The following is a 55,487-nucleotide window of genomic DNA, read 5'->3' as shown; positions in this document are numbered from 1 at the left end:
GGGTCGACAGCCGAGGGGACGGTGGCCGAGGAGACGGGAACCGACCGGCTCTCCACCGCCCCTCAGGAGGAGCCGGCGGACATCGTCGGCGGTCCCACCCTCGGGGTCATCGGCTGGGTGCGCTGGTTCTGGCGGCAGCTGACGTCGATGCGGGTCGCCCTGATCCTGCTCTTCATGCTCTCGCTCGGCGCCATCCCCGGCTCCCTCATCCCGCAGAACAGCGCGGACGAGACCAAGGTCGCCGCCTGGAAGGCGAACAACGAGTTCTGGACGCCACTCTTCGAGAAGCTCCAGCTCTTCGACGTCTACAGCTCGGTGTGGTTCTCCGCGATCTACATCCTGCTGTTCGTCTCGCTCATCGGCTGCATCGTGCCTCGCACCTGGCAGTTCGTCGGCCAGCTGCGCGGCCGCCCGCCGGCCGCCCCCAAGCGGCTCACCCGGCTGCCCGTCCACACCACCTGGCGCACGGACGCCGAGCCCGAGGCGGTCCGCGAGGCCGCGCTCGCGATCCTGAAGAAGCGCCGCTTCCGCTCGCACATCGCCGGGGACGCGGTCGCCGCCGAGAAGGGCTATCTGCGGGAGGCGGGCAACCTCGTCTTCCACGTCGCGCTGATCGTGATGCTGGTGGCCTTCGCCGCCGGGCAGCTCTTCAAGTCCGAGGGCGGCAAGCTGATCGTCGAGGGCGGCGGCTTCTCCAACACGCTCACGCAGTACGACGACTTCAAGTCCGGGTCCCTGTTCAGCGTCGACGAGCTGGCCCCGTTCAGCTTCAGGCTGGACAGCTTCACGGGTACGTACGAGGCCAACGGGCCCCAGCGCGGCACCCCGCGCACCTTCGAGGCGGCCGTGACGTACAGCGAGGGCGCCGAGGGCAAGGAGAAGAAGCGCGTCATCCGGGTCAACGAGCCCCTGGAGATCGACGGCTCCAAGGTCTATCTGCTCTCCCACGGCTACGCGCCCGTCGTCTCCGTCCGGGACGCCAGGGGCAAGGTCGTGTTCCGGGACGCCGTGCCGCTGCTGCCCATCGACAACAACGTCACTTCCACCGGTGTCATCAAGGTGATGGACGGCTACCGGGACAAGAACGGCAAGAAGGACCAGCTGGGCTTCCCCGCGTTCTTCGTCCCGACGTACGCGGGCAAGGGCCAGGGCCAGATGTTCTCGCAGTTCCCCGGGCTCGTGTTCCCGGCGCTGAACCTGGGCGCGTACCACGGCGACCTGCGGGTCAACGCGGGACTTCCGCAGAACGTGTACCAGCTGGACACCAGCAAGATGACGCCGTTCAAGGACGCCAAGGGCGATGTCTTCAAGCAGACGCTGCTGCCCGGTGAGACCATGACGCTGCCCGACGGCGCCGGCTCGGTCACCTTCGAGAAGGAGATCAGGGAGTGGGCCAGCTTCCAGATCTCCCAGCGGCCGGGCAGCGGTCTCGCCCTCGCGGGCGCGATCGCCGCGATCGCGGGCCTGGTCGGCTCGCTCTTCATCCAGCGGCGCCGGGTCTGGGTCCGGGCCGTACGGGGGGACGACGGCGTGACCGTCGTCGAGATGGCGGGGCTCGGCCGGAGCGAGTCCGCGAAGCTTCCCGAGGAGCTGGCGGACCTGGCCCTGAGCCTCAACACAGAGGCGCCGACCGTGGCTGAAGCCGCAGACGCAGCTGCCCACGAACCCGCAGACGCAGCTGCCGACGAACCCGCAGACGTACCTGCCGACGAACCCGCAGACGTTCCCTCCGAAGGGACTCAGAAGTGAATCTCGCCGCCGCCACCAACGAAAGCCTCGCCGAGTTCAGCAATGTGCTGATCTACTCGTCGATGGCCGTTTACACCCTGGCGTTCCTGGCGCACATCGCCGAGTGGGTCTTCGGCAGCCGCAGCAAGGTCGGCCGTACCGCCGCCGCGCTCACCGCCCCCGCCGCGGCACCGGCGGTCACGGTCCAGGTCGCGCAGAAGGGCGGAGGCACCACGGTGCTGGAGCGCCCGAAGGTCGTCACGCGCACCGCGGCCGGACAGCGCGACGTCCCGGACGGCCCCGGCGCCGCGGGCGGCACGGTCAAGGGCGACCTCTACGGGCGGATCGCGGTCTCGCTGACCGTCCTCGCCTTCCTCGTCGAGGCGGCCGGCGTCGTCGCCCGCGCCGTGTCCGTGCAGCGCGCCCCCTGGGGCAACATGTACGAGTTCTCCACCACCTTCTCCACGGTGGCGGTCGGCGCGTACCTCGGCTTCCTCCTCGCGAGGAAGAACGTCCGCTGGATCGGGCTGCCGCTGGTCACCACGGTCCTCCTGGACCTCGGCATCGCGGTCACCTGGCTCTACACCGAGAGCGACCAGCTGGTCCCGGCGCTGCACTCGTACTGGCTGTGGATCCACGTCTCCACGGCGATCTTCTGCGGCGCGGTGTTCTACCTCGGCGCCGTCGCGACGCTCCTGTACCTCTTCCGGGACTCGTACGAGAACAAGCTGGAGAACGGCGGCGACCCCGGCTCCTTCGCCCGGTCGGTGCTGGAGCGGCTGCCCGCCGCGGCCTCGCTCGACAAGTTCGCCTACCGCGTCAACGCGGCGGTCTTCCCGCTGTGGACCTTCACGATCATCGCGGGCGCGATCTGGGCCGGTGACGCGTGGGGCCGCTACTGGGGCTGGGACGCCAAGGAGGTCTGGTCCTTCATCACCTGGGTCGCGTACGCCGCGTATCTCCACGCGCGCGCGACCGCGGGCTGGAAGGGCCGCAAGGCCGCGTACATCGCGCTGGTCGCCTTCGCCTGCTTCCTCTTCAACTACTACGGCGTCAACCTCTTCGTGAACAGCCTCCACGGCTACGCCGGAGTCGAATAACCCCGGTAGACGCATGCGCGTGGCCCCCTGGCGGACCCCGGTCGACCGGGTGGGCGAGACACGGTAGCGGGCCCGGCCCGTACGGGCGACGCTGGTGCCATGACGACCGAAGCGATCCCTCATGGCACCAGCGAGACCCGCGAGGGCGACGACGGCGACACCCACGTCCTGCACTTCGTGATGCACCTTCCGCACCCCGTGGTGAACATCTGGGCCGCCGTGGCCACCCCGGAGGGCCTGCCCCAGTGGCTGGCCGCCGCGGATCTGCTGGAGCCGCACCTCGACGGCGGGGTGACGCTCCGCTGGCTCAACGCAGACGCGGAAGAGGAGGGAACGGTGGTCCACGGACGGGTGACGGCCTGGGACCGGGAGGCCGTCGCCGAGTACACCGTCGAGCGGCACGGCCGGATCCGCTTCCACATGGAGCCGGCGCCCGCGGACTCCTTGGCGACGGTCCTGCGCTTCACCAACGAGTTCACCGGGACCGACGCACAGCGCCTCGACAACCTGGCGGGCTGGCACCAGCACTTCGAGTACCTGGACGCCGCGCTCGACGGCCACCCGGCCGACTGGTCCGCCTGGACCCCGGACCGCTTCCAGCAGCTCCGTGAGGAGTACGCCGGCCGGAAGTGATCCACCGGACGTGTTCAGCCGGCCGTGATCGCGTCCAGCTGGGCCCGCAGATACGTGTGCGAGTCGATGCCCCGCACGTCCGTACCCGGATCGCACTCGTAGAAGTAGACGAGCGACATCAGCTCCTCCGCCGGTGCGTCGGCGGGCGGCGGCAGCACCCTGTGGCGCCCCGAACGCCAGCGGCCGCCGGTCCAGCGGGCCATCAGATCCCCGATGTTGACCGTCAGCGCGTCCGGCGCGTACGGGGCGTCCTCCCAGCCGCCCGCGTCCGTGAAGACCTGGAGCCCGCCCTTGCCGGTCTGCCGGTCGAGGACGGTGACCGTGCCGAAGTCGGTGTGCGGGCCGATCCGGAACTGGCCCGGCTGCGGCTCGCCGACGGTGTCCCGGCCGGGATACCAGTTGATGTTGAAGCCCCAGGTCGGGTGCCCGGTGTGCCGGGTGAAGAAGTCCTCGGACTCGCCGAGCGCCACCCCCAGCAGCCCGAGGAGCCGATCGGACAGCGCCCGCATCGCAGCCAGATACGCCTCCACGGCCGGACGCAGCGAGAGGACCTCGCCCGGCCAGGTGTTCGGCAGGAACCACTCCGCGTCGACCTCCGGATCGCCGCTCGGCTCGTCCGCCGCGAAGGACAGCGACTCCTTGAGATCGGGCGGCGTCTGCGTGCCCTCCGCATACCCGTTGGCCTCCGCCCCGGGGCCCAGCCAGCCGCGCCCGCCGACCTTCACCGCGTACGGCTCCTTCGTGGCCGGCGGCAGGCGGAAGAAGCCGCGCGCCGACTCGCGGATCTCCGTCCGCAGGTCCTGGCTCACCCCGTGGCCGGTGACGAGCAGGAAGCCCGCGGTGCGCAGGGCCTCGTCGACGGTGGCGGCGGTACGGGCGCGGGCCTCCGGGTCCCCGGCGAGCCAGGGCGCCAGGTCGATCACGGGGATACGGTCACTGGTCATCGCCGATGTCCTCGCTCCACAGCTCGGGGTGCCTGTCGATGAACTCACGCATCAGGGCCGTGCATTCGGGGTCGTCAAGGACCACGACCTCCACGCCGTGCGCGGCGAGCCAGTCGTGGGCGCCCTGGAAGGTCTCGGCCTCGCCGACGACGACCCGGGAGATGCCGAACTGCCGGACGAGCCCGGAGCAGTACCAGCAGGGGGAGAGGGTGGTGACCATCGTCGTACCGCGGTAGGAGCGCTGACGCCCCGCCGCACGGAAGGCCGCGGTCTCCGCGTGCAGCGAGGGATCGCCGTCCTGGACGCGGCGGTTGTGGCCACGGCCGAGGAGGGTGCCGTCCGCCCCGTACAGCGCGGCGCCGATCGGGACGCCGCCCTCCGCGAGGCCCGCGCGTGCCTCGGCGAGAGCGGTGGAGAGCCAGTGCCGTGCCCGTTCCCGGTCCATCGACCCACCCTCACCTCAGGCTGCTCGGAGCCGCTCGGGTCTGCTCAGGGCTGCTGGGGGTCGTCGCCCCCCTCGCGCCGCTTCAGCTCGTCCTCGCGGCGGCGCAGGTCCGCCTCCCAGTCCTTGAGGAGTTCCTCGTCCTTCTTGTTCTCTTCCTTGAGCGCGTTCAGGAACTCGGGATTGTCGTCGGGCGCGACCCACTGCGTCTTGTGGTTGCGGTGCCACTCGGACGGGGTAGAGCCGCCCGCCGGGGCGTGCCGCAGCTTGCCCGCCGCGAACCAGACGATCGGGCCGACGATCGAGAAGAGCAGGATGATGATCACCCAGACCACCTTGGGGAGGTGCCTGACCTCGTCCTCGGGGGTATTCAGACAGTCGATGAACGCGTAGATCGTGAGCGCCAGGATCAGGATGAACGGCAGATATCTGATCATGGTCGTGCCAGCCCCCAAGCAACGGTTGCGGGGCGCGGACCGGCCCCGGTGACCGTTCCAGCGTAGTGGGTGGCCGATACTGGACGGCATGGCTTACGACGATCTTCGCTCGCTGCTGCGCGCACTGGAGCGCGAGGGCGACCTCAAGCGCATCAAGGCCGAAGTCGACCCGTATCTGGAGGTCGGGGAGATCGTCGACCGGGTCCAGAAGTCCGGCGGCCCGGCCCTCCTCTTCGAGAACGTGCGCGGCTCGGCGATGCCGCTCGCGATGAACGTGTACGGAACGGACCGCCGGCTGCTCAAGGCGCTGGGCCTGAAGTCGTACGACGAGATCAGCGCGAAGATCGGCGGGCTGCTGAAGCCGGAGCTGCCGCACGGGTTCGTGGGGGTGCGTGAGGCGTTCGGGAAGCTGGGTGCGATGACGCACGTGCCGCCGAAGAAGGTGAAGGACGCCCCCGTGCAGGAGGTCGTCCTGCACGGTGACGACGTCGATCTGGACCGGCTGCCCGCGCTGTTCACCTGGCCCGAGGACGGCGGCTCCTTCTTCAATCTGGGGCTCACCCACACCAAGGACCCGGAGAGCGGGATCCGCAATCTCGGGCTGTACCGGCTGCAGCGCCACGACAAGCGCACCATCGGCATGCACTGGCAGATCCACAAGGACAGCCGCAACCACTACCAGGTGGCGGCACGTCGCGGGGAGAAGCTGCCGGTGGCGATCGCCTTCGGCTGTCCCCCGGCCGTGACGTACGCATCGACGGCGCCGCTGCCCGGAGACATCGACGAGTACCTCTTCGCCGGCTTCGTGCAGGGCAAGCGGATCGAGATGGTCGACTGCAAGACGGTGCCGCTGCAGGTGCCGGCGCAGGCGGAGGTCGTGCTGGAGGGTTGGCTGGAGCCCGGGAAGATGCTTCCCGAGGGCCCGTTCGGCGACCACACCGGCTTCTACACGCCGCAGGAGGACTTCCCGGCGCTGACGATCGACTGCGTGACGATGCGGAAGCGGCCGCTGCTCCAGTCGATCGTCGTGGGCCGGCCGCCGACGGAGGACGGCCCGCTGGGGCGGGCGACGGAACGCTTCTTCCTGCCTCTGCTCAAGATCATCGTGCCGGACATCGTGGACTACCACCTGCCCGAGTCGGGCGGCTTCCACAACTGTGCGATCGTCTCGATCGACAAGAAGTACCCGAAGCACGCGCAGAAGGTCATGCACGCCATCTGGGGCGCGCACATGATGTCGCTGACCAAGCTGATCGTGGTCGTCGACTCCGACTGCGACGTCCACGATCTGCACGAGGTGTCGTGGCGGGCGCTCGGCAACACCGACTACGCCCGTGACCTGACCGTCGTCGAGGGCCCGGTGGACCATCTGGACCACTCCTCGTACCAGCAGTTCTGGGGCGGCAAGGCGGGCATCGACGCGACGAAGAAGTGGCCCGAGGAGGGCTACACCCGCGACGGGGGCTGGCCGAACATGGTGCTCTCAGACCCGGACACGGCGGCGCTGGTCGACCGCCGCTGGAAGGAGTACGGCCTGTGAGCCCCCTGGCCGTGGGCGGTCCCGCCCTGTTCCTCGGCGCCGACACCCCGTGCGTGGCGCTGGTGCGCCCCGAGCTGGACGTGAACGACCCGGAGCTGCGCCTCGCGGCCGAGCGGGCCGGGGTCTCCCCGGAGGAGTTCGCCGGCCCCGAGAACACCTGGCAGCTGCTCGCCGACCGGGCCGACGGCGAGAGCCGCGGCTTCGTCCTGCCCGGCTTCGCCGACGCCGAGGCCGCCGCGTTCGCGGACGCCCTGCTGGCGGCGCTGGACAGCGGCGCCGATTTCGGGCTGGCCCTCGCGGACGGTGCGCTCGGCCTGGACGGCCGTACCCGCGGCGACGACCGGGTGGCCCTGCTCGCCCGCGTCACCACGCCCGACGGCGGTGAGGACCCTCTCGAACTGGAGCTGGGGGCGCTGCCCGTCGCGGACCTCCGCGACGACCTGGAGGACTTCCGGAGGAGCCTGGTATGACCACCGCCGACGGCGTACTCGGCCCCGGCTCCGCGCCGCAGCCGACCAGCAAGGTCAAGGCGTTCCTCAGGCTCGTGATGATCGAGCACTCGGTCTTCGCGCTGCCGTTCGCCTACATCGCCTCGCTCACCGCGATGTTCGAGCTGGACCGGAACATCCAGTGGGGCAAGCTGCTGCTGGTCACGATCGCCATGGTGGGCCTGCGGACCTTCGCGATGGCCTGCAACCGGATCATCGACCGCGAGATCGACGCCCGTAACCCGCGTACGGCGGGGCGGGAGTTGGTCACGGGTGCCGTGTCCGTGCGGTCCGCGTGGACCGGGGCGGGCGTGGCTGTCGTGGTCTTCCTGGGTGCCGCGGCGCTGCTCAACCCGCTGTGCCTGGCCCTTGCGCCCGTCGCTGTCGTCCCCATGGTGGTCTATCCGTACGGGAAGCGCTTCACGAACTTCCCGCACGCGATTCTCGGCCTCGCCCAGGCGATGGGCCCGGTCGGCGCATGGATCGCGATCACCGGGGCCTGGTCCTGGGACGCGGTGATCCTCGGCCTCGCGGTCGGCGTCTGGATCGGCGGCTTCGACCTGATCTTCGCCTGCCAGGACGTCGCGGCCGACCGCGCCGAGGGCGTCATGTCCGTCCCGGCCCGCTTCGGCGTCCCCGCGGCGCTGTGGGGCGCGCGGGTGTGCCATGCCGTGACGATGGGCCTCTTCGTCTGGTACGCGCTCGCCACCGGTGCCGGGCTCCTCTTCTGGCTGGGGCTGGTGATCGTCGCCGTGGCGTTCGGCTACGAGCACACGATCGTGCGGCCGCACGATCTGTCCCGTCTGAACAGGGCGTTCTTCACGGTGAACGGCTTCATCGGGATCGCGCTCTTTGCGTGCGCGCTGCTGGACCTGCTGGTGCGGGGCCTGACGGTGTGACCGTGCCCCGGAGTGGGGCCCGTCACGGTGCTGCGGTGTACGGAGTCCGTGTTCCCGGTTCTCAGGCAGTACGGACCCGCAGGTCTGTACAGTTCTGATATGGAGACCTATCCGCTTGTGGAGGCCCGGAACCAGCTGGGCCAGTTGGTCGGCCGGGTGCGGCACGGTCACGAGCACTTCCTGATCAGCGAGTACGGAAAGCCGGCAGCGGCCCTGGTGCCGATAGAGGAACTCGAAGAGCTGCAGCGGCTCCGCGATGAAGCCGACGTCAGGGAAGCGCGCATGCGCGAGGCCGAACCGGGCGGGCTGTCGCTCAGCCACGAGGAGTTCATGGCCCAGCTGGAGGCCGAGGACAGGTAGGCGGCCCAGTGAGCCATGCCGTCGTGTGGGAGCACCTCGCCATGCAGGAATACCGCAGGCTCCGGCAGGTGGACCCCGTAGGCGCCAAGGCGTGTGCGGCTGCGGTTGCGGCGCCGGCGGACGAGCCCACTCCGGAAGCGGCGCGTCCGCTGGGCGGCTCGGGTTATTACCGGCTCCCGGTCGGGACGTGGCGCGTTCTCTACCGGCCGGACGGCGAGACCGTCACCGTCCACATCATCAAGGTCGGTCGCACCGGCTGAGGAGCCGGAGGAGCGTACCCAGTTCGGCCGGGGGACCTTACCCAGTTCCGCCATCCGGTGGCCGGATAGGCTCGATGCCATGAATGACGCCAACCGCACCCCGTGGGTCGTCGGGGTCTCCGGGGCGTCCGGGACCCCCTACGCGGCCGCCGTGCTGCGCGGACTGCTCGATGCCGGTGAGAGCGTCGATCTGGTGGTGTCGCGGGCGTCGCGGCTCACCCTGATGGACGAGACGGGCATCGCGTTCCGGGACGCCCACTGGCGGGACGATCTGCGCGCGTGGCTGGAGCGGGGCGCCGACGGCAAGCCCGGCACCTTCGAGGTGGACGAGGCCGCCGACGTACGGCACTGGACTGCGGGGGATCTCGCCGCAGGGCCGTCGTCCGGCTCGTACCCGGTCAAGGGGATGCTGATCGTGCCGGCATCGACCGCGTGCGTCGCGGGTGTGGCGCTCGGTCTGTCGAAGGATCTGCTGCAGCGGGCGGCGAGCGTGACGCTGAAGGAGCGTCGGAAGCTGGTGGTCGCGGTGCGGGAGACTCCGCTGAACGGGCAGACCCTGAAGCATCTTGTGGCGCTGGACGAGGCGGGCGCTGTCGTACTGCCCGCCTCTCCGGCGTTCTACGCGGGCGCGACGCACATCCAGGATCTGGTGGACTTCGTCGCGGGGCGGGTGCTGGACGCGGCAGGGGTGCCGCACCGGCTGTACCGCCGTTGGGAGGGGGAGCTGGGTGGTGCCCAGTCCCGAGGTGACCAGTGATCGGACAGGACCCGGGTCGGGGTCCTGCCGTTCGGGGCCTAGCGCTTCTTGGTCGCGCGGCGGGCGGGACGGGCCGTCCGGTCGGCGCGGTGGGCAGCGGCAGGCTGGTGAGCACGCGAGCGGTTGGCCAGCTCCTGCAGCTGTCGCATGTGGGCGTAGGCCATCTCGATCGTGTACACGGTGAGTGTCATCTCCTGTATGGATCTGTATGGATCGTCTGATCGTTTGAAAGATTCACAGGGTGTCGGCCCTGTGTGCCTTAGATTCTACACGTAAACTTGCGGTATCGCTGAACAATGGAAGGCTCAGGCATATGGACGCCGTGGATAGGCAGCTCATCCAGGCTCTGCGCGAGAACGGCAGGGCTTCGTACGCCGAGCTCGGCCGGCTCGTCGGACTCTCGGGTCCCTCCGTCACCGACCGCATCAACCGCCTGGAGGCGGCGGGTGTCATCACCGGCTACCGCGCGACCGTCGACGCAGCCTCGCTCGGTCTCGGCGTCACCGCGCTGATCGGCATCTCCCTCTCCGACGCGGCCGACCATGAGGACGTGGCGCGCCGGCTGCGCGACCTCGAGGAGATCGAGGACTGCTGGTTCATCGCGGGCGACGACTCGTACATGCTCAAGGTGCGGGCGAGCGACGTCGACGGACTGGAGAAGACGATCCGCCGGCTGTCCGGGACGAAGGGCGTCTCGCGGACGCGTACGACGATCGTGCTCTCCACGAAGTGGGAGAACCGGGTCGGCGAACTGCCCGAGGAGGGCTAGGCGTACGGTGGGTGAGGCCCGATTGGTTGACGTATGGGAGGCGGCCTGATGACTGCATCTATCAAAGATGTGGGTCTCAAGCGCGAGCTGGAGGAGAAGGTCCGCGCCGGGGAGCGGCTCAGCCGCGAGGACGGCATCGCTCTGTACGAGTCGGACGACCTGGCCTGGCTCGGTGGCCTCGCCCACGAGGTGCGTACGCGCAAGAACGGTGACGTCGTCCACTTCAACGTCAACCGCCACCTCAACATGACCAACGTGTGCACGGCGTCGTGCGCGTACTGCTCGTTCCAGCGCAAGCCGGGCGAGAAGGACGCGTACACCATGCGCATCGAGGAGGCCGTCCGCCTCGCCAAGGCGATGGAGAACGACAACCTCACCGAGCTGCACATCGTCAACGGGCTCCACCCCAACCTGCCGTGGCGCTACTACCCCCGGTCGCTCAGCGAGCTGAAGAAGGCCCTGCCGAACGTCTCGCTGAAGGCCTTCACCGCGACGGAGATCCACCACTTCGAGACCATCTCCGGGCTCTCCGCGTCCGAGATCCTCGACGAGCTGATCGAGGCCGGTCTGGAGTCGCTGACCGGCGGCGGCGCCGAGATCTTCGACTGGGAGGTCCGGCAGCACATCGTCGACCACCGCACCCACTGGGAGGACTGGTCGCGCATCCACCGCCTCGCGCACGAGAAGGGTCTGAAGACCCCGTGCACGATGCTGTACGGGCACATCGAGGAGCCCCGCCACCGCGTGGACCACGTCCTGCGGCTGCGTGAACTCCAGGACGAGACCGGCGGCTTCCAGGTCTTCATCCCGCTGCGCTACCAGCACGACTTCGTCGACATGCAGGACGGCAAGGTCCGCAACCGGCTGCAGGCCCGGACGACGATGGCGACGGGCGCCGAGGCGCTGAAGACCTTCGCGGTCTCGCGGCTCCTCTTCGACAACATCCAGCACGTCAAGGTCTTCTGGGTCATGCACGGCGTCCAGACGGCCCAGCTGGCGCTGCAGCACGGCGCGGACGACATGGACGGCTCGGTCGTCGAGTACAAGATCACGCACGACGCCGACAACTACGGCACCCCCAACAAGCTCACCCGCGACGACCTGCTGGAGCTGATCCGCGACGCGGGCTTCCGCCCGGTCGAGCGGAACACCCGCTACGAGGTCATCCGCGAGTACCCGGGCCCGGACCCGGACCGCCGCGAGTCGCCGCAGCCGATGCGGGTCTGACTTCCCGGGGGCTCCCGCGGGGGCCCGCGCCCCCCGGACCTGGCGGGCTCGGGCTTCGAGGAGCGCGGCACCGCCCGGTGGGCCGGGGTGTCCGTTCTCACGGTCCGGACGGCTTCCGAGGAGCCCCTGGGCGGTTGTTACCTTCGGGGGCATGTCCCTTGTGTTCCGCCTCGACCCGCCCGTAGAGCCTGCCCTGCGCGACGGAATGCTCGCGCTCTGGACGGACGTGTCCAACGCGGGCGGGGCCGTGGGGTTCGTACCTCCCGTCACGGCGGAGGACATACGGCCCGAGTGGCTGAAGCATCTGGCCGGGATGGCCGAGGGGCACAAGCGGCTCCTCGTCGGGCACGACGAGGACGGGCACCTCGCGGCCGCCGCGTTCCTCACCCACAACGCGCACCGGCTGATGCGGCACTGGATCTGGCTCTACACCGTGATGGTCCATCCCCGGCACCAGGGCAGAGGATACGGCCGCGAACTGCTCGCCGCCGCCGCCGACGCCGCCCGCGGCCTGGACGGCATCGAGGCGATACGGCTCACCTGCCGCGGCGGCCTCGGCCTGGAGAACTTCTACGCCTCGTGCGGCTACAAAGAGGTCGGACGCGTACCCGGCGCGATCCGGGTCGCCGACGGGGACGATCGCGACGACATCACGATGCTGCTCCCCCTGAACTGATCAAATCGACACGTGCTTCACTGGTCGGGCAATTCAGTGAAGGGAAGGGACTGCGGTGTCCGACAGCAAGACGAGCGCCACGCTCCGGTACACGCTCATGCGTCTCGGCGTCTTCGCCGGCTGCTTCTTCGTCCTGTGGGGACTGGTGTACCTGAGGGTGCTGCCGCGCGGCCTCGGCGACTCCAACCTCCTCTGGGTGCTGGTCCTCTCCGTCCTGCTCTCCGCGCCGCTGAGTTTCGTCCTCCTGCGCAAGCAGCGCGACGAGATGTCCGAGCAGATCGTGGCGAAGGTCGACCGGGCGAAGTCCCGCCTGGAGGCCAACCGTTCCCAGGAGGACAACGCCGTCCAGTGACGGGCCGCCCGGTGACGAGCCGCCCAGTGACAGGCGGAACGTAACCTTCCTCACATCCGTCCGACGCCCCGTGCCGGAGCAGCCGCAGCAGCCGCTCCAGCGCGGGGCGTTGATGTATGCCGTCCTCAAAGAAGAGCTTTGAGGATCTCAAAGTTCAAGTGTTAACGTGTTCCGCATGACGACAGCAGTGCGCCCTCACACAGCCATGAGCACCCCGCTCGTGGCGCGCCTGCACGTCGATCTCTGCCGCTGTATGTCCGCGGTCTGTTGCCGCTCGGTCTGACCCGGCATCACAGCGGCGCCGCCTGCTCTCCAGGCACGGGCGCCGCACCCCTGTCCCCGTATTCACCCGATACGCCTCCCCGGAGTGTGCCCGTGTCCGCGAACTCCGCGACGCCCACCCGCACCACCGCCCGCATACCCAACGTCCCCTTCTGGGCCCAGATCGTCGCCGGTCTCGTGCTCGGCGCCCTGCTCGGCTGGCTGGCCCGCAGCCAGGACATCAACTGGCTCTACAAGACCCTCGAGCAGGTCGGCGGGATCTTCGTCCAGCTGCTGAAGCTGGCGGTCGCCCCGCTCGTCTTCTTCGCGATCCTGGTGTCGATCACCAACCTGCGCAAGGTCAACAACGCCGCCCGGCTGGCCACGCGCACGCTGCTCTGGTTCATGATCACCTCGCTGATCGCGGTCGCGATCGGCCTCGCGATCGGCCTGCTCACCAACCCGGGTGCAGGCACCGGACTCACCCCCAAGGACGGCCAGAAGCCGGAGCACGCGGGCTCCTGGATCGACTTCCTCACCGGGATCATCCCGACGGACGTCATCACGCCCTTCACCGAGCTGAACGTCCTTCAGATCGTCTTCATGGCCGCCGTCGCCGGCGTCGCGGCGCTCAAGCTGGGCGACCGCGCCAAGCCGATCCTCACCCTCAGCGAATCCGTCCTGGAGCTGCTCCAGAAGGCCCTGTGGTGGGTCATCCGCCTCGCCCCGATCGGCACGGTCGGCCTCATCGGTTACGCCATCGCCGACTACGGCTGGGACCTGATCGGCAAGTACGCGACCTTCACCGCCGATGTCTACATCGGCTGCGCGCTGGTCCTGTTCGGCGTGTACCCGCTGCTGCTCGCGACCGTCGCGAAGGTCAACCCGCTGCAGTTCTTCAAGGGCGCGTGGCCGGCCATCCAGCTGGCCTTCGTCTCCCGCTCCTCGGTCGGCACGATGCCGGTCACGGTCAAGGTCACCGAGCGTCTCGGCGTACCGAAGGAGTACACCTCCTTCGCCGTTCCGTTCGGCGCGACGACCAAGATGGACGGCTGCGCCGCGATCTACCCGGCGCTTGCCGCGATCTTCATCGCGCAGATCTTCGGTGTCGAGCTGGGCATCCAGGACTACCTGCTGATCGCCTTCGTCTCGGTCGTCGGCTCCGCGGCCACCGCGGGCCTCACGGGCGCGACGGTCATGCTCACCCTGACCCTCTCCACGCTGGGCCTCCCGTTGGAGGGCGTGGGCCTGCTGATGGCGATCGACCCGATCCTGGACATGGTCCGCACGGCCACGAACGTGGCCGGTCAGGCGCTGGTCCCGGTCGTGGTCGCGGCTCGCGAGAAGATCCTCGACGTCGAGGCGTACAACTCGGCCTCGGCGTCGCCGATCGACGACGCGGAGGTCCCCGTCGCCGAGCAGAAGGTGGCTGTGACGGCTGCGGTGTAGGTCCGACCTTCGGCCAGGAGGGGCTCCCGGGCCAGGAGGGGCGCTCGCCGAACCGGCGGGCGCCCCTCCTTTACACTCTGGCGACACCCTTCCGGCACATGTGCATGCGGCCGTGTGATCCGACAGACCGAAGAGAGCGACCGACTTCATGACTCAGCCGACGGCGGCCGCTCCGCCCTCCCGGCCCGGCCGTCTCGACTCCCTCACCGGACTGCGCTGGTGGGCGGCGTTCGCCGTCTTCGCGCACCACATGACCAATCTGGCGCCGCTGCCGGTCCATGAGGTGGTCGTGTTCGGAAAGTACGGGGTGACGCTCTTCTTCGTGCTGTCCGGATTCGTCCTGACCTGGTCGGCACGGCCGGGCGTCACCGCACCCACCTTCTACTGGCGGCGCTTCGCCCGGATCTATCCGGCGCACTTCGTGGCGCTGCTGTTCGCGATCCCCGTCTTCTACAGCTTCAGCCCCGACCCTGCCCAGGGATGGGTCAAGCCGGTCAGTGCCGGAATCCTCCTGCTGTCCATCCCGCTGATTCAAGGCTGGTGGCGGGACCCGGTCCTGCTCTACTCGGGGAACCCGGCAGCCTGGACGCTGACCTGCGAGTTCTTCTTCTACGCCCTGTTCCCGCCGCTGCACCGCGTCTTCGGGCGGCTGAGAGTGCGGGGCGCGCTGGCGGCCACGTTCCTCGGCTTCGCGGCGGCGTTCGGATACCGCCTCTTCGTTTGGTTCCACCCGCATTCCTGGGCAGCGGAGCTGCCGTTGCCGGTCGTGCGGCTGAGCGAGTTCGTCATCGGTATCGCCATCGCGCGCGCCATGCTTTCGGGCTGGCGGGTACGCGTCGCCCCCATCTGGGCCTTCCTGGGCACCGCCGCCCTCGTCGGCTGGCTGGTGACCACCGCCGACCGGCCGGCCGGCAGCACTCTCGCTGCCTTCGTGCGGGTCACCAAGGAAGAGTGGATCATCTTCGCCTGCGCCGCGATGATCGCCACGGTCGCCTGGCGTGACCTCGCCGGCAAGCGGTCCCTGCTGCGCTGCCGTCCTCTGGTGCTCCTCGGCGAGTGGTCGTACGCGTTCTATCTCGTCCACGCGACCTTCATCTACATCGCCCGCGACAGGTTCGGGAAGGAGATGGTGAGCTGGTCGAACCTGCAGTGGTACGCGGCCCTTCTCGTCGTCTCGCTCGCCGGGGCCGCCGTGCTGCACTACGCCGTGGAACGCCCGCTGGAGCGACGGCTGCGCACCTGGTGGGACGCGCGACGGGCGGCCGGAGCGGACCGCACGCTTCTGCCGGTCGGCACTGGCTAGGACTACCGGTCGGGTGTGGGGGGCACGGCGTTGTTGACGCCCCAGGCCACTGCCTTCCTGTGTTGACGTTCTTCGAATCAAGGCGCAGCCTTGTATTGAAAGACGTCGATGCAGCATGAGCGGGGGCGAGGTCATGAGCGAGCAGTCCGTGGAGCTGCGCGAGAGCGTCCGCCGGCGGTACGCGGCCGCCGCGGTGCAGGTGGCCGAGGGTGGGACCGCGTGCTGCGGGCCTGAGTCGTGCTGCGGGTCCGGGCGCGTCGAGGCCGAGGAGGGCTTCGGGCCGGCCCTCTACGGCGCCGGTGAGCGGGACCTGCTGCCCGCCGCAGCGGTCGCAGCCTCGCTCGGCTGTGGCAATCCCCTCGCTGTTGCCGACCTCCGTGAAGGCGAGCGGGTCCTGGACCTGGGCTCCGGCGGTGGCATCGACGTCCTGCTGTCCGCGCGCCGTGTCGGCCCGGCCGGCAAGGTGTACGGGCTGGACATGACCGAGGAGATGCTCGCCCTCGCCCTGGCCAACCGGAAGAAGGCCGGTGCGACCAACGCCGAGTTCCTCAAGGGGACGATCGAGGCCGTCCCGCTGCCCGCCAACACGATCGACGTCGTCATCTCCAACTGCGTCATCAACCTGTCCACCGACAAGGCGGCCGTCTTCGCGGAGGCCTTCCGCGTCCTGGCGCCCGGTGGCCGGATCGGTGTCACCGACGTCGTCGCCGACGACGACCTGTCGGCCGAGCAGCGTGCCCAGCGCGGTGACCATGCCGGCTGTATCGCCGGAGCGCTCTCCTTCGCCGAATACCGCGAGGGCCTGTCGGCCGCAGGGTTCACCGACATCGAGATCACCCCGACCCACTCCGTCGCCGACGGCATGCATTCCGCCGTCGTCCGCGCCGTCAAGCCGGCCGTCGAACCGGCCGACGGGGCGGCCGTGGTGTCGCCGTAATGCGGTCCTGATGGGCCGAACCTAGACTGACGAGGCCATGGAGAATTCCTGAAACAGGGAGATCTGCACCATGTCCAAGCGAGGCAACAAGCGGCGCGGCCGTAAGAAGAAGAAGGCGAACCACGGCAAGCGCCCCAACGCCTGAGCCGCACCGTCGTTCACGAGCGCCCTGGATCGACCGCGATCCGGGGCGCTCGTGCATGGCGCCGCTGCCGGCAGGCGGTGCGACCGCCCGGCCTGCCGGCGGGCCGTAGGCTTTACCGCCGGGTAGGACCGCGGGGTGGGAGGAAAGCCGGGATGGGCGCTGTGGGTGCCGGGAGGAGCGGCAAGCGGATGCCGCGTGCCGTGCGGGAGCAGCAGATGCTGGACGCCGCGGTGCGGACGTTCGGGCAGCGCGGGTACCGGGCGGCGTCGATGGACGAGATCGCCGAGTTGGCCGGGGTGTCCAAGCCGCTGGTCTATCTGTATCTGAACTCCAAGGAGGAGCTGTTCACCGCGTGCATCCGGCGTGAGGCCGGGGCGCTGATCGAGGCGGTGCGGGCCGCGGTCGAGCCCGGGCTCCCGGCGGACCGGCAGCTGTGGGAGGGGCTCGCGGCGTTCTTCCGGCACACGGCCGGGCATCCCGACGCATGGGCGGTGCTGCACCGGCAGGCGCGGACGCACGGGGAGCCGTTCGCCGCGGAGGTGGCGGTGATGCGGGACGAGATCGTGGCGTTCGTGACCGGGCTCATCGGGGCGGCCGCGCGGGAGACGCACGGGGACGGGGAGCTGGCCGACCGTGACGTTGCCGGGCTTGCCCAGGCGCTGGTGGGCGCGGCGGAGTCACTCGCCGGGTGGGCGAACGAGACGCCGGGCGTCTCCGCGAAGGAGGCCGCGGCGACGCTGATGAACTTCGCCTGGGAGGGCCTGGGCAACCTCATGCAGGGCGAGCGGTGGTCGCCGTCCGGCCGGTGAGACGGACGCGTCGCCCGGCGCCTTGAACTCGGCCTCGGTGTAACGGATTTCCCCGGACGCGGCGCCGTGCCGCCGGCCGGATCCGCCCCGTCGAGCGTTACGGGCTCCAGGAGACCGGCGCGGTGGGGGAGTTCGTCGCGGGCGCCGTCCTCGTCCGGTCGGCGCGCGTGTCCGTCCTCGAACGCCGGACGGGCCGGCAACGGGCGGAGACCCGACGGGGTCAGGGGGCGTGCCCCTGCTTCGCGTCAGCCGCCGCGCTTCTGCCGCCAGTCCCGGACGACCGCGTCGGCGTCGTACGGCGTCAGACCGAGCAGCGGGCCGGGCGGTGGGCGGCGGACGGCGGCGGCGATCTTTTCGTTGATGCGCTCGATGATGCGGCGCACCGCGGCCTCCGACGGGGCCCGGGCGGCCGCCTCCAGGGCGTCCTCGGCCTCTTTGCGGAGGGCGAGGGTGGGCGGGAGGTACGACAGGCCCTCGCGGTGCATCTTTCTCTTGATCCACCACAGGTCGTCGTACGCGTCGCCGTTGCCCGGCAGTGGCTTTCCGAAGCCGGGCAGATTCCTGAAGTCGCCGCGCTCCGTCGCCTCACGGATCTGCTTGTCGACCCATGACTCGAAACTGACGCCTGGCGGCTTGCGCTCGGTCACGTGTTCCAGCGTACGAGAAGGGGCTTCTGAGAGACTCGAAGAGTGCTGATCAGAGATGCGAGGGTCGACGACTGGGACCGTATCTGGCCGTTCTGGCACCGGATCGTGTCCGCCGGGGAGACGTACGCCTGGGATCCCGACACGCCCGAGCCGGCAGCCCGCGCGCTGTGGATGCCGCCGGCCCTGGGGGCCGCCAACCGCGTGTTCGTGGTGGAGGACGCGGACGGCACGGTCGTCGCGTCGGCGTACGTACGGCCCAACTACGGAGGCCCGGCCGCGCACATCGCCAACGCCGGGTTCATGGTCGATCCGGAGCAGGCGGGGCGGGGGACCGGGCGGCGGCTGGCCGAGCACGTGCTGGAGCAGGCGCGGCAGGACGGCTACACCGGGATGATCTTCAATGCGGTCGTGGAGACCAATCCGGCGATCAAGTTGTGGGAGTCCCTGGGCTTCCGGACTCTCGGAACCGTGCCGGGAGCCTTCCGGCACCCCGTGCACGGCCCGGTCGGGCTGAACATCATGTTTCGGGAGCTGTAGAAACCCCCTGCCCTCTGCGGGGCTGCCGGTGCGGTGGCCGGCGCGGCGATCTGGCCGGCCCGGTGTGGTCCCGCAAAGGGCAGGAGCCCTGTCTCCGTACAGACGTACGGAGACAGGGCTCCTTGGGTACTGCTAAGTCGTGCGCGATCGCCGACCCGGGCAACTTAGGCCGGGGTGACGTTCTCCGCCTGCGGGCCCTTCGGGCCCTGGGTGACGTCGAAGTTCACGACCTGGTTCTCCTCGAGGGAGCGGAAGCCGGTCGCGTTGATCGCGGAGTAGTGGACGAAGACATCCGGGCCGCCGCCGTCCTGGGCGATGAAGCCGAAGCCCTTTTCAGCGTTGAACCACTTGACGGTTCCGGTAGCCATAAGCCCTCCTTGGGCCAAAGGGTTGCCCTGCTCCAGAACCTGCAAACAAGTCTGAAAACTACAAAAGCCTGCGGGTCACATGCTCCGCAGGCTCTGTACTGCAAGGGAAACCAAACTGCAACTTGCGTCGAGCGTAGCACGCAGGGAGTTGGTGGCGATAGAGGGAAAGATCACGTCACCCGGATGTTTGATGCCGGCTTGACATGCTGACGATCGTCCGGGCCTTGTGGCGCGCCGACCCGGCCATTCGTACCGCCGCCCGGAGGTCTAGCCTCTCGCTGTGGACAGTCATGCAGAACCCGCGGAACCCGCGGAACCCGCGGAGTACGCCGCCGGCGACGACGACCGTCGCCGCCGGCCGCGCGTCGGTCACATCCAGTTCCTGAACTGCCTGCCCCTCTACTGGGGCCTGGCCCGCACCGGGACGCTGCTCGACCTCGAGCTCACGAAGGACACCCCGGAGAAGCTCTCCGAGCAACTGGTGCGCGGCGACCTCGACATCGGCCCCATCACCCTCGTCGAATACCTCCGCAACGCCGACGGCCTCGTCGCCTTCCCCGATCTGGCGGTCGGCTGCGACGGGCCCGTCATGTCGTGCGTGATCGTGTCGCAGCTGCCGCTGGAGCAGCTGGACGGCGCTCGTGTCGCCCTGGGCTCCACCTCGCGCACCTCGGTGCGGCTCGCGCAGCTGCTGCTGGCCGACCAGTACGGCGTGACGCCGGACTACTTCACCTGCCCGCCCGACCTGGGCGTGATGATGCAGGAGGCCGAGGCGGCCGTACTGATCGGGGACGCGGCGCTGCGGGCGTCGCTGCACGACGCGCCGCGCCTCGGGCTGCGGGTCCATGACCTGGGGCAGATGTGGAAGGACTGGACCGGGCTGCCGTTCGTCTTCGCGGTGTGGGCGGCGCGCAAGGACTACCTCGAGCGTGAGCCCCGTGTCGTACGAAAGGTCCACGAGGCGTTTCTGGCCTCGCGCGATCTGTCCCTGGAGGAGGTCAAGAAGGTCGCCGAGCAGGCGTCGCGCTGGGAGACCTTCGACGCGGAGCTGCTGGAGCGGTACTTCACGACGCTCGACTTCCGCTTCGGGCCGGAGCAGCTCGCGGGCGTACGGGAGTTCGCGCGCAGGACCGGGCCGACGACCGGCTTTCCGGCGGACGTACGGGTCGAGCTGCTCGACGTCTGATGCGCCCCTGACCGGCCCTGATCGCCTGTGACCGGCCCGGCCGGCCTGACCGGCCCGGCCGGCCTGATCGGTCCGGCCGGACCGGGGCCGACCGGCCGGACCGCCCGGTGCCCGCAGGTCAGGGCGTGGGGATGGGCGCCTGCATGTGCTCGCTGATCCACTGGATCGACCCGTCCCCCATGCCCTGCACATAGGTCTTGGCATTGTGCTCGCCGTCCTGGATGACCTGCAGCCGCGTCTTGACCGGCCCCCTGGTGTAGTTCCGGATGAAGGACTTCAGATTCCTCATCCCGGACTCCTTCGAACCGATCTGGAATGCCAGATAAACGTCGTTGTCCTTGGTGTCCGGCTTCACGCCGAGGGCCTTGGCGAGCTTCTCCGGGTTGTTCGCCTGCCGCTCTGCGGCGTGTCCCGCCCACAGCGGGGAGTCGGGCACGGTGTCCGGGCCGGAGGCGATGACCGCCTTGAACTTGTCGGGGTGCTGCAGCACGGACTTCAGCCCCACGAAGCCGCCGGAGGACGATCCCATGAAGGCCCAGCCGTCACGTGAGGTGAACGTACGAAAATTGGCCTTGACGAAATCGGGGACGTCCTCGGTCATCCAGGTGCCCATTTTCGGCTGCCCCGGTATATCACTGCCGTCGTAGTAATACTTGTCGTCCGGGTTGAGCACGGGCATCACGACGATGAACGGAAGGCTCTTTCCTTCCTGCGACCACCGGCTGATGCTGCTCTGCAGCTTCAGATCGGTGCCCATCCAGTAATTGTTCGGATATCCGTTGCCGCCGGGGAGCGCGATGAGCACGGGGAATCCGCTGTTCGCGTACGCGGGGTCGAAGTACTGCTTCGGGGCCCAGACCCAGACCTTGCCCGTGAAGCCGGACTTCTCGCCGTGCAGCGTCGTGACGCCGATCCTGGTGCCGTCGTCGATGGTGTTCTGGGTGGTGAACTCGGCCTTCGGGCCGGTCGGCATCAGGGTCTTGGCGGCGGCCTCGGAGGCCGCCCGGGAAGCGGCCTTGCCGTTCCCGGCCCCGCTCTTGCCGGAAGGTGCGGCCGTGGTGGCGGACGGGCCGTCGAAGGAGACCGGTTCCCCCTCGTTCGAGCAGCCCGCGACGAGCGCGACAGAGCCGAGGGCGACGGCGGCCATGAGGACCTTGGGCAGACGCGGGCGGCGGCGATACATAGCGGACTCCGTATGTTGCGGCTTCATATTGCGGCTTCGCGGTGTTTGCGGTGATTCCGTGTGTGGTGCGCGGTTTACGACCAGAGAGATGGGCGTCCGCGGCGATCGGTTGGTCCTGGGGCGGGCCCAATCCTCGTGATCCGGCCCACGCCGCGTTCTAGGCTGTCCCGGACGGACGTCGCGGAATCGGGGGAGTTCATGCAGCCGCTGGAAGCGGGCGAGCCGCAGACCATCGGTGCGTACCGGCTGCTCGGCAGGCTCGGGGCCGGCGGCATGGGCCGGGTGTACCTGGCCCGCTCCGAGGGCGGTCGTACCGTCGCGGTCAAGATCGTCCATCCGCACTTCGCCCTCGACGAGCAGTTCAGGGAGCGGTTCCGGCGCGAGGTGGCGGCGGCGCGGCGGGTGGGCGGTGCCTGGACGGCTCCGGTGCTCGACGCGGACCCGGACGCACCGGTTCCGTGGGTGGCGACCGGCTATGTGGCCGGGCCCTCGCTGGGGCAGGCCGTCACGGAGCACGGTCCGCTGCCGGAGCACACGGTACGGACGCTGGGCGCGGGGCTCGCGGAGGCGCTGGCCGCCGTCCATGCACTGGACCTGGTCCACCGGGACGTCAAGCCGTCGAACGTCCTGCTCACGCTCGACGGCCCCCGCCTCATCGACTTCGGTATCGCCCGCGCGACGGACGGCACCGCCTCGCTCACGACGACCGGTGTCTCCGTCGGCTCACCCGGCTACATGTCGCCCGAGCAGATCCTCGGCAGGGGCGCGGTGACGGGCGCGGCCGACGTCTTCTCGCTGGGCGCGGTCCTCGCGTACGCGGCGACCGGGGCGACGCCCTTCCCCGGCGACTCGTCTGCCGCGCTGCTCTACAAGGTCGTCCACGAGGAGCCGGAGCTGGGCGCGCTGACGGGGGAGCTGCGGGAGCTCGTCGCCGCCTGCCTGGCCAAGGACCCGTCCGCGCGGCCGGCCCCCGAGGACGCCGCCCGCCGGCTCGCGCCGGACGGCGCGGGCGCGCTCGTGGCGGGAGGCTGGCTGCCCGGCCCCCTCGTGGAGCAGGTCAGCCGGGCCGCGGTACGACTCCTGGACCTGGAGCCCGCCCGGCCGGACCCGGCAGCGTCGGGGCCCGTGCCGTTCACCAGCCAGGCGCTGGGGGAGTTCGGCCCGCCGATCGAGCCCCCGTCGCTGTCCCCGTCTCCGCTGCCGTCGCCGCCCATGCCGTCGACCCCGCCGCCGGTGACCGACGCGGTTCCGCCGCAGCGCACGCCCGACGGCCGTTTCTCCGTCTCGGTGACCACCAGCACGGAACGCGACCGCCCTGGCGGCGCCCGCAAGGTGAGCTGCACGGTCGCCCTCGCCGTGGCGGGCGCGCTGGCCGCGGTGACGGTCGGCGCGGGTGTCCTGTTCGACCTCTTCCCCGGCGGCGGCAACGAGCCGAACGACATGGCGGCCGAGCCGCCCACGTCGTCCGCCTCGAGCCGGCCGGCGGACGGCGGGACGCGCGGCGCGGCGCAGGACGTGCCGAAGGCGTTCGTCGGGACGTGGGAGGGAGACATCACCGCATCCGGTCTCCCCGCCGGGACGATGAAGGTCACCATCGAGGCCGGCCGCACCGGCGAGCAGATCGGCAAGGCCGAACAGACCGACATCCTCGGCAACTTCATCTGCGAGGACCTGCTCACCGCCACCCGCGCCGACGCGCAGACGCTCGTGGTCGACGCGAAGCGCGGGCCGCGCAGCCAGGGCATGTGCACGGAGAGCACGACGGGCCTGCGCCTCGAACTGCGCGGCGGCGCCCTGCGGTACGTCTCGGCCGACGCCCGCGCCGGAAAGCCGACCGGCGATCTGGCGCAGCAGCGCTGAGGGCAGGCACCACTGGGCGGAAGGGTGCTGAGGCCAGGTCATGTCCCGGGGGCATGGCCCCGGCGGAGGGTGTGACGGAAGCCGGCCGAACGCGCTGGCGTAGGCTGTTTCGGACCGTCCAGACCCCGCCGAAAGGTGACTCCCGGTGACCGAGAAGGCCGACCTTCAGTCCGTCCTGGACCGTGCCGCCGAGGGCGGGCGGATCACCGCCGAAGAGGCGCTCGACCTCTACCGCTCCGCGCCGCTGCACGCGCTGGGCGTCGCGGCGGATGCCGTGCGCCGCCGCCGCTACGCCGGTACGGAGCACATCGCGACGTACATCATCGAGCGCAACATCAACTACACCAACGTGTGCGTCACGGCCTGCAAGTTCTGCGCCTTCTACGCCGCGCCCAAGGACACCGCCAAGGGCTGGACCCGCGACCTCGACGACATCCTGCGCCGCTGCGCCGAGACCGTCGAGCTGGGCGGCACCCAGATCATGTTCCAGGGCGGCCACCACCCGGACTACGGCGTCGAGTACTACGAAGAGCACTTCGCCGCCATCAAGAAGGACTTCCCGCAGCTGGTCATCCACTCCCTCGGCGCGTCCGAGGTCGAGCACATGGCCCGTATCTCCGGCGTCTCCGTCGAGGAGGCGATCTCCCGCATCCACGCCGCCGGTCTCGACTCCTTCGCGGGCGCCGGCGCGGAGCTGCTGCCCGAGCGGCCGCGCAAGGCGATCGCGCCGCTGAAGGAGTCCGGCGAGCGCTGGCTGGAGATCATGGAGACCGCGCACCGGCTGGGTGTGGAGTCCACGTCCACGATGCTGATGGGCACGGGCGAGACCAACGCCGAGCGCATCGAGCACATGCGGATGATCCGCGACGTTCAGGACCGGACCGGTGGCTTCCGGGCCTTCATCCCGTACACGTACCAGCCGGAGAACAACCACCTCAAGGGCCGTACGCAGGCCACGATCTTCGAGTACCTGCGGATGATCGCGATCGCCCGGCTCTTCTTCGACAACGTCGCCCACATCCAGGGCTCGTGGCTGACCACGGGCAAGGAGATCGGCCAGCTGTCGCTGCACTACGGCGCGGACGACCTCGGCTCGATCATGCTGGAGGAGAACGTCGTCTCCTCGGCCGGCGCCAAGCACCGCTCCAACCGCCAGGAGATCATCGACCTGATCCGCAAGGCGGGCCGCGTCCCGGCGCAGCGGACGACGACGTACGAGCACATCGTCGTCCACGACGACCCGGCGAACGACCCGGTCGACGAGCGCGTGGCGTCGCACATCTCCTCGACGGCGATCGAGGGCGGCACGGCGCATCCGGAGCTGAAGCTGCTGAACGCCAACTGAGCGCGGCTGCGGGGCTGTTGTGCTGACCATCCATGTCGCGGACGCGCTGTTCGGCGTCGCCGGCCGGGGGACCGGTGACGCGGTGGCGGTGGACGGCGGACTGATCGTCGCGGTCGGCGCGTACGACGAGATCGCCGGCGCCCGGCCGCAGGCGCGGGTGCGCCGCTGGCCCGGGCTGCTGACCCCGGGGCTGCTGAATGCGGACGCCGCTTCCCTGCTGGAGGCCGCCTACCACCCGGACCCGCGCGAGGCGGACACCCTCGGTACCGAACCGCTCACCGGCGACGCCCTCGCCGCCCTGGAACTGGACGACGCGCGCTGGGGCAACAGCGCGCGCAGAGGGCTCCAGCGCATGCTGCGTCACGGCACGACGGCGGTCGCGGGTCCCTTCACCCGGCCCGCGGTACGCGCCGCCGTCGAGCGCTCGGGCCTGCGGGTGCGCGGCCCGCGCCAAGGCCGGGAGGCCGGGACCCCCTCGCTCGACCCGTTCGCGGTGCGCCCGCTCAGCGCGGTGCTCGACGGGGAGCTGCGGGCCGGAAGCCCGGCCGACTTCGCCGTTTTCGACGTTCCGGTCGACGAACTCCCGGCGCAGGCACTGCGCAGGCACGGCGCGGCGAGCTGCGTCGCGACCGTGCTCGCGGGGCGCCTGGTGTACCGCCGCCGCTGAGTCCCCCCGCGCGTCCCGCGTGCCCTGCCCGATGCGTGGTGGGGGTAGGGCGGCACAATGGGGGCGTGACCCGAGCCTCTCTGGACAAGCAGCCGCACGAAGTCGCCTCCATGTTCGATGGTGTGGCGGCGAACTACGACCTCACCAATGACGTGCTCTCGCTCGGCCAGGACCGGCGCTGGCGCAAGGCGGTCGCCAAGGCGGTCGACGCGCGCCCCGCCCAGAAGATCCTCGACCTCGCCGCCGGCACCGGCACGTCCTCGCTGCCGTTCACCCGCACCGGCGCGTACGTCGTGCCCTGCGACTTCTCGCTCGGCATGCTCCGCGAGGGCAAGAAGCGGCACCCATGGCTGCCGCTGACCGCGGGCGACGCGACGAAGCTGCCGTTCCAGGACGACGTCTTCGACGCCGTCACGATCTCCTTCGGCCTGCGCAATGTGCACGACACGGACCAGGCGCTGCGCGAGCTGTACCGGGTGACCAAGCCGGGCGGGCGCGTCGTGATCTGCGAGTTTTCGCACCCGACCTGGGCGCCGTTCCGGACCGTGTACGAGGAGTATCTGATGCGGGCGCTGCCGCCCGTGGCCCGCGCGGTGTCGTCCAACCCGGACGCGTACGTCTACCTCGCCGAGTCGATCCAGTCGTGGCCCGAGCAGGCCGAACTCGCCGGGCTGCTGCAGAAGGCCGGCTGGTCGAAGGTGGCGTGGCGGAACCTGAGCGGCGGAATCGTGGCGCTGCACCGCGGCACCAAGCCCCAGTAGGACCCGGGCCGGCGAACGCCCATGGACTACCAGGCACTGCTGGAGCAGATCGAGGCGGACGTTGCCCCGCTGGTCGGCAGCGGGACCCCCGCCGAGTACATCCCGGCCCTTGCCTCCGTCGACCCGGACCGCTTCGGCATGGCCCTCGCCGATCTCGACGGCAAGGTGTACGGAACGGGCGACTGGGAACACCCCTTCTCCGCCCAGTCCGTCACCAAGGTCTTCGCCCTCGCGCTCGCGCTCTCCCTCGGCGGCCACGACCTGTGGGAGCGGGTGGGCCGCGAGCCGTCCGGCAATCCGTTCAACTCGCTCGTCCAGCTGGAGTACGAGAACGGCATTCCGCGCAATCCGTTCATCAATGCGGGCGCGCTCGTCGTCACCGACCGGCTGCTGACCCTCACCGGCGACGCGAGCAGCGAACTCCTGGAGTTCCTGCGGGCGGAGAGCGGAAACCCGGACGTCGCCTTCGACCCGGAGGTCGCCGCGTCGGAGGGGGAGCACGGCGACCGCAACGCGGCCCTGGCCCACTTCATGGCCTCGTACGGGAACATCGCCAACCCCGTCCCGACGCTCCTCGAGGACTACTTCTGGCAGTGCTCGATCGAGATGAGCTGCGCCGACCTGGCCCTGGCGGCCCGCTTCCTGGCCAGGCACGGGCTGCGGGCGGACGGGACGCGGTTGCTGACCCGTAGCGAGGCGAAGCAGGTCAACGCCGTGATGCTCACCTGCGGGACGTACGACGCGGCAGGCGAGTTCGCCTACCGGGTCGGGCTGCCGGGCAAGAGCGGCGTGGGCGGCGGGATCGTCGCCGTCGTCCCGGGCCGCTGCACGCTCTGCGTATGGAGCCCAGGACTCGACCGCCACGGCAACTCGGTGGCGGGCATGGCGGCGCTGGACCGCTTCACGACTTTGACGGGCCTGTCGGTGTTCTAGGGGGTGTCCGGCGGCCGGACGGCCGGACGGCCGCCGGTGCCGGTGCTGGTGCTGGTGCTGGTGCCTCAGAGGTCGAGGCCGAAGCAGTATCCCGTGAGCTGCGAGACCGGGGTCGTGAACGTCTCGGCCAGCTCCATGCCGAGCCGTCGTGTCACCGCGATCGACCGCTCGTTGCGCGCGTCCACCATCGCGACGACGCGCGTGACCCCCGCCGCCCTGACCCGCTCCAGCGTGGCCCGGGCGGCGGCGGTCGCGTACCCCTGCCCCCAGGCACTGCGGGCCAGCCGCCAGCCGATCTCGATCTCGCCCGCCGGGCCCCACGCGTGCGGCCACGGCTGCGCGCCGGTGAAGCCGATGACCTCGCCCTCGGCGTCCAGCATCGTCCACAGGCAGAAGCCCCGCTCCGCGTCGTGTCTGCGCTGCCGGGCCGTCAGCTCCTCGTACACGGACAGCTCCGCGGGCGCGCCCCCGTGGAACTCCATGACCTCCGGGTCCGCGAAGATCCGGTGCCAGGCCAGGGCGTCCTCGTCGGTGGGCACGCGCAACTGCACGACCGGCGCGGCGGGAAGCGTTTCGCTCATGGGACAGCCCTTCGTTCATGGATCAGTGCGCCCCCATAGACTGCACAGGTCCAGTGCTTTTAAGCACGCGAAATCGAGTCTTCGGGAGTCCACGCCGTGACCGAGCCTCTCTCCGAGCACACCGCAGATGTGATCGTCGTCGGCGCGGGCCCGGCCGGTTCCACGACCGCGTACTACCTGGCCAAGGCCGGCCTCGACGTACTCCTCCTGGAGAAGACCGCGTTCCCGCGCGAGAAGGTCTGCGGCGACGGCCTCACCCCGCGCGCCACCAAGCAGCTCGTCGCCATGGGCATCGACATCTCCGAAGAGGCGGGCTGGCTGCGCAACAAGGGCCTGCGCATCATCGGCGGCGGCGTACGGCTCCAGCTCGACTGGCCGGAACTCGCCAGCTACCCGGACTACGGACTCGTGCGCAAGCGCGACGACTTCGACGAGCAGCTGGCCCGGCAGGCGCAGAAGGCGGGTGCGCGGCTGTACGAGCGCTGCAATGTGCAGGCGCCCGTCATCGACGACCGAACGGGCCGGATCACCGGCGTCACCGCCAAGCTCGGCGAGGAGAAGACCCCGGTCACCTTCTCCGCCCCGCTCGTCGTCGCCGCCGACGGCAACTCCACCCGGCTGTCCCTCGCGATGGGGCTGCACCGCCGCGAGGACCGCCCGATGGGCGTCGCGGTCCGTACGTACTTCACCAGCCCGCGGCACGACGACGACTACCTGGAGTCGTGGCTGGAGCTGTGGGACCGCCGCGGCCCCGGCGAGGACCGGCTGCTGCCGGGCTACGGCTGGATCTTCGGCATGGGCGACGGCACGTCCAACGTCGGGCTCGGTGTGCTCAACACCTCCGCCTCCTTCAAGGAGCTGGACTGGCGCGAGGTCCTCAAGGCCTGGTGCGCCTCGATGCCCGAGGACTGGGGTTACGTCCCGGAGAACATGACGGGCCCGATCCGCGGCGCCGCCCTGCCGATGGCCTTCAACCGCCAGCCCCACTACACGCGCGGCCTGCTGCTCGTCGGCGACGCGGGCGGGCTGGTCAACCCGTTCAACGGTGAGGGCATCGCGTACGCCATGGAGTCCGGCCAGATCGCCGCCGACGTCATCGTGCAGGCCCATGCCCGCTCGACCCCGGCGCAGCGCGAACTCGCCCTGCGGAACTACCCGAAGATCCTCAAGGACACCTACGGCGGCTACTACACGCTCGGCCGTGCCTTCGTGAAGCTCATCGGCAACCCGAAGGTCATGAAGATCGCGACGCAGCGCGGGCTGACGCACCCGGTGCTGATGAAGTTCGCGCTCAAGATGCTCGCGAACCTCACCGACCCGACGGGTGGCGACGCGATGGACCGCATCATCAACGGGCTGAGCAAGGTGGCCCCCAAGGCCTGAGCCACGGCGCCTGAGTGCCTGCGTCTGAGCCCCTGCGCCTGAACCACGGCGGCGAGAGAGGTGCCGGGTGCGGCGGCTCGGTCCGCCGAACACCTTGGATTTAGGGTGATTTCGGGCTTACGGGCACGGAAGGGACACGCGAAGGCCACCGCCCCCGGACGGGGAGGCGGTGGCCTTCGTACGTGCGTGGTCTGTGCTCAGAGCACCCGGACCGCACCGCTCGCCGGGTAGCCCGACAGGTCCTGGATGACGACGCCCTTGCTCGGGTTGGCGGCGTCGAGGTACTGGCCGTCGCCGATGTAGACGCCGACGTGGTACGCGGAGCCGGCGCCGCCCCAGTAGAGGATGTCGCCGACCTGGATGTTGTCCAGGGAGACCTGGGTGCCGGCGACCGACTGGTCCTGCGAGACGCGGGGGAGGTCCACGCCGACCTGACGGTAGGCGGCCTGGACGAGGCTGGAGCAGTCCCAGGCGTTGGGGCCGGTGGCTCCCATGACGTACGCGTCGCCGAGCTGTGCCTTGAGGAAGGAGATGACGGTCCCGACGGAGCCGGACGGGGTCGACGTGCTCCGGGAGGAGAGGGTGGTGCGCTCGGAGGAACGGGAGGCGCGCTCCTGGGCCTCGCGGGCGGCCTCCTCGGCCTTCTTCTCGGCCTCGGCCTTGCGGACGGCCTCGTCCTTGGCCTTCTTCGCGGCCTTGGCCGCCTTCGTCGCGGCCGCGTTCTCCTGCGTCTGCAGCTGCGCGTCCAGGGCGGCCTGCTGGCTCGCCTCGGCGGACAGGGCGACGGCGGTCGCGAGCGCGGGGGAGTCGAGCGTGAGCGCGGGCATCTCGATGGTCTCGGTCACCGGCTCGGCGTTCGCCGGCCCGGCGCTACCGGCCACCGCGATGGTGCTGAGGACGCCACCGGCAACTCCGGCCCGGAGCGCGAGCGTCGAGGCGCTGCGGGGGCGGGGCTTCCGGTGGCTTCGTATGTGAGCGGTGTGGGACATGAGTACAACCGCTATCAAGGACCACCGGTTCCCTTCAAGAAACGTGTGTTGCGCCACAGTTACGTTCGGAATCTCATAATCCGCTTTCCTGGGACCCTTATTGACGCCGTAACGGGCAAAACGGGCATCGGTGATCAGGGCTGTGATCATGGCCTTTCAGGAAAAGGTCCGGATTGCCCGTCGCTTACCACCCCTTCACACCGATGGCCAAGCCCTGAATTCCGGGGCATGCGCGAGAGTGGTGCAGGTCACAGAATGGTCACCGCTGGACGCGCTCCGGAATTGCCCGCTCCGGAGATGGCCAGGGCTCGTGGCGAGGTGGGGTCGGGCTCGCGACGTGTGTGACCCGGGTCGCCATGAGGGGTGACTCGAATCGCAGGGAGGGGTGACCCCGGGTCGCGAGGAGGGGTGGCCCGGGCTCGTGAACGGATGCACGCGTCCACCTTCGTCCCCGAGGCCCCTCGGCCGGGTGACGAGCTCCCTCTATCACCCCGCCCGGCGCCTTGCGAATTTGCGTGTAGATAGCAGTCCTGATATTGGCGCCACGGCTCTGACCAGCGGTAATGCGTCAGAGAGTCACTTCTTGTAGCCACTCGAGCGCTTCGCGTGCAAGATCACTGCTCATCCGACTTCATGATCCTTCGTCAGGTGGTGGAGATCACAAAGACGTTGTCACACCCCGTGTCGCAGATCACAGACCGGCAGGCATAGGATGCGGAGCAGTCGGGCTTGTGAACTGCCTCACATATGCACGATCTTCGCGAGGCGGCGAGACGGATGCCCGGTGCGGTCCAACGGTCAAGGACGACTGGAAGGAGCGAGGAGCGTGAATGCCTACGCGCCCATTCTCGTGCTCGGCGCCCTAGGGGCAGGCTTTGCGATCTTCTCCGTGGTCATGGCCACGCTTATCGGCCCGAAGCGCTACAACCGGGCAAAGCTCGAGGCGTACGAATGCGGCATCGAGCCGACGCCGCATCCGGCCGGAGGCGGCCGCTTCCCCATCAAGTACTACCTGACGGCGATGCTCTTCATCATTTTCGATATCGAGATCGTCTTCCTCTATCCCTGGGCCGTCACCTTCGACGCCCTGGGGATCTTCGGGCTCGTGGAGATGCTGCTCTTCGTGCTCACCGTCTTCGTCGCCTACGCGTACGTATGGCGGCGCGGCGGCCTGGAATGGGACTGAGGGGCTGAGGAGCACACCAATGGGACTCGAAGAGAAACTTCCGAGCGGCTTTCTGCTGACCACCGTCGAACAGGCCGCGGGCTGGGTGCGCAAGGCGTCCGTCTTCCCCGCCACCTTCGGCCTGGCCTGCTGCGCCATCGAGATGATGACGACCGGCGCAGGGCGGTACGACCTGGCCCGCTTCGGGATGGAGGTCTTCCGCGGCTCCCCGCGGCAGGCCGATCTGATGATCGTCGCCGGGCGGGTGAGCCAGAAGATGGCGCCCGTCCTGCGCCAGGTCTACGACCAGATGCCCAATCCCAAGTGGGTGATCTCCATGGGGGTTTGCGCATCCTCGGGCGGGATGTTCAACAATTACGCGATTGTGCAGGGTGTTGACCACATTGTTCCCGTTGACATCTATTTGCCGGGCTGCCCTCCGCGGCCGGAGATGCTGATGGACGCGATCCTCAAGCTCCACCAGAAGATCCAGACCTCCAAGCTCGGCGTGAACGCGGAAGAAGCGGCCCGCGAGGCGGAGGAAGCGGCTCTCAAGGCGCTCCCGACGATCGAGATGAAGGGGCTGCTGCGATGAGCGACGCACGCGACGACCAGCCGAACCCCGAGAAGGAGCTCAGCGCGCAGAACCTGCCGGGCCAGCGCGGCGAGTACGGCGAGGAGATCCGCGTCCAGCGCGGCATGTTCGGGGCCAACAACGGCGGCGACACCTCCGGCTACGACGGGCTCGTCCGCTCCGTCCGCCTGCCCGGCGCGGCAACGCGCCCCTACGGCGGCTGGTTCGACGAGGTCGCCGACGAGCTCGAGGGCGCCCTTGAGGAGCAGGACCTCCTTCCCGAGAGCGCGATCGAGAAGACCGTCGTCGACCGCGGCGAGCTCACCTTCCACATCACCCGCGAGCACCTCGTCCGCGTCGCCAGGACCCTGCGCGACGACCCGGCGCTGCGCTTCGAGCTCTGTACGGGCGTGAGCGGCGTCCACTACCTCGGCGACAAGGGCCGCGAGCTGCACGCCGTCTACCACCTGCGCTCGATCACCCATGGCCGGCTGATCCGCCTGGAGGTCAGCGCCCCGGACACGGACCCGCACATTCCGTCGCTCGTCGAGATCTATCCGACCAACGACTGGCACGAGCGCGAGACCTACGACTTCTTCGGCCTGATCTTCGACGGCCACCCCGCCCTCACCCGGATCATGATGCCGGACGACTGGCAGGGCTTCCCGCAGCGCAAGGACTACCCCCTCGGCGGCATCCCCGTCGAGTACAAGGGCGCCCAGATCCCGGCTCCGGACCAGCGGAGGTCGTACTCATGACAACCCCAGCGGCTTCCGCACGCGAGACGACCGAGGGGACTGTATATACAGTCACCGGCGGCGACTGGGACGAGGTCGTCCAGACCGCGGCCAAGGCGGACGACGAGCGCATTGTCGTCAACATGGGTCCGCAGCACCCGTCCACCCATGGAGTGCTCCGCCTCATCCTGGAGATCGACGGCGAGACCGTCACCGAGGCCCGCTGCGGCATCGGCTATCTGCACACCGGCATCGAGAAGAACCTCGAGTACCGGACCTGGACGCAGGGCACCACCTTCGTCACGCGCATGGACTACCTGACGCCGTTCTTCAACGAGACGGCGTACTGCCTCGCGGTCGAGAAACTGCTCGGCATCGAGGACCAGATCCCGGACCGGGCGACGATCATCCGCGTCCTGCTGATGGAGCTCAACCGGCTCTCCTCGCACCTGGTGTGCATCGCCACCGGCGGCATGGAGCTCGGCGCCACCACGATCATGATCTACGGATTCCGTGATCGTGAACTCATTCTCGACATCTACGAACTCATCACCGGCCTGCGGATGAACCACGCGTACATCCGCCCCGGCGGCCTCGCCCAGGACCTGCCCCCGGGCGCCGTGGACCAGATCCGCGAGTTCGTGAAGAAGATGAAGAAGAACCTTCCCGAGTACGACAAGCTCGCCACCGGGAACCCGATCTTCAAGGGCCGGATGCAGGACATCGGCTATCTCGACCTGGCCGGCTGCATGGCGCTCGGCGCGACAGGACCGATCCTGCGCTCCACCGGCCTCCCGCACGACCTGCGCAAGACCGACCCGTACTGCGGCTACGAGACGTACGACTTCGACGTCCCGACCGCCGACACCTGCGACGCCTACGGCCGCTTCCTCATCCGTCTCGAGGAGATGCGCCAGTCGCTGCGGATCGTCGAGCAGTGCCTGGACCGGCTCGCCCCGGGACCGGTCATGGTCGAGGACAAGAAGATCGCCTGGCCCGCGCAGCTCGCCCTCGGACCGGACGGACTCGGCAACTCCCTCGACCACATCAAGAAGATCATGGGCACCTCCATGGAGGCCCTGATCCACCACTTCAAGCTGGTGACCGAGGGCTTCCGGGTCCCGGCCGGGCAGGCGTACGCGGCCGTCGAATCGCCCAAGGGCGAGCTCGGCGTCCATGTCGTCTCCGACGGCGGCACCCGCCCCTACCGGGTCCACTTCCGCGACCCGTCCTTCACCAATCTGCAGGCCATGGCGGCGATGTGCGAGGGCGGCCAGGTCGCCGACGTCATCGTCGCCGTCGCATCCATCGACCCCGTGATGGGAGGCGTCGACCGGTGACAGACGTATCGCTCGGGATGCCACAGCTCCCCGCCCCCGAATATCCGGCGGAGGTGCGCGAGCGGCTGGCGGCGGATGCCAAGGAGATCATCGGCCGCTACCCGGACAGCCGGTCCGCACTGCTGCCCCTGCTGCACCTCGTGCAGTCGGAGGAGGGCTATGTCACCCGCACCGGGATGCGGTTCTGCGCGGACATGCTGGAGCTGACGACGGCGGAGGTCACGGCCGTCGCCACCTTCTACACCATGTACCGGCGCAAGCCCTCCGGCGACTACCAGGTGGGGGTCTGCACCAACACGCTCTGCGCGGTGATGGGCGGCGACGCCATCTTCTCGGAGCTGAAGGAACACCTCGGCGTCGGCAACGGAGAGACCACCGACGACGGCAGGATCACCCTTGAGCACATCGAGTGCAACGCGGCCTGCGACTTCGCTCCCGTCGTGATGGTCAACTGGGAGTTCTTCGACAACCAGACCCCCGAGTCCGCGCGGCAGCTCGTCGACGACCTGCGGGCCGGACAGACCGTCGAACCCACCCGCGGCGCCCCCCTGTGCACCTTCAAGGAGACCGCGCGCATGCTGGCCGGCTTCCCCGACCGGCGCCCCGGCGCCGTCGAGGCGACCGGCGGCGCGGGCCCGGCCTCCCTGATCGGGCTCCGCCTCGCCAAGGGCGAGACGCCTCACCCCCGTGTCGTCCACCCGCGCGGCTCCGCCCCGCAGGGCGACTCGCCCGCCGACCACCTCAGCTCGCACGACGCGCCGCAGCAGACGTCCGCATCCGACCCGGACCACCCTGCGGGCCCCGTAACCGAGGAGGGGGAGTGATGACCGTGTCCACCGAGTACGGGGCCGAGGCCGGCGGCGAGACCAGCCCCGAGAAGCTGCTCGCTCCCGTCCTGTCCGCCTTCTGGGACGAGTCCGAGTCCTGGACGCTGGAGACGTACCGGCGCCACGAGGGCTACCAGGGCCTGCGCAAGGCCCTCGCGATGGCCCCGGACGACCTCATCGCGTACGTCAAGGACTCCGGGCTGCGCGGCCGCGGCGGAGCCGGCTTCCCCACCGGAATGAAATGGCAGTTCATTCCCCAGGGCGACGGCAAGCCGCACTACCTCGTGGTCAACGCCGACGAATCGGAGCCGGGGACCTGCAAGGACATCCCGCTCCTCTTCGCCAACCCGCACTCCCTCATCGAGGGCATCGTGATCGCCTGCTACGCGATCCGGTCCAACCACGCCTTCATCTATCTGCGCGGCGAGGTCGTGCCCGTACTGCGCAGGCTGCACGAGGCCGTGCGTGAGGCGTACGAGGCCGGCTACCTCGGCACGAACATCCTCGGCAGCGGACTCGACCTCGAAGTCACCGTGCACGCCGGCGCGGGCGCGTACATCTGCGGTGAGGAGACCGCACTGCTCGACTCGCTGGAGGGCCGGCGCGGCCAGCCCCGGCTGCGTCCCCCCTTCCCCGCGGTCGCCGGTCTGTACGCGTGCCCCACTGTGGTGAACAACGTCGAGTCCATCGCGTCCGTTCCCGCGATCCTGAACCGGGGCAAGGACTGGTTCAGGTCGATGGGCAGCGAGAAGTCCCCGGGCTTCACGCTCTACTCGCTCAGCGGCCATGTCGCCCAGCCCGGCCAGTACGAGGCCCCGCTCGGCATCACCCTGCGCCAACTGCTCGACATCAGCGGCGGAATGCGCCCCGGCCACCGGCTGAAGTTCTGGACCCCGGGCGGCTCCTCCACCCCGATGTTCACCGACGAGCACCTCGATGTCCCGCTGGACTACGAGGGCGTGGGCGCCGCCGGATCGATGCTGGGCACCAAGGCGCTGCAGTGCTTCGACGAGACGACCTGTGTCGTACGGGCCGTCACGCGCTGGACCGAGTTCTACGCCCACGAGTCCTGCGGCAAGTGCACGCCCTGCCGCGAAGGCACCTACTGGCTCGTCCAGTTGCTCCGTGCCATCGAAAGCGGGGCGGGCTCCATGAGCGACCTCGACAAGCTCAACGACATCGCCGACAACATCAACGGCAAGTCGTTCTGCGCCCTCGGTGACGGTGCCGCCTCGCCGATCTTCTCGTCGCTCAAGTACTTCCGCGACGAGTACGAGCAGCACATCCGCGGCAAGGGCTGCCCCTTCGACCCGGCCGCGTCCACCGCATGGGCGGACAAGGACAAGCACCTGGAGGTGAACGCATGACTGTGACGACAAGCGGCGCTCCCTCCGGGGGCGGCGAGGCCGCGGTCCCGCCCGAGGACCTGGTCACCCTGACCATCGACGGCATCGAGATCTCCGTGCCCAAGGGCACCCTGGTCATCCGCGCCGCCGAACTGCTCGGCATCGAGATCCCCCGGTTCTGCGACCACCCCCTCCTCGACCCCGCCGGCGCCTGCCGGCAGTGCATCGTCGAGGTCGAGGGCCAGCGCAAGCCGATGGCGTCCTGCACCATCACCTGCACCGACGGCATGGTCGTCAGGTCGCAGCTCACCTCGCCCGTCGCCGAGAAGGCGCAGAAGGGCGTGATGGAGCTGCTGCTCATCAACCACCCCCTCGACTGCCCGGTCTGCGACAAGGGCGGCGAGTGCCCGCTGCAGAACCAGGCCGTCTCGCACGGCCAGGCCGACTCCCGCTTCGAGGGCAAGAAGCGGACGTACGAGAAGCCGGTCAACATCTCCACGCAGGTGCTGCTCGACCGCGAGCGCTGCGTGCTGTGCGCGCGTTGCACCCGCTTCTCGAACCAGATCGCGGGCGACCCGATGATCGAGCTGCTCGAGCGAGGCGCGCTCCAGCAGGTCGGCACGGGCGAGGGCGACCCCTTCGAGTCGTACTTCTCCGGGAACACCATCCAGATCTGCCCGGTCGGCGCGCTGACCTCGGCGGCGTACCGGTTCCGTGCCCGCCCCTTCGACCTCGTCTCGTCGCCGTCCGTCTGCGAGCACTGCGCGGGCGGCTGCGCGACCCGCACCGACCACCGGCGCGGCAAGGTCATGCGGCGGCTCGCCGCCAACGACCCCGAGGTCAACGAGGAGTGGATCTGCGACAAGGGGCGGTTCGCCTTCCGCTACGCCCAGCAGCGCGACCGGCTCACCACTCCGTTCGTCCGCAACCGGGACAGCGGTGAGCTGGAGCCGGCGAGCTGGCCGGAGGCCCTGGAGGCCGCGGCCGCCGGGCTGGCGGCGGCGCGCGGCCGGGCAGCGGTGCTGACCGGCGGCCGGCTCACGGTCGAGGACGCTTACGCGTACGCCAAGTTCGCCCGGGTCGCCCTCGACACCAACGACGTCGACTTCCGGGCGCGCGTGCACTCCTCGGAGGAGGCCGACTTCCTGGCCTCGTCGGTCGCGGGACGCGGGCGGGACCTTGGGGGCACCTCCCAGGCCGGAGGCTCTGGGGGACGTTCCGGGGTCACGTACACCTCGCTGGAGAAGGCTCCGGCCGTGCTGCTCGCGGGCTTCGAGTCCGAGGAGGAGGCCCCCGGCGTCTTCCTGCGGCTGCGCAAGGCCTCCCGCAAGCACGGGCAGCGGACCTTCGCCCTCGCCACGCACGCGACGCGCGGGCTGACGAAGTCCGGGGGCGTGCTGCTCCCCGCGGCACCCGGCACCGAGACCGAGTGGCTGGACGCGTTGGCGTCCGGCACCGGGCTCGACGGGGACGCGGCCGCGGCCGCCGAGGCGCTGCGCGCCGCGGGGGCCGTGATCGTCGTCGGCGAGCGGCTCGCCGCAGTACCGGGCGCCCTGACGGCGGCGGTACGGGCGGCGACCGCTACCGGCGCCGAGCTGGTGTGGATCCCGCGCCGGGCCGGCGAGCGCGGCGCGGTCGAGGCGGGCGCCATCCCGTCGCTGCTGCCCGGCGGCCGCCCGGCCACCGACCCGCGGGCCCGCGAGGAGACCGCGGCGGCCTGGGGCGTGCGGGAACTCCCGCACCGCTACGGCCGCGACACCGGCCAGATCGTCGAGGCCGCGGTCACCGGCGAACTGGGTGCCCTGGTCGTCGCGGGCGTCGAGGTCGCCGATCTGCCCGACCCCGCACGCGCACGCGAGGCGCTCGACGCGGTCGGCTTCCTGGTGGCCCTGGAGCTGAGGCCGACCGAGGTCACCGCGCGGGCCGACGTGGTCTTCCCGGTCGCGGCCGTCGCCGAGAAGTCCGGCACCTTCCTCAACTGGGAAGGCAGGGCCCGGATGTTCGAGGCCGCGCTCAAGCCCGACCAGATGACCCGTTCGCTCGCGCCGACCGACGCGCGGGTGCTGCACATGCTCGCCGACGCCCTGGACGTACACCTCGCCCTGCCGGACCTTCGGTCCGTACGGCGCGAGATGGACCGGCTCGGCGCGTGGGGCGGGCCGAGGGCGAGCGAGCCCACCGAGTCCGCCCGGCCGCTGCCCCGCCCCGCCGAGGGCGAGGCGGTCCTCGCCGGCCACCGGATGCTGCTCGACCAGGGGCTGCTCCAGGAGGGCGACGAGGCGCTGGCCGGGACCCGGCACGCCGCGGTCGCCCGCCTCTCCGCCGCCACCGCGGCCGAGACCGGAGTCAAGGACGGCGATGCCCTCGCCGTCACCGGACCCGCCGGTTCCGTACACCTCCCGCTCCAGGTGACCGAGATGCCCGACCGGGTGGTCTGGCTCCCGCTCAACTCGACGGGCGGCGGTGTGCTGAGCGACACGGGCGTCCGCCCCGGCGAACTGGTCCGCATCGGCCCTGCGGCGCCGAAGGCCGCCGCGCTCGACGCACCGGAGGCGCAGTCGTGACCGAGTTCTCCCGCAGCCATCCGGTTCCGGTGCTGTGCACCGAGAGCCGTACGGCCCTCCCCGTACCGGAGGTGCACGTATGAACACGGCACTCCTCGCCGCCGAGGACCTCTCGATGTTCGGGCGGGACCCCTGGTGGCTCGTCGTCATCAAGGCGGTCTTCTGCTTCGCCTTCCTGATGCTGACCGTGCTGTTCTCCATCGTGTGGGAGCGCAAGGTCGTCGCCTGGATGCAGCTGCGCATCGGGCCCAACCGGCACGGCCCCTGGGGCCTCCTCCAGTCCCTCGCGGACGGCGTCAAGCTGATGCTCAAGGAGGACGTGATCGTCAAACGCGCGGACAAGGTGGTCTACGTCCTCGCGCCGATCGTCGCCGCGATCCCGGCCTTCATGGCGATCGCCGTGATCCCCTTCGGCCCCGCGGACAACGAGATCTCGATCTTCGGCCAGCGGACCACGATGCAGCTGACCGACCTGCCGATCGCGATGCTCTACATCCTCGCGGTCGCCTCGGTCGGCATCTACGGCATCGTGCTGGCCGGCTGGTCGTCCGGCTCGACGTACCCGCTGCTCGGCGGACTGCGCTCCTGCGCGCAGATGATCTCGTACGAGATCGCCATGGGCGCCGCCTTCGCCTCGGTCTTCCTCTACTCCGGGTCGATGTCGACCTCGACGATCGTCGAGGCGCAGGCGGACCGCTGGTACATCCTGCTGCTGCCGGTCTCGTTCCTGATCTACATCGTGACGATGGTCGGCGAGACGAACCGGGCCCCGTTCGACATGCCGGAGTCCGAGGGCGACCTGGTCGGCGGCTTCAACACCGAGTACTCGTCGATCAAGTTCGCGCTGTTCATGCTCGCCGAGTACGTCAACATGGTCACCGTCTCGGCGGTCTCGGTCACTCTCTTCCTGGGCGGCTGGCGGGCCCCGTACCCGATCAGCACCTTCTGGGAGGGCGCGAACCACGGCTGGTGGCCGATGCTCTGGTTCGTCATCAAGGTGCAGCTGCTGCTGTTCTTGTTCATCTGGCTGCGCGGCACGCTCCCGCGCGTCCGCTACGACCAGCTGATGAAGCTCGGCTGGAAGGTGCTCATTCCGGTCTCGGTCGTCTGGCTGATGCTCGTCGCGACCGTGCGGGCGCTGCGCAACGAGGGCCAGGACTTCTCGCAGATCGTGCTGTACGTCGGCGGCGCGGTCCTCGCCGTACTGCTGCTGTCCTTCGTCGCCGATCTCTTCCGCGGCAGGAAGGAACAGGCCGAAGAAGCCGAGAAGGCGGCCGCGCCCAGGGAGTTCGACCCGATGGCGGGCGGATTCCCGGTGCCGCCGCTGCCCGGGCAGGAGTTGCCGCCCGTGCCGCGCAGGCGGCCGCGCCGCGACCGCGAGTTGATTGTCAGTGGTGGCATGAATACTGACAGTGACGGCCCTCGTGACGGAAAGGAGGCTGACGGTGTCTGAGCGATCCGAGGAATCCGAGAGCAAGTTCCAGAACCCGGTTGCCGGCTTCGGCGTGACCTTCAAGGCCATGTTCAAGAAGCGGCTGACCGAGCAGTACCCGGAGCAGCAGAAGACGACGGCGCCGCGCTTCCACGGCCGGCACCAGCTCAACCGGCACCCGGACGGGCTGGAGAAGTGCGTCGGCTGCGAGCTGTGCGCCTGGGCCTGTCCCGCGGACGCCATCTATGTGGAGGGCGCGGACAACACGGACGAGGAGCGCTACTCGCCGGGCGAGCGGTACGGGCGGGTCTACCAGATCAACTACGCCCGCTGCATTCTGTGTGGGCTGTGCATCGAGGCCTGCCCGACCCGCGCGCTCACGATGACCAACGAGTTCGAGCTCGCCGACAGCTCCCGAGAGAACCTGATCTACACCAAGGAGCAGCTGCTCGCGGGACTCGAGCCGGGCATGGTCGACACGCCGCACGCGATCTACCCCGGCATGGACGAGCAGGACTACTACCGAGGCCTGGTCACCGAGGCCGCGCCGGGTACGGAGCCCCAGGTCGCCGCCTCCAAGGGCGAGAAGCCCGAGGACGAGGAGGTCGACGCATGAGCGCCACGCTCGCCGCGGCCGCCTCGACCGGAGAGGCGGTCCAGTTCTGGATCCTGGGCACCGTCGCCGTCATCGGTGCGCTGGGCACCGTCCTGATGAAGAAGGCCGTGCACAGCGCGCTGTGCCTCGCCGGGACGATGATCGTCCTGGCGGTCTTCTATCTGGCCAACGGGGCGTACTTCCTGGGCATCGTCCAGATCGTCGTCTACACCGGCGCGATCATGATGCTGTTCCTCTTCGTGGTCATGCTCGTCGGTGTCACGGCCGCGGACTCCCTCAAGGAGACGATCAAGGGCCAGCGCTGGTGGGCCGCGCTCTGCGGACTCGGCTTCGGCGTCCTGCTGATCGCCGGTATCTCCAACGCCGCGCTGACGTCCGACTCGTTCATCGGCCTCGGCCAGGCCAACGCGGGCGGCAATGTCGAGGGCATCGCCGCCCTCCTCTTCACCCAGTACGTCTTCGCCTTCGAAATCACCGGCGCGCTGCTCATCTCGGCGGCCGTCGGCGCCATGGTGCTCACCCACCGCGAGCGCACCGAGCGCGCCAGGACCCAGCGGGAGCTTTCCGAGCAGCGGGTGCGCGAGGGCAAGCACCTGCCGCCGCTGCCCGCGCCCGGTGTGTACGCCCGGCACAACGCGGTGGACATCGCGGGTCTGCTCCCGGACGGCACGGCATCCGAGCTCACCGTCAGCAAGACGCTGCGCGCACGCGGTCAGATCCGCGATGTGTCGAGCGAGGCGCTGAACGACCTCAAGGCGCTGGAGCAGCGCTCGGAGGCGCGACTCGGCCGGGACCAGGACGAGACCCGGTACAAGGGCCTCGACAAGGACCGGGACGGGGAGCACGACAGGGACGGACAGGAGGTCAGCCAGTGAACCCGGTCAACTACCTCTATCTCGCCGCCCTGTTGTTCACCATCGGCGCGGCGGGCGTGCTGATCAGGCGGAACGCGATCGTGGTCTTCATGTGCGTCGAGCTCATGCTCAACGCCTGCAACCTCTCGTTCGTGGCCTTCTCCCGGATGCACGGCAACCTCGACGGCCAGATCATCGCGTTCTTCACGATGGTCGTCGCCGCCGCGGAGGTCGTGGTCGGGCTCGCGATCATCGTGTTGCTGTTCCGTTCCCGCCACTCGGCCTCGGTCGACGACGCCAGCCTGATGAAGCTGTAAGGGGCGCTAGAACGACATGAACGCAGAGAACCTGATTGCGCTGCTGATCGCGGCGCCCCTGCTCGGAGCCGCCCTGCTGCTGTGCGGGGGGCGCCGGCTCGACCGTACGGGCCACTGGATCGGCACGCTGCTCGCCGCCGTCTCCTTCGTCATCGGTGTCGTGCTCTTCGCCGACATGCTGGGCAGGCCTGGCGAGGACCGGACCATGTCCCAGTATCTGTACAGCTGGATCCCGGTCGAGGGCTTCCAGGCGGATGTCGCCTTCCAGCTCGACCAGCTGTCGATGACCTTCGTCCTGCTCATCACCGGTGTCGGCTCGCTCATCCATCTGTACTCGGTCGGGTACATGGAGCACGACGAGCGCCGCCGCCGCTTCTTCGGCTACCTCAACCTGTTCCTCGCGGCGATGCTCCTGCTGGTCCTCGCCGACAACTACCTGCTGCTGTACGTCGGGTGGGAGGGCGTCGGCCTCGCCTCGTACCTGCTCATCGGCTTCTGGCAGCACAAGCCCAGCGCCGCGACCGCGGCGAAGAAGGCCTTCCTGGTCAACCGGGTCGGCGACATGGGCCTGTCGATCGCGATCATGGTGATGTTCACGACTTTCGGGACCTTCACCTTCGGCCCGGTATTCGGGGCCGTCGATGAGGTTTCGGAGGGCACGCTGACGGCCATCGGGCTGCTGCTCCTGCTCGCCGCCTGCGGCAAGTCCGCCCAGGTGCCGCTGCAGTCCTGGCTCGGGGACGCGATGGAGGGCCCGACTCCGGTCTCGGCCCTGATCCACGCGGCGACGATGGTGACCGCCGGTGTGTATCTGATCGTCCGCTCCGGCGTCATCTTCAATGGCGCGCCCGATGCACAGCTCGTCGTCACCGTCGTCGGTGCGGTCACGCTCCTCTTCGGTGCGATCGTCGGTTGCGCGAAGGACGACATCAAGAAGGCACTGGCCGGTTCGACGATGTCGCAGATCGGCTACATGATCCTGGCCGCCGGCCTCGGCCCCATCGGATACGCCTTCGCGATCATGCACCTGGTGACGCACGGCTTCTTCAAGGCCGGGCTCTTCCTCGGCGCCGGTTCGGTCATGCACGGCATGAACGACGAGGTGGACATGAGGAGGTACGGCGGCCTTCGGAGGTACATGCCGATCACCTTCGTCACCTTCGGCCTCGGCTACCTCGCGATCATCGGCTTCCCGGGCCTGTCCGGGTTCTTCTCCAAGGACAAGATCATCGAGGCGGCCTTCGCCAAGGGCGGCACGGAGGGCTGGATCCTCGGCGGCGCCGCCCTGCTGGGCGCCGCGATCACCGCGTACTACATGACGCGCGTAATGATCCTGACGTTCTTCGGCGAGAAGCGCTGGCAGCCCGCCCCCGACCCGGACAAGACGCCCAGTGTCGAGCCCGGCATCGAGGTGCACCCGGGCGAGATGCCGCATCCGCACGAGTCGCCGAGGACCATGACCCTGCCGATGATCGTGCTCGCCTTCGGGTCGGTCTTCGCGGGCGGACTGTTCTCGTTCAACGAGGCGTTCGTGAAGTGGCTCGAGCCGGTCACCAGCTTCGAGCACGGCCACCCGCCGATCAGCGCGGGCGCGGTGACGGCCTCCACGGTCGCCGTGATGGTCATCGGCGTCGCGCTCGCCTACGCGCAGTACGGACGCCGCCCGGTCCCGGTGGTCGCCCCGCGCGGCTCGCTCCTCACCCGGGCCGCCCGCCGCGACCTCCTCCAGGACGACTTCAACCACATCGTCCTGGTCCGCGGCGGCGAGCACCTCACCCGCTCGCTCGTGTACGTGGACCACACCCTGGTCGACGGAGTCGTCAACGGCACGGCGGCGTCCTTCGGCGGACTGTCCGGCCGGCTCCGCAAGGTGCAGAACGGCTACGCCCGCTCCTACGCGGTCTCGATGTTCGGAGGTGCGGCGGTGCTGATCGCCGCGACCCTGCTGATGAGGGCGGTGTAACCACATGTCGTTCCCCCTCCTGACCGCGACGGCGGCGCTCCCGGCGATCGGTGCGATCGCCACGGCCGCCGTCCCGGCCGGCCGGCGCGCGGCCGCCAAATGGCTGGCGCTGCTCGTCTCGCTCGGCACGCTCGTGCTGGCGGCGATCGTGGGCGCCCGGTTCGACCCGGCCGGCGCCCGCTATCAACTCACCGAATCCCACGCCTGGATCAAGGACTTCGGTGTCCGGTACGAGCTGGGCGTGGACGGGATCGCGGTGGCGCTGATCGCGCTGACCGCGGTGCTGATCCCGTTCGTGATCCTGGCCGGCTGGCACGACGCCGACCCCCTGGAAGTGTCCGACGGCGACTCCGTCGCGGGGCAGTCGAAGCGCTGGCGGCCGACGCAGGGCTTCTTCGCCCTGATCCTGTCCGTCGAGGCGATGGTGATCCTCTCCTTCGAGGCCACCGACGTCTTCCTCTTCTACATCCTCTTCGAAGCCATGCTCATCCCGATGTACTTCCTCATCGGCGGCTTCGGGGACCGTGCTCATGCGGGCAGCGAGGAGAACGCGGCGGCCCAGCGCTCGTACGCCGCGGTGAAGTTCCTGCTCTACAACCTGGCCGGCGGACTGATCATGCTGGCCGCGGTCATCGGGCTCTATGTCGTCGCCGGCAACTTCTCCCTCACCGAGATCGCCGAGGCCCGGGCCAACGGGCAGCTCGACATGGCGACCAACACCGAGCGGCTGCTGTTCCTCGGCTTCTTCTTCGCCTTCGCGGTGAAGGCGCCGCTGTGGCCGCTGCACACCTGGCTGCCCAACGCGATGGGTGAGGCGACCGCTCCGGTCGCCGTGCTGATCACGGCCGTGGTCGACAAGGTCGGCACCTTCGCGATGCTCCGCTTCTGCCTCGGGCTGTTCCCGGAGGCCTCGGAGTGGGCGACGCCGGCGATCCTGGTGCTGGCGCTGATCAGCATCGTGTACGGCGCCCTGCTCGCGGTGGGCCAGCGGGACATCAAGCGCCTGGTCGCGTACGCGTCGATCTCGCACTTCGGCTTCATCATCATGGGCATCTTCGCGATGACCAGCCAGGGCCAGTCCGGCGCGACCCTGTACATGGTCAACCACGGGATCTCGACGGCCGCGCTGATGCTGGTCGCAGGCTTCCTGATCTCGCGGCGCGGCTCGCGGCTCATCGCCGACTACGGCGGGGTGCAGAAGGTCGCCCCGGTCCTCGCCGGCACCTTCCTCATCGGCGGTCTGGCGACCCTGTCGCTGCCGGGGCTCGCGCCTTTCGTGAGTGAGTTCCTGGTTCTGGTCGGCACGTTCACCCGCTATCCGGTGGTCGGCATCATCGCGACCTTCGGCATCGTGCTCGCCGCGCTCTACACCCTGGTCCTCTACCAGCGGACGATGACCGGCCCGGTGAAGGAGGAGGTGCGGACCCTGCCGGATCTGCGACTGCGTGAGCTGTTGGTGGTCACCCCGCTGATCGCGTTGCTGATCTTCCTCGGCGTCTACCCGAAGCCGTTGACGGAGATCGTCAACCCGGCCGTGGAGCACACCATGTCCGACGTCCAGAAGCAGGACCCCCGGCCCGATGTGGAGGCGGCCAAGTGAGCACGACAGCTGTCCACAGCCTGTGGACAACGGCAGCCGAGCCGCTGGACAAGATCCCGGCCCCGCACATCGAGTACGCACAGCTCGCCCCCACGCTCATCGTGGTCGGCGCGGCGGTCGTCGGTGTGCTGGTCGAGGCCCTCGTCCCGCGCAAGGGCCGCTACTACGCGCAGGTGTTCCTCTCCGTCGTCGCGCTGGCCGCCGCGTTCGGCGCGGTGGTCGGACTCGCCGCCGGCGGATACGGCTCCACCAAGGCGCACATCGCGGCGATGGGCGCCGTCGCTGTGGACGGGCCCGCGCTGTTCCTGCAGGGCACCATCCTGCTGGCATCGCTGGTCGCGATCTTCACCTTCGCCGAGCGGCGGCTCGACCCGGAGGCGCACGGGAAGCGCGTCGACTCGTTCGCCGCGCAGGCCGCGTCCGTACCGGGCAGCGACAGCGAAAAGGCCGCGGTCAAGGCCGGGTTCACCACCACCGAGGTGTTCCCGCTGGCCCTCTTCGCCATCTCCGGGATGCTCGTCTTCCCCGCGGCGAACGACCTGCTGACGCTTTTCGTCGCGCTCGAGGTCTTCTCCCTGCCGCTGTACCTCCTCTGCGCCCTGGCCCGCCGCAAGCGGCTCATGTCGCAGGAGGCCGCGGTGAAGTACTTCCTGCTCGGCGCGTTCTCGTCGGCGTTCCTGCTCTTCGGTATCGCGCTGCTGTACGGGTATGCGGGCTCCGTCTCGTACGCGCGGATCGCCGATGTCGTCGACGGCACCGTCCAGACCATCGACCCCGCGCTCGCCTCCACGATGGGCAACGACGCACTGCTGCTCATCGGCGGCGCGATGATCCTGATGGGGTTGCTCTTCAAGGTCGGCGCGGTGCCGTTCCACATGTGGACGCCCGACGTCTACCAGGGCGCGCCGACCCCGGTCACCGGCTTCATGGCGGCGGCCACGAAGGTCGCGGCGTTCGGCGCGCTGCTCCGGCTGCTGTACGTGGTGCTGCCGGGGCTGAGCTGGGACTGGCGGCCGGTCATGTGGGCGGTCGCGATCGTCACCATGCTGGGCGGCGCGATCATCGCGATCACCCAGACAGACATCAAGCGGCTGCTGGCGTACTCGTCGATCGCGCACGCCGGGTTCATCCTGGCCGGTGTCATCGCGTTCACGCCGGACGGTGTCTCGTCCGTGCTCTTCTACCTCCTCGCGTACTCGTTCGTGACGATCGGGGCGTTCGCCGTCGTCACGCTCGTACGGGACGCGGGCGGAGAGGCCACGCACCTGTCCAAGTGGGCGGGTCTCGGGCGGCGTTCGCCGCTCGTGGCCGCGGTCTTCGCCGTGTTCCTGCTGGCCTTCGCGGGTATCCCGCTGACGTCGGGCTTCTCCGGGAAGTTCGCGGTCTTCAAGGCGGCGGCGGAGGGCGGCGCGGGCGCGCTGGTCGTGATCGGTGTGATCTCGTCCGCGATCGCCGCGTTCTTCTACATCCGGGTCATCGTGCTGATGTTCTTCAGCGAGCCCTCGCCCGAGGGCCCGACGGTCGCCGTGCCGTCGCTGTTCACATCGACGACGATCGTGGTGGGTGTCGCGGTCACGCTGGTGCTGGGTGTGGCGCCGCAGTACTTCCTGGATCTGGCGGGGCAGGCGAGCGTGTTCGTCCGGTAGCCCGCGGACACGATCATGCCGAAGGCCCGGCGTCTCCTCGGGGGAGACACCGGGCCTTCTGCCTGCCCGAGAGCGCGGGCCGGGCCGCCCGAAGAGGACTACGCTCGATCACGGGGAGGAGCTGGCGGGTCAAGGAGGATCGTCATGATCGACCAGTACCAGTACCCCGAGTACACCACTCCCTCGCAGGCCGAGGGCGAGGACCCCGAATCGACCGAGGAGCAGCACCCCGACGTCGACCGGACGACTCCCTCCCAGGCCGAGGGCGAGCGGACGGCGGACGACGAGACCTGACCGACGACAGGCCCTGGAGTCCGGGTAACCGCACGGGCGAATCCCGTGCCGGCCTCTCGGTCCGTGTCCTACGGCCCGGCCCCGGCTCCGGACCGGCGGCTCAGGAACCGGCGGCTCAGGAACCGGCGGCTCAGGAACCGGCGGCGCGGACCGAGCCGGTGCTCGAGCCGCTGGTGTCGCCCAGGAAGCAGGTGACCTCGCGGTCGCCGAGGGTCCAGCCGGCGGACTGCGGGTGGTAGTAGTACACCTCGAGCGTCTCCGGGAGCTTCGCGGCGTCGCCCACGTAGTCGGTGAGCGGCGTGCCGGCGCACTTCTCCTCGGCGATCGAGATGACCTTCTCCGTACCCGGGTACGGCCCGTCCTCCAGGTCGAAGACGGCGTATGCCTCCCCCTCGTGAGACTGGTCGCAGGGCACGATGCGCACCGAGAAGGAGGCCTGGCCGCCGTCCTTGTCCCCGTACTCCGCCAGATCGTCGTCCGTGTTGAAGCAGTCTCCCTCGCGGATGTCCTGCACGTCGCTGGAGCCCGGGCTGGTGACCTGGCCACTGGTGTCGCGCTTCGGCTCGGGGCCGTCGTCGAGCGCTCCGGAGAGTCCGAGGATCAGCACGAGCGCGTAGAACGCGATGGTCGCGCTGTGGATGGCGATGGCGGCGATGGCAAAGCCCTTGCCCTTCTCGCCGCGGTTGCGGATCTGGGAGAGGGCGATGATGCCGAGGATCAGCGGGACCAGTGGCAGCGCGCAGACGATCGACATGACGAACGCCACGACGGCCAGCGTGTTGGTCTTCTGCGGCGGCGCTGCGTACCAGCCCTGCGGGCCGCCGTACGGCCCGGGCTGCCCCGGCTGTCCGTACGGTCCCTGCTGTCCGTACGGGCCCGGCTGCGGGTACGGCTCCGGGGACGTCGGCGGTTGCGGCGGTATGGACATGCGCGTGGCGCTCCTTGTACAGAGGGTGAGACCGCAACCTACAGCCCGGCGGCGACACCGTGGACAGCCGGGTGGCCCCGCCCCGGGCAACCCGCGATCAAGGTCCGGCGTCCTCCAGGGCGCCGGACCTTCATCGTGGATACGGGGGACAACATGGACGCTCCAGCAGCGCAGGCAGCACAGCACCGGAGTCCGAGCACCGCCGACACCTGGCCGGCGGTGCTGCTGCTGCCGGCCCTCCTGCTGCTGAGGTTCCTCGGCGAGCACGCCTGGGCCTACTGGACCGCGGCGGTCATCGGCGTACTGGGGCTGATCGGCGCCGCCGTCGAGATCACCGGGGCGGTCGGCCATCTGCGGCACGGGCGTCGGCCGTGGGCCGCGGCCTGGGTCCTGTTCGCGCTGGTGTCAGGAGTGCTGGTCCTGGTGCTCAGGCTGGCCGAGCACTGGTGACGCTCCGGGCCGCGTAGGCCCGTACGTCGTCGTCCGGCTCCCGCAGGGCCGGCTCCGCGGGCAGCGTCTCGACGAGTTCGCGCAGTGAGTCCGCCGCGGCCGCCCGCACCGCCGGATCCGGGTCGGCCGGCGCGTGGCCGGCGCCGGACCCGTGCCCTCCGGGGCGAGTTGCTCGGTGCGGAGCAGGTCGAGGGCCTGGCGCACGGTGTTGCGGCCGGCGCCGTAGTCGCGGCCGATGGTGCCCTCGTGGGGCAAAGTGCCGCTGGGGAAGCCGCCAGTGATGATCTGGGGCGGAGCAGATCGGCGAGCTGCCGGGCCCGGTCGGCACGCAGTCGGCGACGCCGGGCGGCGACGGTGGTCGCTCCCTGTCCGGCGTGGTCTCGGATGCGCTCGGCGGGCAGGCGTCGGACGATACCGACGCATGCCCGCCGATGGTGTTGCGGCAGTGTTGCGCCACTGTGCGAGGCCGAAGGTGCGCCTTCGAGCTGCGGTTATGCGGTTGTCGATGAAAGATCTGCCACTAGTCGGCGGCGGGTGCGATCCGGCCGGTGACCTCACCGAGGCCGACCCGTACGCCGTCGGGACCCGGCGCCCACGCGGTCATCGTGACCTCGTCGCCGTCCTCCAGGAACGTCCGCTTCCCGTACGGCAGCTCCAGCGGGTCCCGCCCGTTCCAGGTGAGCTCCAGGAGGGAGCCGCGCTGGTGGACCTCGGGGCCGCTGACCGTGCCGGAGCCGTACAGGTCGCCGGTGCGCAGCGAGGCGCCGTTGACGGTCATGTGCGTCAGCTGCTGGGCGGCCGTCCAGTACATCGTGGCGAACGGCGGCTCGCTGACGATCTGTCCGTTGATGGTGACGGAGATACGGAGGTCGAAGCCGCCGGGCTCCTCCTCGCCGGAGTCGTCCAGATAGGGGAGTACGGGCACGTCGCGCGCGGGCGGTGCGACGCGGGCGGCGTCGAGGGCCTCCAGCGGGGTGACCCAGGCGGAGACGGAGGTGGCGAAGGACTTGCCGAGGAACGGGCCGAGGGGAACGTACTCCCAGGCCTGGATGTCCCGCGCGGACCAGTCGTTGAGGAGCTGCAGCCCGAACACATGGTCGCGGAAGGCGGACACGGGGACGGGCCGGCCGAGCTCGGAGGGGGTGCCGACGACGAAGCCGACCTCCGCCTCGATGTCCAGCTTGACGGACGGGCCGAAGACGGGTGCCGGGTCGGCGGGCGCCTTGCGCTGGCCTGCGGGCCGGATCACGTCCGTGCCGGAGACGACGACCGTGCCGGAGCGGCCGTGGTATCCGATCGGGATGTGCTTCCAGTTGGGGGTGAGCGGTTCGCCGTCGGGGCGGAAGATGTGTCCGACGTTGGTGGCGTGGTGCTCGCTCGAGTAGAAGTCGACGTAGTCGGCGACCTCGTACGGCAGGTGCAGCGTCACCGCCGACAGGTGGTGCAGCAGCGGCTCGATGTCCTGCCGGTGCGCGGGCACCGTCACCCACGCGGTGAGCGCGCGCCGTACGTCACGCCAGGCCGTGCGGCCCGCAGCGAGCAGCGGGCCCAGACTCGGCTGCGCGAGCAGCGCGGCGTACGGGGAGCCGAGGGTGTACGCCGCCGCTCCCGCGTCGAGCACATGGTCACCGATCCTGACCCCGAGCCGCCGCCGGTCGGGCTCGTCCGCGGTGGTGAAGACGCCGTAGGGGAGGTTGTGCGGGCCGAAGGGGTCCCCCTCGGCCAGATCGAGCGGGCTCTGCTCGGGCATCGGTGCTTGCCTCGCTTTCCACGTGTGTGGGGGACACGTTACGTGGGCGGTGCGCGTGGCGTCAGTGACCGGGGCTCCGCCTGGACCCCGCCGGGGCGCTCTCCGGATCCCGCGCCTCGAACACCGACGGGGCTGCGCACGGGGTCCGGAATTTCCCGTCGCCCGGCCCACCGTGGGCGCCGCAGGGCGCGGGCCTATCCAGCCGTACGCGGGATCCGCTTCTCCCACGTGCGGTGGAAGACGACCTCGTCGCCGTCCCGGCACACCACCTCATCGGCCGTGAGGAAGTGCGCCGCGTCGCAGGCGACTTCGGAGCGCGTCTCGACGCGGACGTCCCAGGCCAGCTCGGGCCGGTGCAGCCGGATCCTCCACTCGGAGCGGCTGTTGGCGGACAGCGGGTCCCGTTCCCGGATCGTGTACGTCTCCAGTGCGTCCTCGGTGAATTCGAGGCCGTCGGGATGGACGCGGGTGCCGCCGAAGCCGGCCGTGGTCTCGAGGCGCCATTCGCCCTTGGCGACATCACGGACGACCAGCCGCTGGGGGCGGGGCTCGTCCAGGGTCACGGGGGTGACGACGCCGAGCGGTTCGGACTGCTCGGGCTCCTCGAAGGCGATCGCGTCGGTCGTGGGGGCGCGGACGGGCAGCTCCAGGGCGGAGCCCTCGGGGGCGAGCGTGAAGCCCGCCGTGCCGGCCCGGGGCCAGATCCACGGCCAGTACGCGGAGGAGACCGACAGCCGGATCCGGTGGCCGGGCGGGAAGGCGTGGCCGATGCCGCTCAGCTCGAAGGTGACGTCCTCGGTGGCGCCGGGCGGCCAGGCGTCGGCCCGGTCGCGGCCGTGCCGGGCCGAGAGGTCGAGCGCGCCGCGGGTGATGAGTGTGGAGGAGCCGTCGGGCGCCACGTCGCAGAGACGGGCGACGGCCTGGCCGAAGGGGACGTCCATCCGGAGGCGCAGCGTCACCCTGGGGCGCCCGAGGATCTCCACCCGGTCGGGGACCGCGAACTCGAAGCTCGCCGACCTCGCGTCCTCGTCGCGCTGGTCGGGCGGCAGGTCGGCGTCGCCGCCGGAGGGCAGATAGCGGCCCGCGTCGAGCCCCGTGTGCTGGGGGGAGTCGACGAGGAGCGGCGGACCCTGGAAGGGGTGCACCACGGGGGTGATGCGCGGCGACGGCCAGGCGTCGTCACCGACCCAGCGGCCCGGCAGTTCGCCGTACGTCGTCGCGGGCGGGTGCGACTCGCCGATCCAGGAGCGCAGCAGCGGCTCGGACATCACGCCGCCCGCGCCGGAGGCGCTGTCGGATTCGGTCGCATCCCGGAGCCAGTGGTCCCACCAGCGCAGCGTCTCCTGGAGGAAGCCGATCGCCGGGCCCGGGGCGAGCCCCCGGTCCGGGTACTGGTGCGACCACGGCCCGATCAGCCCCCGCACCCGCGCCGGGTCGAGGTGCTCGACCAGGCGCAGCACGGTGTCGCGGTGCGGATCGTGCCATCCGCCGACCGCCAGCACCGCCGCCCGGATCGCCCCGTGGTCCTCGCGCACGCTGCCGTCCTGCCAGTACGCGTCGCGCGTCTGGTGCTCCAGCCAGGTGTGGACGAGGGGTTCCAGCGCGTCGAGCCGGTTCAGCCACCTCTCGCGCCACTCGTCGCCCGCGAACAGCGGGTCCGGCGGCCGGGCGGCGAAGGCCAGCATGGCCGCCGACCGGGCGTGCATCTGTTCGGCCAGGACCGATCCGCCGAGGTAGTGCCCCTCGTTGTCGTAGCGGTCGTCGGTCGAGCAGACCGCGACGACCGCCCGCAGCGGCTCGGGCGCGAGCGCCGCGATCCGGAGCGCGAAGGTCCCGCCCCAGGCGATCCCGAACATCCCGACGCGCCCGCTGCACCAGGGCTGCCCGGCGAGCCACTCCACGACGGCCACCCCGTCGGCGAGCTCGGCCGCGGAGTACGCGTCGCCCGGCACGCCCTCGCTGTTCCCGTGGCCGCGCACGTCCACCCGTACGGAGGCGTAACCGTGGCCCGCGTACCAGGGGTGGCGCTGCCAGTCGCGCGGCGCGGTCCGGTCGGTCAGCCGGTCCGGGACGTATTCGAGGAGCACCGGTACGGGCTCATCGGTCAACGGCCGCCAGACCCGCGCGTACAGGTGTGTGCCTCCCCCGGAGCCTTCGGCCCAGGAGGTGCCGGCGGCCACCGGGATGCGGATGTCCTCGTGGCGGGTCTCGTACGGGAAGGACGTGCGGATGCGCATGGGGAACCTCAGGGGAGGACGAGGCGGCGCGCCTGCGCCCGAGCGGGTGACCCGGTCCGCGCGGAAGGCGTGGCCGTCTTCGGGCGGACGCTGCTCGCCGTTCTCGTCGAGTTCGTTCGCGGTTCCGGACAATGGTGTTCCGGACAATGGTGATGCTTCCGGTCGTATGAGTTGATCACGAACATACCGGGGGTGGCGGGAAGGCGCCGCCGGTGATCGAAAGGGGACCGGATACGCTGACTTGAGTGATGACAGCGACACATCGACAATCCGTGTGATCGTCAGCAGACAGGAGTACCTCTCGTGACCGTCGTCGGGCCTTTCGGGCTGAGCGTGCGGGACCAGGCTCTTGAGGCCGATGTCCAGACCGGATTGGCGGCTGTCGAGGCGGGACTGCTCGATGCCACCAAGAGCGAGGTGCCCTTCATCACGGAGGCCGCGCAGCACCTCGTCCGCGCGGGCGGGAAGCGTTTCCGGCCGCTGCTGGTGATGCTGGCGGCGCAGTTCGGTGATCCGTACGCGCCGGGTGTCGTGCCCTCGGCCGTCGTCGTCGAGCTGACGCACCTCGCGACGCTGTACCACGACGACGTGATGGACGAGGCCGAGGTGCGCCGCGGCGTGGCGAGCGCCAACGCCCGCTGGGGCAACTCGCTGGCGGTCCTGACCGGCGACTTCCTCTTCGCCCGCGCCTCGCACATCCTGGCCGACCTGGGCCCCGAGGCCGTACGGATCCAGGCCGAGGCGTTCGAGCGGCTGGTCACTGGCCAGATCCTGGAGACCGCGGGCCCTCGCGACGGCCGTGACCCGGTCGAGCACTATCTCGATGTCATCGGCGGCAAGACGGGTTCGCTGATCGCCGTCTCGGGGCGCTTCGGCGCGATGACGTCCGGCGCCGACGAGGGCATCACCGACATCCTCACCCAGTACGGGGAGCGGCTCGGCGTCGCCTTCCAGCTCGCCGACGACGTACTCGACATCGCCTCCGACTCGCACGAGTCCGGCAAGACCCCGGGCACCGATCTGCGTGAGGGCATCCCCACGCTGCCGGTGCTGAGGCTGCGGGAGCAGGCCGCCGCGCACGGCCGGGCCGAGGACCTGGAGCTGGTCGAACTGCTGGCGGGCGACCTCACGGACGACGCACGGCACGCGGAGGCGCTGGCCAGGCTGCGGGTGCACCCTGCCCTGGAGCAGGCGCGGCGCGACACCGTGCGGTACGCGGAGGAGGCGCGGGCGTTGCTGGCGCCGCTGCCCGGCTGCAGTGCCAAGGCCGCCCTGGAGGAGCTGTGCGACGCGGTGGTGCACCGCGCCGGCTGAGCCCGCGGCCCCGCCTCCTCGCAGGTGGCGGTTCACGTCCTCGGACGTGGTCGGCCGGCGCTGATCACCGGCGACCCCCTACGGGTCGGGGGAGACGGGACGCCTCCGCGTCATACCGCAGCAGTACACGGAGTTGATTCCGCGGGCTGACGCTTCCGGCAGTGCGATTTGGTCAGATGGTGTGGACGGACGACGCCGCTATCACGGAGGTAGGGCACACCATGGCACCGAACGAGAACGCACCGATCACCGAAGAGCCGGGGGAGGTCGGCCCGGCCCGCCGGAGGGCGGCGCGGTACGTCGTCCCGGCCGCGGTGGCCGGCGTTGCCGCGGCGACCATCGGGCTCGTCCCGGCGCTCGCCGCGTCAGGCGACCCCGATCTGCCGAAGATCACGGCACAGGAACTCATCGAGAAGATCGCCGCATCGGATACGCAGCAGCTCTCCGGCACGGTGAAGATCAGCACGGACCTGGGCCTGCCGGACCTGGGCGGCCTGGCGAGCAGCTTCGTACCGGAGGCCGGCAAGGGAACGTCCGGCGCCTCCGCGTCGCCCGACGCCAAGCTGATGGAGCTGGCCTCGGGCACGCACCAGGTGGACGTCGCGGCCGACGGCCCGGACCGGCAGCGGGTGTCGTTCCGGTCCGGCGGCGAGGAGTACAGCGTCACCCACAACGGGGAGGACGTCTGGACGTACGACAGCGCCTCGGACGAGGTCGTCCACGGCAAGGACGACAGCGCTCACGACGGAAAGGCCGAGGGCAGGGACGAGGGCAGGGACGAGGGAGCGCCGAAGGAGCTGCCGACCACGCCCAAGGAGCTCGCCGAAGAGGCGCTGAAGGCCGCGGACGAGACGACCTCCGTGACGGTCGACGGCACGGCCCGTATCGCCGGCCGGGACGCGTACCAGCTGGTCATCAAGCCGAAGCAGAGCGGCTCGACGATCGGCTCCATCAAGGTCGCCGTGGACGCCGAGAACGGCGTACCGCTGAAGTTCACGCTGCTGCCGAGCGACGGCGGCAAGGCGGCCGTCGACGCGGGCTTCACTAGGGTCGACTTCTCGAAGCCGGCCGCGTCCACCTTCGACTTCACGCCGCCGAAGGGCGCGAAGGTCACGGAGGCGGACGAACTGAACACCCGCGAGAAGGACGCACCCAAGTCCCCCGAGGGGCTGGAGGAGTTCGAGGGCCTGGAGGACTTCAGCGGCCTGAACGTCATCGGCAAGGGCTGGACGTCCGTCGCCGAGCTCACCGTCCCGGGCGGCGAGGGCTTCAAGGCGCCGAAGGCCGGCGAGGGAGATGTCCCGCCGGAGGCCGAGAAGTTCCTGGACGCCCTGGGCGACCAGGTGAAGGGCGACTTCGGTACGGGCACGGTCTTCAAGACCCGCCTGGTCAACGCCCTGATGACGGACGACGGCAAGGTCTTCGTCGGCGCGGTCACGCAGGACGCGCTGGTGAAGGCGGCGAACGACGCGAAGTAGTCCGCGGCGCGTCGGTGAGACGGTGCGGGGGGGCCCCCCCCCCGGGGGGGCCCCCCCCGGGGGGGAGGCGGGCGGGGGGGGGGACGGGGGGTGGTGTGT

At 70.0% G+C, this 55,487-nt stretch carries 56 protein-coding genes and 2 pseudogenes (1 of these 58 cut by a window edge); 44 read left to right on the top strand and 14 right to left on the bottom strand.

What is annotated here, in order from left to right; translation table 11 throughout:
• The 3 genes from resB to ACWCXB_RS27060 form a co-directional block, all read left to right on the top strand.
• Positions 1-1,749, top strand: partial view of a cytochrome c biogenesis protein ResB gene (gene resB, locus ACWCXB_RS27070; RefSeq protein WP_450726323.1) — the 3' portion only. The gene continues 45 nt to the left of window position 1, outside the view; the window shows 1,749 of its 1,794 coding nt (coding positions 46-1,794); its start codon lies off the left edge, out of view; it ends in the stop codon at positions 1,747-1,749.
• Positions 1,746-2,828, top strand: a complete 1,083-nt coding sequence (gene ccsB, locus ACWCXB_RS27065; protein WP_450726321.1) for a c-type cytochrome biogenesis protein CcsB — start codon at positions 1,746-1,748, stop codon at positions 2,826-2,828. Before resB ends, ccsB begins: the two co-directional genes overlap by 4 nt.
• Positions 2,829-2,927: 99 nt before the next feature.
• A complete protein-coding gene (locus ACWCXB_RS27060) occupies positions 2,928-3,461 on the top strand; it encodes an SRPBCC domain-containing protein (RefSeq protein ID WP_450726319.1) in 534 nt (177 codons plus the stop codon).
• Positions 3,462-3,475: 14 nt separating this feature from the next.
• Here the strand turns inward: ACWCXB_RS27060 and ACWCXB_RS27055 are convergent, their stop codons facing one another.
• The 3 genes from ACWCXB_RS27055 to ACWCXB_RS27045 are packed head-to-tail and all read right to left on the bottom strand — an operon-like array spanning position 3,476 to position 5,284.
• Positions 3,476-4,405 carry an isopenicillin N synthase family dioxygenase gene (locus ACWCXB_RS27055; RefSeq protein ID WP_450726317.1) on the bottom strand — a complete coding sequence of 310 codons (930 nt, stop codon included), beginning with the start codon at positions 4,403-4,405 and terminating at the stop codon, positions 3,476-3,478.
• Positions 4,395-4,850 carry a nucleoside deaminase gene (locus ACWCXB_RS27050; RefSeq protein WP_450726315.1) on the bottom strand — a complete coding sequence of 152 codons (456 nt, stop codon included), beginning with the start codon at positions 4,848-4,850 and terminating at the stop codon, positions 4,395-4,397. Before ACWCXB_RS27050 ends, ACWCXB_RS27055 begins: the two co-directional genes overlap by 11 nt.
• A gap of 44 nt (positions 4,851-4,894) precedes the next feature.
• Entirely contained in the window at positions 4,895-5,284 is a 390-nt protein-coding gene (locus tag ACWCXB_RS27045; protein ID WP_450726313.1) for a PLD nuclease N-terminal domain-containing protein, read from the bottom strand.
• An 88-nt stretch (positions 5,285-5,372) separates the two neighbouring features.
• Here ACWCXB_RS27045 and ACWCXB_RS27040 point away from each other — a divergent pair, with 88 nt between their 5' ends.
• From ACWCXB_RS27040 to ACWCXB_RS27015, 6 genes are all read left to right on the top strand, one after another.
• Positions 5,373-6,824, top strand: coding sequence for a menaquinone biosynthesis decarboxylase (locus ACWCXB_RS27040; protein ID WP_450726311.1), 1,452 nt, complete (start codon positions 5,373-5,375; stop codon positions 6,822-6,824).
• Positions 6,821-7,294, top strand: a complete 474-nt coding sequence (locus ACWCXB_RS27035; protein WP_450726309.1) for a hypothetical protein — start codon at positions 6,821-6,823, stop codon at positions 7,292-7,294. Before ACWCXB_RS27040 ends, ACWCXB_RS27035 begins: the two co-directional genes overlap by 4 nt.
• Complete coding sequence (mqnP, locus tag ACWCXB_RS27030) at positions 7,291-8,211, top strand: menaquinone biosynthesis prenyltransferase MqnP (RefSeq protein ID WP_450726307.1); 921 nt, start codon at positions 7,291-7,293, stop codon at positions 8,209-8,211. Before ACWCXB_RS27035 ends, mqnP begins: the two co-directional genes overlap by 4 nt.
• 99 nt (positions 8,212-8,310) lie before the next feature.
• Positions 8,311-8,571 (top strand): type II toxin-antitoxin system Phd/YefM family antitoxin, encoded by a 261-nt coding sequence (locus ACWCXB_RS27025; RefSeq protein WP_450726305.1) that lies wholly within the window; start codon positions 8,311-8,313, stop codon positions 8,569-8,571.
• An 8-nt stretch (positions 8,572-8,579) separates the two neighbouring features.
• Entirely contained in the window at positions 8,580-8,831 is a 252-nt protein-coding gene (locus ACWCXB_RS27020; RefSeq protein ID WP_450726303.1) for a type II toxin-antitoxin system RelE family toxin, read from the top strand.
• Positions 8,832-8,910: 79 nt separating this feature from the next.
• Positions 8,911-9,588 (top strand): UbiX family flavin prenyltransferase, encoded by a 678-nt coding sequence (locus ACWCXB_RS27015; RefSeq protein ID WP_450726301.1) that lies wholly within the window; start codon positions 8,911-8,913, stop codon positions 9,586-9,588.
• 38 nt (positions 9,589-9,626) lie between these two features.
• On the opposite strand, the gene ACWCXB_RS27010 is transcribed toward ACWCXB_RS27015, so the two are convergent.
• Complete coding sequence (locus ACWCXB_RS27010) at positions 9,627-9,779, bottom strand: hypothetical protein (protein WP_450726299.1); 153 nt, start codon at positions 9,777-9,779, stop codon at positions 9,627-9,629.
• A gap of 122 nt (positions 9,780-9,901) precedes the next feature.
• Here ACWCXB_RS27010 and ACWCXB_RS27005 point away from each other — a divergent pair, with 122 nt between their 5' ends.
• The 9 genes from ACWCXB_RS27005 (at position 9,902) to ACWCXB_RS26965 (ending at position 17,516) form a co-directional block, all read left to right on the top strand.
• On the top strand, positions 9,902-10,357 hold the full coding sequence (locus ACWCXB_RS27005) for an Lrp/AsnC family transcriptional regulator (protein WP_385420064.1): 456 nt from the start codon (positions 9,902-9,904) through the stop codon (positions 10,355-10,357).
• 33 nt (positions 10,358-10,390) lie between these two features.
• A complete protein-coding gene (gene mqnE / locus ACWCXB_RS27000; RefSeq protein ID WP_450726297.1) occupies positions 10,391-11,584 on the top strand; it encodes an aminofutalosine synthase MqnE in 1,194 nt (397 codons plus the stop codon).
• Positions 11,585-11,735: 151 nt separating this feature from the next.
• The gene (locus tag ACWCXB_RS26995; protein ID WP_450726295.1) at positions 11,736-12,260 is read left to right on the top strand and encodes an N-acetyltransferase family protein; all 525 of its coding nucleotides are present in this window, start codon (positions 11,736-11,738) and stop codon (positions 12,258-12,260) included.
• A gap of 55 nt (positions 12,261-12,315) precedes the next feature.
• Positions 12,316-12,612 (top strand): DUF4229 domain-containing protein, encoded by a 297-nt coding sequence (locus ACWCXB_RS26990; RefSeq protein WP_450726293.1) that lies wholly within the window; start codon positions 12,316-12,318, stop codon positions 12,610-12,612.
• A gap of 375 nt (positions 12,613-12,987) precedes the next feature.
• Positions 12,988-14,322 carry a dicarboxylate/amino acid:cation symporter gene (locus tag ACWCXB_RS26985; RefSeq protein ID WP_450726291.1) on the top strand — a complete coding sequence of 445 codons (1,335 nt, stop codon included), beginning with the start codon at positions 12,988-12,990 and terminating at the stop codon, positions 14,320-14,322.
• A 148-nt stretch (positions 14,323-14,470) separates the two neighbouring features.
• Positions 14,471-15,625 (top strand): acyltransferase family protein, encoded by a 1,155-nt coding sequence (locus tag ACWCXB_RS26980; protein WP_450726289.1) that lies wholly within the window; start codon positions 14,471-14,473, stop codon positions 15,623-15,625.
• 133 nt (positions 15,626-15,758) lie between these two features.
• On the top strand, positions 15,759-16,562 hold the full coding sequence (arsM, locus tag ACWCXB_RS26975; protein ID WP_450726287.1) for an arsenite methyltransferase: 804 nt from the start codon (positions 15,759-15,761) through the stop codon (positions 16,560-16,562).
• 70 nt (positions 16,563-16,632) lie between these two features.
• Positions 16,633-16,707 carry a 50S ribosomal protein bL37 gene (locus tag ACWCXB_RS26970; protein ID WP_109542219.1) on the top strand — a complete coding sequence of 25 codons (75 nt, stop codon included), beginning with the start codon at positions 16,633-16,635 and terminating at the stop codon, positions 16,705-16,707.
• A gap of 152 nt (positions 16,708-16,859) precedes the next feature.
• Entirely contained in the window at positions 16,860-17,516 is a 657-nt protein-coding gene (locus ACWCXB_RS26965; RefSeq protein WP_450726286.1) for a TetR/AcrR family transcriptional regulator, read from the top strand.
• Between the two features lie 245 nt (positions 17,517-17,761).
• On the opposite strand, the gene ACWCXB_RS26960 is transcribed toward ACWCXB_RS26965, so the two are convergent.
• Positions 17,762-18,163, bottom strand: coding sequence for a DnaJ family domain-containing protein (locus ACWCXB_RS26960; RefSeq protein ID WP_450726284.1), 402 nt, complete (start codon positions 18,161-18,163; stop codon positions 17,762-17,764).
• A 42-nt stretch (positions 18,164-18,205) separates the two neighbouring features.
• Between ACWCXB_RS26960 and ACWCXB_RS26955 the strand changes: the two genes are divergently transcribed.
• Positions 18,206-18,700, top strand: a complete 495-nt coding sequence (locus ACWCXB_RS26955) for an N-acetyltransferase family protein (protein ID WP_450726282.1) — start codon at positions 18,206-18,208, stop codon at positions 18,698-18,700.
• A gap of 164 nt (positions 18,701-18,864) precedes the next feature.
• On the opposite strand, the gene ACWCXB_RS26950 is transcribed toward ACWCXB_RS26955, so the two are convergent.
• On the bottom strand, positions 18,865-19,068 hold the full coding sequence (locus ACWCXB_RS26950; protein ID WP_017948713.1) for a cold-shock protein: 204 nt from the start codon (positions 19,066-19,068) through the stop codon (positions 18,865-18,867).
• Between the two features lie 280 nt (positions 19,069-19,348).
• Here ACWCXB_RS26950 and ACWCXB_RS26945 point away from each other — a divergent pair, with 280 nt between their 5' ends.
• Positions 19,349-20,254: a menaquinone biosynthetic enzyme MqnA/MqnD family protein gene (locus tag ACWCXB_RS26945; RefSeq protein WP_450726280.1), complete on the top strand. Its 906-nt coding sequence runs from the start codon at positions 19,349-19,351 to the stop codon at positions 20,252-20,254.
• Between the two features lie 118 nt (positions 20,255-20,372).
• Here ACWCXB_RS26945 and ACWCXB_RS26940 read toward each other — a convergent pair whose 3' ends face one another.
• Positions 20,373-21,437 (bottom strand): alpha/beta hydrolase, encoded by a 1,065-nt coding sequence (locus ACWCXB_RS26940; protein ID WP_450726279.1) that lies wholly within the window; start codon positions 21,435-21,437, stop codon positions 20,373-20,375.
• Between the two features lie 198 nt (positions 21,438-21,635).
• On the opposite strand from ACWCXB_RS26940, the gene ACWCXB_RS26935 reads away from it, so the two are divergent.
• From ACWCXB_RS26935 to ACWCXB_RS26915, 5 genes are all read left to right on the top strand, one after another.
• Positions 21,636-23,297, top strand: coding sequence for a serine/threonine-protein kinase (locus ACWCXB_RS26935; RefSeq protein ID WP_450726277.1), 1,662 nt, complete (start codon positions 21,636-21,638; stop codon positions 23,295-23,297).
• Between the two features lie 145 nt (positions 23,298-23,442).
• A complete protein-coding gene (gene mqnC / locus ACWCXB_RS26930; RefSeq protein WP_450726276.1) occupies positions 23,443-24,642 on the top strand; it encodes a cyclic dehypoxanthinyl futalosine synthase in 1,200 nt (399 codons plus the stop codon).
• Positions 24,643-24,661: 19 nt separating this feature from the next.
• The gene (locus ACWCXB_RS26925; protein WP_450726274.1) at positions 24,662-25,309 is read left to right on the top strand and encodes a hypothetical protein; all 648 of its coding nucleotides are present in this window, start codon (positions 24,662-24,664) and stop codon (positions 25,307-25,309) included.
• Between the two features lie 65 nt (positions 25,310-25,374).
• Positions 25,375-26,070: a demethylmenaquinone methyltransferase gene (locus tag ACWCXB_RS26920; RefSeq protein WP_450726272.1), complete on the top strand. Its 696-nt coding sequence runs from the start codon at positions 25,375-25,377 to the stop codon at positions 26,068-26,070.
• A gap of 21 nt (positions 26,071-26,091) precedes the next feature.
• Entirely contained in the window at positions 26,092-27,003 is a 912-nt protein-coding gene (locus ACWCXB_RS26915; protein WP_450726271.1) for a glutaminase, read from the top strand.
• A gap of 65 nt (positions 27,004-27,068) precedes the next feature.
• Here ACWCXB_RS26915 and ACWCXB_RS26910 read toward each other — a convergent pair whose 3' ends face one another.
• A complete protein-coding gene (locus ACWCXB_RS26910) occupies positions 27,069-27,584 on the bottom strand; it encodes a GNAT family N-acetyltransferase (RefSeq protein ID WP_450726269.1) in 516 nt (171 codons plus the stop codon).
• Between the two features lie 96 nt (positions 27,585-27,680).
• Here ACWCXB_RS26910 and ACWCXB_RS26905 point away from each other — a divergent pair, with 96 nt between their 5' ends.
• On the top strand, positions 27,681-28,967 hold the full coding sequence (locus ACWCXB_RS26905; RefSeq protein WP_450726267.1) for a geranylgeranyl reductase family protein: 1,287 nt from the start codon (positions 27,681-27,683) through the stop codon (positions 28,965-28,967).
• A 197-nt stretch (positions 28,968-29,164) separates the two neighbouring features.
• Here ACWCXB_RS26905 and ACWCXB_RS26900 read toward each other — a convergent pair whose 3' ends face one another.
• Complete coding sequence (locus tag ACWCXB_RS26900; RefSeq protein WP_450726265.1) at positions 29,165-29,956, bottom strand: C40 family peptidase; 792 nt, start codon at positions 29,954-29,956, stop codon at positions 29,165-29,167.
• A gap of 826 nt (positions 29,957-30,782) precedes the next feature.
• On the opposite strand from ACWCXB_RS26900, the gene ACWCXB_RS26895 reads away from it, so the two are divergent.
• The 15 genes from ACWCXB_RS26895 to ACWCXB_RS26825 all read left to right on the top strand — a co-directional run bounded on the left by ACWCXB_RS26895 (position 30,783) and on the right by ACWCXB_RS26825 (position 47,231).
• On the top strand, positions 30,783-31,142 hold the full coding sequence (locus tag ACWCXB_RS26895; protein WP_351226729.1) for an NADH-quinone oxidoreductase subunit A: 360 nt from the start codon (positions 30,783-30,785) through the stop codon (positions 31,140-31,142).
• A 19-nt stretch (positions 31,143-31,161) separates the two neighbouring features.
• Positions 31,162-31,716 carry a NuoB/complex I 20 kDa subunit family protein gene (locus tag ACWCXB_RS26890; protein ID WP_003998928.1) on the top strand — a complete coding sequence of 185 codons (555 nt, stop codon included), beginning with the start codon at positions 31,162-31,164 and terminating at the stop codon, positions 31,714-31,716.
• A complete protein-coding gene (locus ACWCXB_RS26885) occupies positions 31,713-32,453 on the top strand; it encodes an NADH-quinone oxidoreductase subunit C (protein ID WP_450726263.1) in 741 nt (246 codons plus the stop codon). Before ACWCXB_RS26890 ends, ACWCXB_RS26885 begins: the two co-directional genes overlap by 4 nt.
• The gene (locus ACWCXB_RS26880; RefSeq protein ID WP_450726261.1) at positions 32,450-33,772 is read left to right on the top strand and encodes an NADH-quinone oxidoreductase subunit D; all 1,323 of its coding nucleotides are present in this window, start codon (positions 32,450-32,452) and stop codon (positions 33,770-33,772) included. Before ACWCXB_RS26885 ends, ACWCXB_RS26880 begins: the two co-directional genes overlap by 4 nt.
• Before the next feature lie 17 nt (positions 33,773-33,789).
• Entirely contained in the window at positions 33,790-34,596 is an 807-nt protein-coding gene (gene nuoE / locus ACWCXB_RS26875) for an NADH-quinone oxidoreductase subunit NuoE (RefSeq protein ID WP_450726410.1), read from the top strand.
• Positions 34,596-35,966: an NADH-quinone oxidoreductase subunit NuoF gene (gene nuoF / locus ACWCXB_RS26870; protein ID WP_450726259.1), complete on the top strand. Its 1,371-nt coding sequence runs from the start codon at positions 34,596-34,598 to the stop codon at positions 35,964-35,966. The genes nuoE and nuoF overlap by 1 nt, the downstream gene beginning before the upstream one ends.
• Positions 35,963-38,509 (top strand): NADH-quinone oxidoreductase subunit G, encoded by a 2,547-nt coding sequence (locus ACWCXB_RS26865; protein WP_450726258.1) that lies wholly within the window; start codon positions 35,963-35,965, stop codon positions 38,507-38,509. Before nuoF ends, ACWCXB_RS26865 begins: the two co-directional genes overlap by 4 nt.
• A 79-nt stretch (positions 38,510-38,588) precedes the next feature.
• The gene (nuoH, locus tag ACWCXB_RS26860) at positions 38,589-39,962 is read left to right on the top strand and encodes an NADH-quinone oxidoreductase subunit NuoH (protein ID WP_450726256.1); all 1,374 of its coding nucleotides are present in this window, start codon (positions 38,589-38,591) and stop codon (positions 39,960-39,962) included.
• Positions 39,955-40,557, top strand: coding sequence for an NADH-quinone oxidoreductase subunit NuoI (gene nuoI, locus ACWCXB_RS26855; RefSeq protein WP_450726254.1), 603 nt, complete (start codon positions 39,955-39,957; stop codon positions 40,555-40,557). The genes nuoH and nuoI overlap by 8 nt, the downstream gene beginning before the upstream one ends.
• Complete coding sequence (locus ACWCXB_RS26850; protein WP_450726253.1) at positions 40,554-41,432, top strand: NADH-quinone oxidoreductase subunit J; 879 nt, start codon at positions 40,554-40,556, stop codon at positions 41,430-41,432. Before nuoI ends, ACWCXB_RS26850 begins: the two co-directional genes overlap by 4 nt.
• Positions 41,429-41,728, top strand: a complete 300-nt coding sequence (nuoK, locus tag ACWCXB_RS26845; RefSeq protein ID WP_450726251.1) for an NADH-quinone oxidoreductase subunit NuoK — start codon at positions 41,429-41,431, stop codon at positions 41,726-41,728. The genes ACWCXB_RS26850 and nuoK overlap by 4 nt, the downstream gene beginning before the upstream one ends.
• Positions 41,729-41,744: 16 nt before the next feature.
• A complete protein-coding gene (gene nuoL / locus ACWCXB_RS26840) occupies positions 41,745-43,691 on the top strand; it encodes an NADH-quinone oxidoreductase subunit L (RefSeq protein WP_450726250.1) in 1,947 nt (648 codons plus the stop codon).
• Positions 43,692-43,695: 4 nt separating this feature from the next.
• Entirely contained in the window at positions 43,696-45,291 is a 1,596-nt protein-coding gene (locus ACWCXB_RS26835; protein WP_450726248.1) for an NADH-quinone oxidoreductase subunit M, read from the top strand.
• The gene (nuoN, locus tag ACWCXB_RS26830; protein ID WP_450726246.1) at positions 45,288-46,937 is read left to right on the top strand and encodes an NADH-quinone oxidoreductase subunit NuoN; all 1,650 of its coding nucleotides are present in this window, start codon (positions 45,288-45,290) and stop codon (positions 46,935-46,937) included. The genes ACWCXB_RS26835 and nuoN overlap by 4 nt, the downstream gene beginning before the upstream one ends.
• Positions 46,938-47,081: 144 nt before the next feature.
• Complete coding sequence (locus tag ACWCXB_RS26825; protein WP_450726245.1) at positions 47,082-47,231, top strand: hypothetical protein; 150 nt, start codon at positions 47,082-47,084, stop codon at positions 47,229-47,231.
• Between the two features lie 130 nt (positions 47,232-47,361).
• Here ACWCXB_RS26825 and ACWCXB_RS26820 read toward each other — a convergent pair whose 3' ends face one another.
• Positions 47,362-48,159, bottom strand: coding sequence for a DUF4190 domain-containing protein (locus ACWCXB_RS26820; RefSeq protein ID WP_450726244.1), 798 nt, complete (start codon positions 48,157-48,159; stop codon positions 47,362-47,364).
• 153 nt (positions 48,160-48,312) lie between these two features.
• On the opposite strand from ACWCXB_RS26820, the gene ACWCXB_RS26815 reads away from it, so the two are divergent.
• Entirely contained in the window at positions 48,313-48,609 is a 297-nt protein-coding gene (locus ACWCXB_RS26815) for a hypothetical protein (protein WP_450726243.1), read from the top strand.
• Here ACWCXB_RS26815 and ACWCXB_RS26810 read toward each other — a convergent pair.
• From ACWCXB_RS26810 to ACWCXB_RS26795, 4 genes and pseudogenes are all read right to left on the bottom strand, one after another.
• A pseudogene (locus ACWCXB_RS26810) lies at positions 48,587-48,730 on the bottom strand (hypothetical protein); the annotation flags it as partial. The gene ACWCXB_RS26815 and the pseudogene ACWCXB_RS26810 sit on opposite strands and share 23 nt — an antisense overlap.
• A 26-nt stretch (positions 48,731-48,756) precedes the next feature.
• Positions 48,757-49,010 (bottom strand): annotated as a pseudogene (locus tag ACWCXB_RS26805) (GntR family transcriptional regulator); the annotation flags it as partial.
• Positions 49,011-49,129: 119 nt separating this feature from the next.
• A complete protein-coding gene (gene fahA, locus ACWCXB_RS26800) occupies positions 49,130-50,359 on the bottom strand; it encodes a fumarylacetoacetase (RefSeq protein WP_450726241.1) in 1,230 nt (409 codons plus the stop codon).
• 194 nt (positions 50,360-50,553) lie between these two features.
• On the bottom strand, positions 50,554-52,596 hold the full coding sequence (locus ACWCXB_RS26795; RefSeq protein ID WP_450726409.1) for a CocE/NonD family hydrolase: 2,043 nt from the start codon (positions 52,594-52,596) through the stop codon (positions 50,554-50,556).
• A gap of 303 nt (positions 52,597-52,899) precedes the next feature.
• Between ACWCXB_RS26795 and ACWCXB_RS26790 the strand changes: the two genes are divergently transcribed.
• Together ACWCXB_RS26790 and ACWCXB_RS26785 are read left to right on the top strand one after the other, a co-directional pair.
• Positions 52,900-53,910, top strand: coding sequence for a polyprenyl synthetase family protein (locus ACWCXB_RS26790; RefSeq protein ID WP_450726239.1), 1,011 nt, complete (start codon positions 52,900-52,902; stop codon positions 53,908-53,910).
• Between the two features lie 221 nt (positions 53,911-54,131).
• A complete protein-coding gene (locus tag ACWCXB_RS26785) occupies positions 54,132-55,388 on the top strand; it encodes a LolA family protein (protein WP_450726238.1) in 1,257 nt (418 codons plus the stop codon).
• Positions 55,389-55,487 lie beyond the last annotated feature (99 nt).

This window comes from Streptomyces sp. NPDC001514 (genome assembly GCF_053597075.1).
Note: the sequence above shows the minus strand (reverse complement) of the source record. Positions and strands in the feature narration are given on the sequence as shown.

Coding starts and splice junctions, on each gene's coding strand:
- ACWCXB_RS26815 (WP_450726243.1), top strand. CDS start 48,313: ATGGACGCTCCAGCAGCGCAGGCAGCACAGCACCGGAGTCCGAGCACC.
- ACWCXB_RS26820 (WP_450726244.1), bottom strand. CDS start 48,159: ATGTCCATACCGCCGCAACCGCCGACGTCCCCGGAGCCGTACCCGCAG.
- ACWCXB_RS27040 (WP_450726311.1), top strand. CDS start 5,373: ATGGCTTACGACGATCTTCGCTCGCTGCTGCGCGCACTGGAGCGCGAG.
- ACWCXB_RS27025 (WP_450726305.1), top strand. CDS start 8,311: ATGGAGACCTATCCGCTTGTGGAGGCCCGGAACCAGCTGGGCCAGTTG.
- ACWCXB_RS26795 (WP_450726409.1), bottom strand. CDS start 52,596: ATGCGCATCCGCACGTCCTTCCCGTACGAGACCCGCCACGAGGACATC.
- nuoE (WP_450726410.1), top strand. CDS start 33,790: ATGCCACAGCTCCCCGCCCCCGAATATCCGGCGGAGGTGCGCGAGCGG.
- ACWCXB_RS26880 (WP_450726261.1), top strand. CDS start 32,450: ATGACAACCCCAGCGGCTTCCGCACGCGAGACGACCGAGGGGACTGTA.
- ACWCXB_RS26850 (WP_450726253.1), top strand. CDS start 40,554: ATGAGCGCCACGCTCGCCGCGGCCGCCTCGACCGGAGAGGCGGTCCAG.
- ACWCXB_RS27010 (WP_450726299.1), bottom strand. CDS start 9,779: ATGACACTCACCGTGTACACGATCGAGATGGCCTACGCCCACATGCGA.
- ACWCXB_RS26865 (WP_450726258.1), top strand. CDS start 35,963: ATGACTGTGACGACAAGCGGCGCTCCCTCCGGGGGCGGCGAGGCCGCG.
- ACWCXB_RS26890 (WP_003998928.1), top strand. CDS start 31,162: ATGGGACTCGAAGAGAAACTTCCGAGCGGCTTTCTGCTGACCACCGTC.
- fahA (WP_450726241.1), bottom strand. CDS start 50,359: ATGCCCGAGCAGAGCCCGCTCGATCTGGCCGAGGGGGACCCCTTCGGC.
- ACWCXB_RS26835 (WP_450726248.1), top strand. CDS start 43,696: ATGTCGTTCCCCCTCCTGACCGCGACGGCGGCGCTCCCGGCGATCGGT.
- ACWCXB_RS26900 (WP_450726265.1), bottom strand. CDS start 29,956: ATGTCCCACACCGCTCACATACGAAGCCACCGGAAGCCCCGCCCCCGC.
- mqnP (WP_450726307.1), top strand. CDS start 7,291: ATGACCACCGCCGACGGCGTACTCGGCCCCGGCTCCGCGCCGCAGCCG.
- ACWCXB_RS26995 (WP_450726295.1), top strand. CDS start 11,736: ATGTCCCTTGTGTTCCGCCTCGACCCGCCCGTAGAGCCTGCCCTGCGC.
- ACWCXB_RS26965 (WP_450726286.1), top strand. CDS start 16,860: ATGGGCGCTGTGGGTGCCGGGAGGAGCGGCAAGCGGATGCCGCGTGCC.
- ACWCXB_RS27015 (WP_450726301.1), top strand. CDS start 8,911: ATGAATGACGCCAACCGCACCCCGTGGGTCGTCGGGGTCTCCGGGGCG.
- ACWCXB_RS26940 (WP_450726279.1), bottom strand. CDS start 21,437: ATGTATCGCCGCCGCCCGCGTCTGCCCAAGGTCCTCATGGCCGCCGTC.
- nuoH (WP_450726256.1), top strand. CDS start 38,589: ATGAACACGGCACTCCTCGCCGCCGAGGACCTCTCGATGTTCGGGCGG.
- nuoL (WP_450726250.1), top strand. CDS start 41,745: ATGAACGCAGAGAACCTGATTGCGCTGCTGATCGCGGCGCCCCTGCTC.
- ACWCXB_RS26915 (WP_450726271.1), top strand. CDS start 26,092: ATGGACTACCAGGCACTGCTGGAGCAGATCGAGGCGGACGTTGCCCCG.
- nuoF (WP_450726259.1), top strand. CDS start 34,596: ATGACCGTGTCCACCGAGTACGGGGCCGAGGCCGGCGGCGAGACCAGC.
- ACWCXB_RS26825 (WP_450726245.1), top strand. CDS start 47,082: ATGATCGACCAGTACCAGTACCCCGAGTACACCACTCCCTCGCAGGCC.
- ACWCXB_RS26785 (WP_450726238.1), top strand. CDS start 54,132: ATGGCACCGAACGAGAACGCACCGATCACCGAAGAGCCGGGGGAGGTC.
- ACWCXB_RS26885 (WP_450726263.1), top strand. CDS start 31,713: ATGAGCGACGCACGCGACGACCAGCCGAACCCCGAGAAGGAGCTCAGC.
- ACWCXB_RS27055 (WP_450726317.1), bottom strand. CDS start 4,405: ATGACCAGTGACCGTATCCCCGTGATCGACCTGGCGCCCTGGCTCGCC.
- ACWCXB_RS26935 (WP_450726277.1), top strand. CDS start 21,636: ATGCAGCCGCTGGAAGCGGGCGAGCCGCAGACCATCGGTGCGTACCGG.
- ACWCXB_RS26910 (WP_450726269.1), bottom strand. CDS start 27,584: ATGAGCGAAACGCTTCCCGCCGCGCCGGTCGTGCAGTTGCGCGTGCCC.
- ACWCXB_RS26950 (WP_017948713.1), bottom strand. CDS start 19,068: ATGGCTACCGGAACCGTCAAGTGGTTCAACGCTGAAAAGGGCTTCGGC.
- ACWCXB_RS27005 (WP_385420064.1), top strand. CDS start 9,902: ATGGACGCCGTGGATAGGCAGCTCATCCAGGCTCTGCGCGAGAACGGC.
- ACWCXB_RS27045 (WP_450726313.1), bottom strand. CDS start 5,284: ATGATCAGATATCTGCCGTTCATCCTGATCCTGGCGCTCACGATCTAC.
- ACWCXB_RS26980 (WP_450726289.1), top strand. CDS start 14,471: ATGACTCAGCCGACGGCGGCCGCTCCGCCCTCCCGGCCCGGCCGTCTC.
- ACWCXB_RS27050 (WP_450726315.1), bottom strand. CDS start 4,850: ATGGACCGGGAACGGGCACGGCACTGGCTCTCCACCGCTCTCGCCGAG.
- mqnE (WP_450726297.1), top strand. CDS start 10,391: ATGGGAGGCGGCCTGATGACTGCATCTATCAAAGATGTGGGTCTCAAG.
- arsM (WP_450726287.1), top strand. CDS start 15,759: ATGAGCGAGCAGTCCGTGGAGCTGCGCGAGAGCGTCCGCCGGCGGTAC.
- ACWCXB_RS27060 (WP_450726319.1), top strand. CDS start 2,928: ATGACGACCGAAGCGATCCCTCATGGCACCAGCGAGACCCGCGAGGGC.